Genomic DNA, 43,804 nt, shown 5'->3' with positions numbered 1-43,804 from the left:
GACCAACGGGATGAGGGGTCCCTTTTCGACGCCGATCACCCCGCTACCGGGGTCCCTTTTCCACGCCGATCCACATCGTCGATGATCAGCCAGGCATTGTCGTCCCCAACCTGCCGGTCGGCCTCAGCAAGAAGCGCCACCTCAAGCGGAGCTTCGTCCCAAACGCCACTGCTAACGAAGTGATGAAGCCGGTCGTAACTGACCTCGGCGTCTCGCGCCGCCATGGGCTGAACGCTTTTGCGATCCCCAGGGCCGATCAGCCCCGCAATGTAAGCCGGACACATCCGACGCCGCGTCTTGTTCCGTAACGCCGCGGCGAACGGCGCAAGCCATGCCTCCAGTTCGCTCCGCCAGTCCGCTTCCATCGCCAGCCTCCACAAAAGCTGGCTCCCTATGAATCAGTGATTTCCCACCTTGGGAATCCCAAAATCACATTTCTGCCAAAGTAGTGCTAGGAACGCCAGCCCGGATTGCCCGCCCGGATACGTGATCAAGGCAGCGCCCGAACCCTTCTATCTGCCGCCGGTCCACCCGCACGTCGTTTATGTTGCGCCACCCCTGGTATGATCCCTGGGTCTGGTACGGCGGGCACTGGATCTACAGGCCCTATCCGTATCATCGCTTCTGGTACGAACACCATCGGCGACGCCCTTAGTCGTGACGCTCGATTCGGACGTCTTCGGCCCGCCGGATCCGCTTTCGCACGGCTTTGCTACTCCGGATCATATGGCTGAAAGCCTGGTCCGGGAAGCGGCCGGCATCATCGCGGATGCGGTGCACGCGAGAGGAGCCGCGCTCGTCGCGTTCCCCGGCGGGCGATCGCCCGTCCGCGCGTTTGAGTTCCTCGGGCCACGCAGCAGCGGATGGTCCGGGGTCACCATCATTCCCACCGACGATCGCTTGGTGCCGCCGGGCGACCCACTCTCCAATTTTGGTTTGCTGGAGAGGTTCTTCGCGGGTGGGGAGGCGCAGTTGCTTCCTATCGCGAGGCCGCCATTCGACGATCCCGCAGCGGTCGCGGACGCCTCCGAACTGAGGCTTTCGGATCTCCCCTGGCCACTCGACCTTGTCTGGCTGGGGTTCGGCTTGGACGGGCATGTCGCCTCGCTCCTGCCAGGGCCAGATCTGGACAACGCGCTGCGTGTACCTGACTGGCGGCGCATCGCCGGCATCAGGCCCGAACCGCTGCCGGCCGAGGCACCCGTGCCAAGAGTGACATTGACCCTGAGCGCGATCCTCGCTGCCAAGCGACTGCTCATTTCCGGCAGCGGTCGAGACAAGCTTGAGGTGATCAAGCGAGCGCTCGACGAGGGCGAAGAGTCGCAGATGCCGCTCGGCATCGTCCTGGCGCGCGCGCGTTGCCGGCCAGACCTCTTCTGGAGCCGCTAAGGGTTCGTTCGAGGTCCGGCGCGTCTGTAGCCCGCGGCTCTTCAGGGGCGAAAGGCGCATATCCGGACGGCAGCCACGGACGTGCGCGGCGCGGGGCACTCCAAGGTCCAATTAACGTGTGCGTCCGTGGACTTCGGAGCCCCAGAAGCACCTCGACGCCGGCTTCGCGCAAGAACTGACAAAGATCAGCGTTTCAGCGGGTCGGCCCGCTAGCTTGCGCCTGTCTTTGGTGCTCGAACGGCTCGCCGAGGATCGCCGGACGGCTGGTCGAGCTGATCGACAGGAGATCCTGGATGCGAAGCTTCGTTCTCGTTCCAGCGTTGTTGCTTGCAGTCGCCTGCGACACGCGCAGTCACGCACAGCCAGCGCCCCTCAACGCGCAGGGCGCAGGTCAGCGCCAAGAGTCCCCACGCGGCGCTCCCGCGAGCTTCGCTGACCTGGCGGCACGTCTCTCCCCGGCTGTCGTGAATATATCGACGACCTCGCGCATCAAGGCCCGCAAGATGCCGAACATTCCGGGGGACTTCCCGTTCGGCGAGCTATTCCCCTTCCCGGGACTGGGCGGACCACCCATGCCGCGCAATGCGACGTCGCTCGGGTCGGGCTTTCTCATCTCGGCGGACGGCTATGTGGTGACCAACAACCATGTCGTTGCCGGTCGCGGCTCAGGCGTACAGGTCCAGGCGATCAAGGTCACGCTGACAGGAGGGCAGGAGTTTCCAGCGCGCGTGGTCGGCCGGGACGAGGCCTCCGACATCGCCGTCCTTAAGATCGAGGCCAAGAACCTGCCGTTCGTCCGGTTCGGCGACTCATCCGGTGCGCGCACCGGTGACTGGGTTCTCGCGATCGGAAATCCCTACGGGCTGGGAGGGACGGTGACCGCGGGCATCGTGTCCGCCCTGCATCGCGACCTGCGAGCCGGACCCTATGACAGCTTCATCCAGACGGATGCCTCGATCAACTCGGGAAATTCGGGCGGTCCGCTCTTTGACATGCAGGGCAATGTCATCGGTATCAACTCGGCGATCATCTCGCCAACGGGCGGCAATGTCGGTCTTGGCTTCGCGATACCTGCGGAGATCGCCAAGCCGGTCGTGGAGACTTTGAGGACCGGCGGCCGCGTGCAGCGTGGCTACCTCGGGCTCCTTCTGCAGCCTGTTACCGAGGATGTCGCCGCAGCGCTCGGCCTGCAGAAAAACCGCGGTGAGATCGTCGCGGAGGTGCAGCCGAATCTCCCTGCGGCGCGTGCGGGCCTCCAGCAGGGCGATGTCATCCTGCGCGTGAACGGAACCGAGATCACCCCGGATAGCTCTGTCGCCCGCCTGGTTGCCGCCGCGCCGGTCGGGTCCCGGGTGACGCTCGAGGTGCTTCGCCAGGGCGCACGGAAGACGCTGACGGCAGTCGTCGCTGAACGGCCGGCCGAGGCGAAGCTTGATGGGCAGGATGAGGAGTTCGACCTCGACGACGATGGCAGCGGGCAGCCGAGCGCATCGGCCGGGCTCGGCCTGTCTGTCAGGCCCCTAAACCCGGCCTTGGCCGGCGAGCTCCGGGTCGATCCAGCAACGCAGGGTCTCGTCATCGTCGGGATCGACCCCTCCAGCGACGCCGCGGCCAAAGGTCTCAGCGAAGGAGACATCATCCTCTCGATCAACCAGCAACCCGTGCGCGGCGCGCAAGATGCTGTGGGCTTGATTGCGGCGGCGCGGAAGGGGGGGCGCAAGCAAGTGTTGCTGCTGGTCAAGCGCGGCTCGGCGCCGGCGCGGTTCGTCGGCGTCGAGTTGACGGGACGCTCCTGATCGTGAGGCGGGCAGGAGAACAGGTTCCCGGCACTTCTTCGCGCCTTGAGTGTTGGATCATGCGGCTGACGGTCCCTCCGCTACAACGCGGAAGCGACCTGCCGATCGATGCGCCGACGGAATGTCCGCGCGCGAGGCCTCTGCTCGCTCCGCACTTCCGCCGGTCTGGTTCGTGGAACAGGAGGAAACGGGATGAATCTTGAAAAGTATACGGATCGCGCAAAGGGATTTCTCCAGGCTGCGCAGACCGTCGCAATTCGGCTCAACCACCAGCGGATCACGCCGGAGCATATGCTCAAGGCCCTGCTCGAGGACGAGCAGGGCATGGCAGCGGGCCTGATCCGCGCCGCCGGTGGAAATCCGGACCTGGCGACCAGCGAAATCGATGCGGCCCTCTCCAAGCTTCCATCGGTCACGGGAAGCGGAGCGTCCCAGCCGCCGGGGCTAGACAATGATGCCGTACGCCTTCTCGATCAGGCGGAGCAGATCGCTCAGAAGGCGGGAGACAGCTATGTCACGGTCGAGCGGCTGCTTCTGGCACTCACCCTCGCTTCCACCGCAGCGGCCGGCAAGGCGCTCGCTCGCGCGGGCCTGACTGCTGAGGCACTCAACACGGCGATCAATCAGCTGCGCGGTGGGCGCAGCGCGGATACTGCGAGCGCGGAGGACCGCTACGACGCGCTGAAGAAGTTCGCTCGAGACCTCACACAGGCCGCCAAGGACGGCAAGCTCGATCCGGTGATCGGCCGCGACGAGGAGATCCGCCGCACGGTCCAGATCCTCGCACGCCGCACCAAGAACAATCCCGTGCTGATCGGCGATCCCGGCGTCGGCAAGACGGCCATCGTCGAGGGGCTGGCACTCCGTATCGCCAACGGCGACGTTCCCGACACGCTCAAGGACCGGAAGCTGATGGCGCTCGACATGGGCAGCCTTATCGCCGGCGCGAAATATCGCGGTGAGTTCGAAGAGCGGCTGAAGGGCGTCCTCGACGAGGTCAAGGCAGGCGAGGGCGACATCATCCTCTTCATCGACGAGATGCATACGCTGATCGGGGCGGGCAAGACCGAGGGCGCGATGGATGCCGGCAACCTGCTGAAGCCGGCGCTTGCCCGCGGCGAGCTCCACTGCATCGGCGCGACCACGCTCGACGAGTACCGGAAATATGTCGAGAAGGACGCAGCGCTGCAGCGGCGCTTCCAGCCGGTCTTCGTCGGCGAGCCGACGGTCGAAGACACGATCTCGATCCTGCGCGGGCTCAAGGAAAAATATGAACTGCACCACGGGGTGCGCATCACCGACGGCGCCATTGTCGCGGCCGCCACGCTTTCCAACCGCTATATCACCGACCGCTTCCTTCCGGACAAGGCGATCGACCTGATGGACGAGGCGGCAAGCCGGATCCGAATGGAAGTCGAATCGAAGCCGGAGGAGATCGAAACCCTCGATCGACGCATCATCCAACTGAAGATCGAGCGAGAGGCGCTCAGGAAAGAGTCGGATGCAGCGTCGAAGGACCGTCTGACGCACCTCGAGCACGATCTTGCGCAGCTGGAGCAGGAATCGGCGGAGCTCACCCAGCGGTGGCAGGCTGAGCGGGAGAAGATCCAGGCCGAAGCCAAGCTCAAGGAGCAGCTCGATCAAGCCCGTCTCGAGCTCGACCAAGCGCAGCGCAGCGGCGACCTGGCCAAGGCCGGCGAGCTCGCCTACGGTCGCATCCCGCAGCTCGAGAAGCAGCTCGCCGATGCCCAGCAGGCGAGCCAGGGAGCCATGCTGCGCGAGGAGGTGACCGCCCAGGACATCGCATCGGTCGTGTCGCGCTGGACCGGCATCCCGGTTGACAAGATGCTCGAGGGCGAGCGCGACAAGCTGATCCACATGGAGGAAGCACTTGGCAAGCGCGTCATCGGCCAGAAGCAGGCTGTCGCAGCGGTCAGTCGGGCCATTCGCCGGGCCCGAGCCGGGCTGCAGGATCCCGATCGCCCGATGGGCTCCTTCCTGTTCCTCGGGCCGACCGGCGTCGGCAAGACCGAGCTGACCAAGGCGCTCGCCGGCTTCCTGTTCGACGACGACGCGGCGATGGTCCGTATCGATATGTCGGAGTTCATGGAGAAGCACTCCGTCGCCCGGTTGATCGGGGCGCCACCGGGCTATGTCGGATATGAGGAGGGCGGCGTTCTAACCGAGGCGGTTCGGCGGCGGCCCTATCAGGTTATCCTGTTCGACGAGGTCGAGAAGGCGCACAACGATGTCTTCAACGTGCTCCTGCAGGTGCTCGACGATGGCCGCCTGACTGACGGGCAGGGCCGCACGGTCGACTTCAAGAATACCTTGATCATCCTGACCTCCAATCTCGGCAGCCAGTTCCTCTCGAACCTGGCTGAAGGACAGACTGTCGAAAGCGTCGAGCCACAGGTAATGGAGGTGGTCCGCGCTCATTTCCGGCCGGAGTTCCTGAACCGCCTCGACGAGATCATCCTGTTCCATCGCCTCGGCCAGGCCGACATGGGGCCGATCGTCGATATCCAGGTCACGCGTGTCCAGAACCTGCTCAAGGACCGCAAGATCCGTCTCGACCTAACCGATCGCGCACGGGCGTGGCTTGGCCGCGTCGGCTACGATCCGGTCTATGGCGCTCGCCCGCTGAAGCGTGCGATCCAGAGATATCTTCAGGATCCTCTGGCAGACCTCCTGCTGCGGGGCCAGGTGCCGGATGGCTCGACCGTCACGATCGACGAGGGCGACAGCGAACTGGTGTTCAAGACGCGCGCGGAACAGCCTGCCGAAGCCGAGGCTGCATGAGTTGGTCCATCGCGGCAGCGAATGTCTGCCGCGATGACCGAAGGAATTGGAGAAATGATCGATGTCCGAGAAGATCCGGGTCGTCTGCCCGCATTGCGATGCGACCAACGCGGTGCCCACGGATCGTCAGCCGCTCACGGCCAAGTGCGGGCGGTGCCACGACCAGCTGTTCAAAGGTGTTCCTGCGGCGCTCGACGGCGCTCGCGCGCGCAAGCACATCCGCAACTCGGACCTGCCTCTGATCATCGATTTCTGGGCGGCATGGTGCGGCCCCTGCCGGGCGATGGCTCCGGTTTTTGAGCAGGCAGCGCGTACCCTCGAGCCGAAGGCCCGCTTCATCAAGGTCGATGTCGATGCCAATCCGGACATCGCGGCCGAACATGGCATTCAGGGCATTCCAGCGCTGCTGGTCTTCAAGAATGGCCAGGTCGTCGCCCGCCAGGCCGGCGTCACTGATCTTGGAACGCTGAGAAGCTGGGCCGAGCGGTTCGGGTCCTAGCTCCGGACCAATGCTCCGATCCGGTCAGCGAATTGGCGGGCGGCGTTGGTCCGACGTGCCAAAGCCGCCGCGCCCGCGGTACCGAAGTGGAGCCTACTCCTTTTGCTGTCCCGGCCACTCGAGGACCGGTGCATCATCAAGTTCAAAGCGCTGCTTGTTGACCGGGGTGATGGTCGCGGGGGGCGGCTCGTGCACCTCGTACGGCAGGCCCAAACGCTCGCAATATCGTATGGCTGCCTCGCGGCTCGGAAACCGAAGGTCGATGTGGACCAATGGGTCTTCTCCACCCGTCCACCCCATCAACCAATCGACGAACGGCTTCTTTCTCTGCTGGAACCTGAGCCTCCATTGATCCTTCCGGGCCCGTCCACCCTGGTTCGTCGCCGTGGGCAGTGGCTCGATAACGGCTCTTGCGTCCTCGGGCAGGGAGCTCAAATAGCGGAGCCACCAGCGGTCGACGGGCGAGTTACGGTCGTGGCTGTAGAGCGCGCGCTCCGAAAAGCCATCGGCGTCACGCCAGACGTTGTAGCGCCGTGCGACCTCGCCCTTCGGGTTGAAGTCTGCCAGCAGCGGCATCGACAGACTTCGAGCCGCCCCCCAGGCGCCGTGGCTGTAAAGGCTGTCGACCGAGATCCCGACGATCTCCACGCCGCGCCTTTCAAATTCGCTGAGCTCCTGCTGATACAGGTCGAGCTGCTTGCTGCACCCAGGGCTCCAATCGAGAGGATAAAAGACCAGGACGACGGTCCTGCCGGCGTAGGAGTCGAGGCCGACCTCTCGTCCACCAGCATCCTTGAGTCGAAAGTCCGGTGCCTTTGTGCCGACGCTCAAGGGTGTGCTGATCGCGTCCCCCTCCATCGCCGGCGCATGCTCATGCAGGCGTTTGAGTTCGTCGAGGGTCGCTCCGAGCGAATCGACAGACGGATGAGCCTGGCCGGCGGTACGCCACAATTCCTGGATCATGCCGTGAAGCAGCGAGAGCGCCTGCTTCTCGGGACTGTCGGTGAGCTTCGGCGCCAGGGCGGCGAAATCGGTGCTGAGCTGTTCCAACCGACTTGGCTGGAAGTCCATTGTGCTTGCGTTTCTGTCCAAGTTGGGCTCCTTGCTCGCAACGTGGTCCGTCTCGCGGAAGTGGGCGCGACGAACCTGCTCTGATGTCGCCGACTCAACCTAGTCGCCCCGGACAGCCGCGGGCTGAGATAGATCAGAGCCTGAACAGCCCCCGACAATAAGACTCGCATTGCTCGATCCGCCTCCGCGGTCGCGCGCAGCCGCAAAGGACGTCGAAGCAGGGCTTACGCCCTCTTGCGAGGGAGAATAATGGTGACCTCATCATTGGATCGCTCGGACGACATCGATCCTTTCGAGGACCCAGCCTCTGGCGTTCAGCCTTCCCGGGCGCCCAGCTGGAAGGGGGGACGAGCCGGTTCTACAGCGCCCCCTGTTGAACACATCGCGCTGCTCGGCACCTTTCCCCCGCGCCGGTGCGGGATCGCGACCTTCACTTCCGACACATTTTCAGCATTGCGGAGAGCCTTCCCGGCCATCGCCGTCGACATCTACGCCATGCTCGGACGGGGAGACACGGGGCATGCCTCATCCGCGGCACTGCTCCTCCGAGAGGCCGTTCTGCGGGACTACGCGCTCGCCGCCGACCGCATCAACGCGAGTTCCGCCGACCTTCTCTGGGTGCAGCACGAATATGGAATCTACGGCGGTGCTGCCGGGGACCACCTCCTGCACTTGCTGAACCGCGTAACAGCACCGGTCATCATCACGCTGCATACCGTTCTCGAGGAGCCTGACGCTGACCAGAAGCGGGTGACAGAGGCGTTGCTGGCTCGCGCTTCGGCCATCATCGTGATGGCGGAGCGGGGCCGCGTGCTCCTCGAGCAAGTCTATGGCGCGGAGCCGCAGGCCGTGCTCGTCATCCCGCACGGCGTGCCGGACCGCGTCCTTGTCGCTCCCGAGACGCTCAAACCCAACTTCCGATGGTCTGGCCGACCCGTCATTTTGAGCTTCGGGCTGCTTGCACCCAACAAGGGGATCGAAGCCATGATCGCGGCATTGCCGGCGATCGTCGAGGCGGCCCCGAATGTTCTCTACGTTGTTCTGGGCGCCACGCACCCGAATCTGTTCGCTGCCGAGGGGGAGACGTACCGGCGGCGCCTCCAGGCGTCAGCTGAGGCGATGGGTCTGGGACCACATGTGAGCTTCATCGACCGGTACGTCGACGACAAGCTGCTGATCGATTACCTGCAGGCAGCCGATGTCTACGTGACGCCCTACACCAATCCGGCACAGATCACTTCGGGCACACTGGCCTATGCGGTTGGCGTCGGGAAGGTGGTGGTGTCCACCCCTTATGCCCATGCTCGCGAACTGCTCGCCGACGACGTCGGAATCCTCGTGGGGTTTGGCGATACGGAGGGTCTTGGTCGCGCAATCGTTGGAATATTCGCCGACGATCGCCGCGCGCGCGCCATTGCGCGGCGAGCCTATGCCCGCGGCCGGGCGATGACGTGGCCGCGCCTGGCTGCGGCAGCGATGTCCGCGATGTCCGACGTCATCAGCCAGGAGCGGTCTTACGCCCGCCAGTGGGGCCCGCGAGCGAAGCGGGCGGACCAAAGATCGCACTCAACAAGAGGATGAAGGAAACATGAAGGCATTAAGGGTTGCACTCCTGCCCGTGCTGCTGCTGGGTGTCGCTGGGTGTACGACGACAGGATCCGGCGTCGGCATGTCGCGCGCGGGTACGACGACCGCCACTTTCGTCTGGAAGTCGAGCAGCGCCCGATCGGGCACGATGACGGCAAATCTGAGTACCGGCGCATCCTACTCCGGGCCTTTCTTTCAGATCACGAGCGAGACGACGATCGACGAGCTCGGCCCACTTTGGACGGGTTGGGGCAATCGCTGGCGGTGGCGGGGGTGGAGTTATTGGGGCCCTACCCAGAGCACACTCACGCACTATAGCGGGCGCGTGCTGGCGAACCTGAGCGGCCCCGACGGCCAGATGCGCTGTCACTTTCGACTGATGCGTCCCGGATCGGGCATGGCCGGAGGAGGTCAGGGACGTTGTCAGCTGCCGAGCGGAACGATGATCGAGGCGACCTTCCCGCCGACCTGACACGAAGCTGTCGATGAAAGCAGGCGCCGCCCTCATCGCGGCGAGGCTCGTCCAGAATGGTGCGACGGCATTCTGCCAAGGCGGGGATGGTCAACGCCATCCCCGCCCGCTTGGGTCAGGGCAGGATCCTGATCTGGTTCACCACGCTCGATACGCCCGGCGCCGACCAGGCGGAGCGCTCCGCCTCCTGGCGTTCCGCCCAGGTCTTCACGGTGCCCTTGAGCGTTACTTTGCTGCCGTCGACCTCGACGTCGACACGCTGGGCATCGACCTGCGCGCTGCGCACGAGGGCGTCCTCGATCTTCTTCTTCACGTCGCTCGGATTGACCCTGGGCTGGACCGTGATCGAGTTGGTGACGCCTTTCACGCCGGAGATCGAGCGAACCGCGCGCTCTGCCCATTCCTTCTGGAAGTTCCACTCGACATGGCCCTCCAGCGTGAGCCATCCGTTCTTGACGACGATCTTGATCTTGTCGGCGGTGCTGGGCAGCTCGCGCTTCAGGGATTTGACCGCTTCCTCCGCGATCTCGGGGTCGAGGCGGTCGGTCGAGAGCTTGACCTGGATTTCGTTGGCGACCGCTTTCACGCCCGAGACGCGCTTCGCCGCCTTTTCGGCATAGTAGGAGTCCATGTAGCTCTTGGTGACGCCGCTGAGCGTCACGATCCCGTCCTTCACGGCAACGGCGATCGTCTCGCCATGTTGGATCGACGGATCATATTGAATCTCGCTCTCCACGTCCTTCTTGATCGTGGCATCGGTGCGGAAAAGTGAAACCATTTCGGATTCTCCTATCAGCGATGGGCTCTCAAGCCCAGTTGGTACTCCGCCGCAGCTTCCCTATTCAGCGAGTCGCGCGTGCGTGCTGACTCATGTCAGCCGGCGATCGATTCTGCCCGAGCAGGGTTGGTCGTGATTTGCGGCCGTCCACATGATCATCTGATCTGGGTCAGTTTCACTCCGCAGTGCGGCGCTATCCTCCCGGGGACCTCAGCAAGCGCGCATGCGGCCGAGGCAGGCACGAACCGCGGCGGCATCGGCACCGCCGCCCGCGGCGCATTGGCAGGATGACGATAATGGCCATCGAAATCGGGATCGACGAGACCAAGAGGAAAGAGGTGGCGGGGGGATTGGCACGCCTCTTGGCCGACACCTACACACTTTATTTGACGACCCACAACTTCCACTGGAACGTCACAGGCCCAATGTTCAACAGCCTGCACGCGATGTTCATGGTGCAATATACCGAGCTGTGGAACGCGGTTGATCCGATCGCCGAAAGAATTCGCTCTCTTGGTGAGCCGGCGCCTGGGTCCTATGGGCAGTTCGCGAGCCTGAGCTCGCTCGCCGACGCCCCTGAAACTCCGCCCAAGGCCGAGGCCATGATCAAGATCCTGGTCGAGGGACACGAGGTCACCGCCAGAACGGCACGCAGCCTTTTTCCCGTAGCCGACGCCGCCGGCGATCAGGCAACCGCTGACCTGGTGACGCAGCGCGTCGCGGTTCATGAAAAGACAGCATGGATGCTTCGCGCGCTCCTCGACGCGTGAGCCGGCGCTGCTGGTTGCCGACGCAGGCGTGAGGAAGGCAGGGGATCTCCTCTGACCTATGTCAGCGTCCGCCTTGCTCAGGCTGCTTACCGTTTTCTTGCTGCGACCAGCGGCTGTCGGTCGCTTTATCAATCGAAAGGAGCAGGTTGATGAAAACAGGGTTGCTTCATGTGGCCGAGGACCGCGGCGGGGAAGCGCGGCTCGACGCCGCGATCCAGCTGGCCAAGGCGTTCGGCCTTCATCTGACCGGCACGCAGGCTGCGCCGCTCTCGGCCTATGCGATGGCGGATCCCTTTGGCGGGGTTTATCCGTCGCTGAAGCTCTTCACCGAGCATGAGAAGCGCCAGGATGCCACGCGGGCGTCGATCGAAGAGAGACTGCGTGACGACGGCGTTTCGTTCGGCTGGGTGCGCGGAGCAGGCTCTCCGGCGGTCGTATTGCTGGACCAGTCCAGGCTGAATGATCTGATCATCCTCAGCCATCTCGAGAGCGACGAAGGCGGCTGGGACGCCGAACTGGATCTTGTCGGCGACGTCGCAGTGCATTCCCGAGCTCCGATCCTGTCCGTGCCCTATGACAACGGGACGCTGAGCCTCGATGGCACCGCACTTGTGGCGTGGAATGCGTCATTCGAGGCAGCGCAGGCGCTGCGCTTCTCGGTCCCCTTCCTGAGCCGGGCAAGTCGTGTTCAGATCGTCACGATTGGAGACGACGCGCCTGAGTTCCCTGCCTCTGGCGCCGCTGCGTACCTGTCGCATCATGGCATCCAGTCCGAACTGCTTCCGGTGGCGCTAGGTGATCTCAGTGTCGGAGAGGAACTGCTGAACGTGGCGATCGACACGCAGTCGAACTTCGTTGTTCTTGGCGCTTACGGCCATTCGCGCATCCGCGAACGAATCCTGGGTGGCGTGACGCGCGAGATGCTTCTGCGGTGCCCGAAGCCGCTGTTACTTGCTCATTGAGAAGGGGAGAACGATCGATGCGAGGCATCATCGTGGCGGCGCTGTGCGTTGCTCTCGCTGGATGCGGAACGCAGAAGGCAGATCAGCCGGACGGTGGTCAGACTGCTCAGAGCGACTCAATCAACAACTACCAGCAGGCGGTGATCAATCTGAACGACGCGTCGAGGAGGGCCGTGCTCTTCCGCGCGATCCGAGATGCAGGTCTGGCGTGCCAGAACGTCATCCAGGCAGAGCGGCTGCCGGACGAGAAGGAGGGGCCGGTTTGGCGCGCGCAGTGCGAGGACAAGTCGTACCACCTCGTCATCGTTCGAGCCGACGGGACGGCCTATGTGGTCAGCCGAACTCGGTGACCCCATCTGATAACCCCTGTGTCGAACCAATTCCGACGGTGGCGGTGTGAAGCAGCTGATCGCGTTCGATCTCGACGGCACCCTGGCCGAAAGCAAAGCCCCGCTCGACGACGAGGTAGCCGGGCTTCTGGCCACGCTCCTCTCCTTTGCCCAGGTGGCGGTGATATCCGGGGGCGACTGGCCTCAGTTCAAGAAGCAGGTGGTCGATCGTCTGCCTGCCCAGTCCGATTTGAGTCGGCTCTGGATATTGCCCACTGCCGGCGCGAAGCTGTTCCGCTTCACCCGAGACTGGGAGCAGGTCTATTCCGAGGCAATCACGCCTAGCGAAAAGGCCGATATCCTGGACGCTCTGGAACGGGCGATACAGGTGGCCGGGCTCAATCGCGAGCCGGCGTGGGGACCCCGGATCGAGGATCGCGGAACCCAGATCACCTATTCGGGTATCGGGCAGAAGGCGCCGCTGGAGGCGAAGGAGGCCTGGGATCCGGATCGCCGCAAGCGCCTGCAGCTGCAGGACATGCTCCGACAATCATTGCCTGACTGGTCGATCAATATCGGAGGGACCACCTCGATCGATATCACCCGGGCAGGGATCGACAAGGCGTTCGGGCTGCGCAAACTCGCGGAGGTTAGCGGCGTCGCGTTCAAGGACATGATCTTCCTCGGCGACTCGATATTTCCGGGAGGTAATGACTATCCCGCCGTCACAGTCGGCGTCGACACAGTTGCCGTTCGCGACGTCCAGGAGACGAAGAGCATCCTTCATGCTCTCACCCTGTGGCTTGAGGCATGATCTCGCCATTGGACCTGCCGCGAAGTTGCTTGCCGATGGCGGAAGCTTCGGATCGAGAACCAGGCGGGGTGTTTATGACAACAAGATTGGTCATCTCATCTTCAACCATACGCAACGGCAGTCGATGAGGGACCGACACAGGGACTGAACAGAATGGCCGATCCGTACCAGACCTTGAACGTGCCGCGCGATGCGGACGAGGCGGCGATCAAGAAGGCTTATCGAAAGCTCGCCAAGGAATATCACCCGGACCGCAACGCGGATAAGCCGGGAGCGGCGGAGCGCTTCTCCGCGATTACGGCCGCCTATGACCTGCTCACCGACAAGGAGAAGCGCGCGCGCTACGATCGCGGCGAGATCGATGAGGATGGCAATCCGAAGGCGCCCTACGGCTTCTCCGATTTCAACGGCGCCGGTCCTTTTGCGCGCCGCGGCGGCTTCCGCGCCGGGGCCGATGGAGGCACGACGACCTTCGAGTTCACCGGGGACGAAGCCGATTTCGCCAGCATCTTCGGCGACATGTTTGGCCGAGCAGAGGCCGCTGGAGGCGGCCGTCGACGGTCTTACCGTCCCCGGGGAGCGGACGTCGCCTACCGCCTGAACATTAGCTTCGAAGATGCAGCGGCGCTGCGTCCGCAGCACATCGAGCTCGGAAGGGGAAAGGCAGTCGACCTGAAGCTGCCCGCCGGCTTTGAGTCCGGGACTCAGGTGCGCCTGCGCGGTCAGGGGGAGGAGGGCCCCGGCGGAGCCGGTGACGCAATCGTGATACTCGAGATCGAGCCACACCGCTTCTTCACAAGGGAAGGAGACGATGTGCGAGTGGAGTTGCCGGTGCGCTGGGATGAAGCCGTGCTCGGCGCCAAGGTGCGGGTACCGACCGTTGATGGCCCAGTGCTGCTGACCGTCCCCAAAGGCTCGAGTTCGGGGCGCACGCTACGGATCAAGGGCAAGGGCTTTCATCGCGCGGACGGCAGCCGTGGCAACCAGCTGGTACGCCTGATGGTCCACTTGCCGTCCGGCGACGCCGAGCTCGAGGAGCTCGCACGCACCTGGGCAAAGCACCACGACGAGAACCCGCGCGCTTCGATGGGAGTGTAAGGGCTCGCGGTGCCGGGAGCTCCTGCGAGTGGCGACCCTGAAGCGGTGGCGCGGAAGGGTCAGTCAGTTGACGGCGGCGGCGCGGTCCAGTCCGCGATCTCCATAGCGTGGGCCTCAACCCAGCGATCAAGCTCACGCACGACACTGCTGAGCGAGAAGCCCAGCGGTGTGAGCGAATATTCCACGCGCGGCGGGACTTCCGGATAGCTCCGGCGCGCTACCAGGCCATGGGCCTCAAGCCGTCGAAGCGCCTGGATCAGCATCTTTTCTGAGACGCCGCCAATACGTCGGCGCAACTCGGCCGTGCGGTACGTGCGCTCGCTGAGCGCGTGGATGACGAGCAGCGTCCACTTCTCCGCAAGGATGCCCAGTACCTTCCTCGCCGGACAGTCGGCCAGGAAGACGTCACATTGCAGGTCTCGAAACGGATCAACTTTCTCCATTACTTACCCATGGGTGTGTACTTCCTATCGGGTAGTTAGAGCTGCATCTCAGGCCGCGCAAGGCGCCGGGCCGGGGAATCATGGCTCGGCGCAGCAAGATCAGAAAGGAGGTTGAGGTGAAGTCGGTATTATTGATCGGTGCCGTTCTTTTCGCGGCGCTCGCACCCGTGCAAGCCCCGGCACAGCAGGCGGCTGCAACCGCAATAAAGCCCCCGGCGGTGCAGGCGCCCGGTTACTATCGAGTAGCGCTCGGTGACTATAAGATCACCGTCCTTACCGACGGTACCACACCGGTTCCGTTCGGAGACCTGCTCCATGGCGCCTCCAGGGAAAGTCTGGCGGACGCCTTCCGCAAAGCGGGCGAGTCGCTTGATCGAGAGACGTCGATCAACAGCTTCCTGATTGACACCGGTGAGCGTCGCATCCTGATCGAGGCAGGGGCGGGGCGCCTCTTTGGTGACTGCTGCGGTCGTCTTCCGGCAACGCTAATGGCGGCCGGATATGCGCCAGAAACAATCGATGCCGTGCTGCTGACCCACGTGCATGGCGACCACTCGGGCGGTCTGACCGTGGACGGCCGCCGCGTCTTCCCGAATGCATACATCTATCTGGCGAAGCGGGAGCTTGATTACTGGCTGAACGATGAGGCCAGAGCACGCGCTAAACCCAGCCACCAGAAGATGTTCGAGGAGGGCCGGGCGGCACTTGCACCCTATCGCGCGGCGGGTCGCATCCGCACCTTCACCGCGCCATCGACGCTATTGCCAGGGATCCGTGTCATCGCCGCTCCGGGCCACACGCCCGGCCACAGCTTCTACGAGATCGAGAGCCGGGGACATCGGATGCGGGTAATCGGCGACATCATCCATGCAGCCGAGGTACAGCTACCCAGGCCCGACATTACGGTCGACTACGATGCCGACGAGGCTTTGGCGGCGAAGACGAGAGCGTCCGCGCTTGCGGAGCTCGCCAGGACGCATGAGCTGGTCGCCGCGCCCCACATCTCCTTCCCTGGGCTGGGGCATGTCGTTCGGAGCGGCACCGGCTATTTCTGGATGGCGATCCCATACTCCGCTGAAGTTCGACAGGTTGGACAATGGGGGAGCCTAAGCGTTCCTGCCGTGACCCCCTGGCTTTTCGACACCAAGGTCGGGGCGGGGGTTTGAACGTCGTTCAGCCCGCTCGATTGCTCGGGTAAGCTCGCCTCCGATCGCAATTGGTACACCGCTCTGTCGAGGGCAGGCCGCACTGCTGGTAGCACGACTGATCCAGGTCAGGACTCACCGGCCCGATACTCTCCATCGTCGGCGTTCGATTTTCTCATGGAGGCTGGCATGGCGAAAGCAATCGGCATCGATCTCGGCACCACCAATTCCTGCGTCGCCGTGATGGAGGGCAAGGAGCCCAAGGTTATCGAAAATGCCGAGGGGGCGCGGACAACCCCCTCGATGGTGGCCTTTCGCCCTGACGGAGAGGTGCTGGTCGGGGCCGCGGCGAAGCGCCAGGCCGTCACCAATCCGGAGCAGACGCTGTTCGCGATCAAGCGTTTGATCGGCCGCAGATACGACGATCCCATCGTCCAGAAGGACAAGGGCATGGTGCCCTACAAGATCGTCCCCGGCGCTAACGGTGACGCATGGGTCGAAGTGAACGGCAAGAAGTCCAGCCCTAGCGAGATTTCCGCCCACATCCTGCGCAAGATGAAGGAGACGGCCGAAAAATACCTGGGTGAGCCGGTCACCGAGGCCGTCATCACGGTGCCCGCCTATTTCAACGATGCGCAGCGCCAGGCGACCAAGGATGCAGGCACCATTGCCGGTCTCGAGGTTCTGCGCATCATCAACGAGCCGACCGCTGCGGCGCTGGCCTACGGCCTCGAGAAGAAGAAGACCGGCACGATCGCCGTCTATGATCTCGGCGGCGGCACCTTCGACGTCTCCGTTCTGGAGCTCGGCGACGGTGTTTTCGAGGTCAAGTCGACGAACGGAGACACGTTCCTCGGCGGCGAGGACTTCGACAAGAGGATAATCGACTTCCTCGCCGATGAGTTCAAGAAGGAGCAGGGGATCGACCTGCGTCAGGACCGGCTTGCCCTGCAGCGACTGAAGGAAGCCGCTGAGAAGGCGAAGATCGAACTCAGCTCGGCATCGCAGACGAGCGTGAACCTGCCGTTCATCACCGCCGACCAATCCGGCCCGAAGCATCTCGACATCCGTCTCACCCGCGCGAAGCTCGAAGCGCTGGTCGATGATCTCATCTCCCGGACTGTCGGCCCCTGCAAGGCTGCACTCGAGGATGCCGGCCTGAAGGCCGATCAGCTCGACGAAGTCGTGCTGGTCGGCGGCATGACGCGGATGCCGAAGGTCGTCGAGGCGGTGAAGTCCATCTTCGGACGGGAGCCACACCAAGGCGTCAATCCTGACGAGGTCGTGGCGCTGGGCGCAGCGATCCAGGCGGGCGTGCTGAAGGGGCAAGTCGAGGACGTGCTTTTGCTCGACGTCACGCCGCTGTCGTTAGGCATCGAGACGCTTGGCGGCGTGATGACCAAGCTGATCGATCGCAACACGACCATCCCCACCAAGAAGAGCCAGACCTTCTCGACAGCCGAGGACAACCAGCCCGCCGTGACCATCCGCGTCTTCCAGGGAGAGCGGGAGATGGCCGAGGACAACAAGCTGCTCGGCCAGTTTAACCTCGAGAACATCGCGCCGGCGCCGCGTGGCGAGCCGCAGATCGAGGTGACATTCGACATCGACGCGAATGGTATCGTGAACGTCTCTGCCACAGACAAGGGCACCGGGCGCGAACAGAAGATCACCATTCAGTCGTCGGGCGGCCTGAGCGACGAGGACATCAAGCGGGCGGTCAGAGACGCCGAGGAGCACGCCAGCGAGGACAGGAAGCGCCGCGAGCTGGCGGAGACGCGGAACCAGTCCGATGCGCTGATTTTCCTATCCGAGAAAACCCTGTCGGATGCCGGTGACCGGGTAGCCGCTGCCGATCGGGAGGCAGTGGAACAAGCCGTCTCGAAGCTGAAGACGGCCATGGAGGGTGAGCAGATCGAGGAGATCCGCAAGAGAAGTGAGGACCTGCAGGCCGCCACCCAGCAGGTCGTCAGTGCTCAGCGTGCTGAGAGCGGCAGCGCATCCGCTGCGGACGATGGAATCGTGGACGCCGAGTTCGAGGAGGCGGACGACACGAAGAAATGAGGGCCGCTGCGCGCTGGCCCCCATTGGTCAGAGGGGCGCCTGCCCCCCCCGGAAGCATGAAGGCTGGGCAAGATGAACCAAGACGACACTGCTGATGAAAGGGAGGCGGCGCCTTCCCAAGGCGCGAGCGGCGAGGACGCCGGGCCGGACCGCGCAGTTCCTGCATCGGAGGTCGAGGAACTGCGGGAGCGGCTCCTACGCGCACTGGCTGATGCCGAAAACGCCAGAAAGCGGGCCGATCGCGCACGCGCCGAGGGTCGAGAAACCGGCATCTCGGATCTAGCCGAGATGATCGTTCCAGCGCTCGATAGCCTTGATCTGGCGATCGAGGCGGCATCTCGAACGGAGGGGGCGCAACCAAGCCTCGATTCCCTGCTCGACGGGCTCAGGGCGACGAGCAGGGCGTTCGTGGATGGTTTGGCAAAGGCGGGGGTGGAACGGATCTCCCCACAGAAGGGGGAGGCGTTCGACCCGAACAGACATGATGCGATCGCCTCGCGATCCGAGACCGAGACCGCTGAGGGGCTGGTGCTTGAGACCCTGCAGCGGGGATATAAAGTCGGAAGCCGGCTCATCCGCCCCGCACGCGTCGTGATATCTTCAGCAGGCTGAGCGGGAGGGCGGATCCGATGCATCGGGACGCCATCGCCCCTCATTCTTCCGGTGCAGCGGAACCGGCCTGATATGCAGCGAGGGCAGGTATGGCCGGTCGGGTTGCTCTGGTGGCTTGCCGCGCTAGCGAGCGTGGCCGGCATCTCGGCCGGGCAGGCAAGGCCCTCGCCCGCGACAACCGACGCTCGGCTCCCGGTCTACGACGTTCGCGAGGTCGTGAGCGGAGATCAAACCGCCTTTGAAGTCGCGATCCTTGCCCCTCCTCGTTGGGGCGATCGCTCGGTGAGAAGCCGCCTGCTGCGGAAAGCCGCCCAGGTCGCAGCCGGCCGCGGAGCACACTGCTTTGCCATCGAACGTGCACAACTGAACCGCAATGTATCGTACGTGCCGCTTCGATCCGGTCACATGACGATCTCGACGAGTGGGAGCGCAGCGGAGTGGCGGCGCTACTGGCGGCTCTACAGGAATGTGCTCGCCTCGCCGGGTATCCATTTCGGCCTCGGCACAGTTTCGCGCATCGGGAACCGTGTCGTCGAGGGGCGCCTGTTGATCCGCCTCTGTCAACCGGGCGCCGAGACACCGCGACATGCTTTCGAAGTCCAGAAAATACTGTCGAGCATTCGAGCTTCCGAGCCGGCTGGAAGCCCTTGATGGCCTGATCCTCTCCTTGCGACCTGGCCAAGCGACGGGTCCCGCAGATCACGTCGGCGGAGGTAGACGAATGGCCGTAGTCGTTCTCATGATTGAGCATCTCGGCGAGGTGTTCTGGTCGACGCATCACAGCCACGCGACTGCCTGGTCCTTTCTCCTGTCTTACGTCAACGATGCCTGGACGCAGCAATTCCCCGACAAGCCTCCGCCACAGGATGAGGAGGAGCGGGTCGAGATGTTCTTTGCCGGGGATGGGAACGAGTATGTTATTGCTGAAGCTGGCGTCGAGCTGAAGCCCACTGTGCATTAGGTCGTAAGGTTATGAGCGGGGCCAACCCTTAAGCCCACCTGTCCGCCTTCGATCCTCGGCTGCCGCGTTGAGGCGGTGCCCCAAGCCGATGCCCACTCTCGGAAGAGGTCGACTTGATGAGATTGTGGCTTGGCCAGAGTTCGCTCTTGCCAGGTCCGAGCGGTGATACCGACCGATTGCGCGTCGAAGCCAGATCCGGCGCTTATGCTCGTTGCCGACGATCACGCATCCGTTCGATCCCGCACCTGCCCGAAATCACGGATCAGCGAGGAACGGGAAACGGCTGGCGGGCAAAGCATCGCCAGTAGTTCGGCCAGGTCGATCGATGCGAAGCTCACCGAACTGTCCGCGACCCCGTAGGGCATGATCAGCCGGCCGGCGTGCGCCAGTGCCCCGCAGGTATAGACGACGTTGGGAACATAGCCCTCCCGAGCTTCATCGGAAGGCGACAGTAGCGGCACCGCCGTTCGTCCGATGATGCAGGATGGGTCCTCTCGATCGAGCAACAGTGCGCCGATTGAATATTTGCGCATTGCGCCGACGCCGTGGGTAAGTACGAGCCAGCCCTCCTCGAGCTCGATGGGCGCCCCGCAGTTGCCGATTTGGATGAGTTCCCAGGCATATTCAGGACGGGCGAGAAGTTCACCGCGCTCCCATCGATACAGGTCTGGCGAACGCAGCAGGTAGAGGCTCTCGCCATCTTGCCGGCCGACCATCAGATAATCGCCATCGAACTTGCGTGGGAATAGGGCCATGCCCTTGTTGCGCGCGGCACTCCCTTGCAAAACCCGCAACTCGAAAGTCTCGAAGTCGCGGGTCAGCAGTATCTCCGAAGCGATCGCAGCGCCGCTGTAGGCGGTGTAGGTGCCGTAATAGGCGCGCTTCCCATCGTCATCCTCGAACCTGACGAGACGCAGATCCTCCAGGCCGTTGCGTTGGGCCGGCGTGAACGGGAACAGGACCATTTCGTCGAGACGGTTGCTGCAGTCATGCCGGCGAAAGACAACACTGCCGTCCGGCTGGCTCTCAGCCTTGGCGGCGACCGCAAGATCGGGCTCCGGATCAAGCTCGATAGTGCCGTCGGCACGAACGATCCCTTGTCGAAAGGTCACAGAGGAAATGTGCCCCTCGCCCACGGCCCGCAGCGACAGGATGAATCGAAGCGCCCCCTCGGTCAGCCCCATCTGGTCGGGGTGCGGAACGATGCTCGGGTTCATGACCGCCGCGGCGCCGAAGGAGTATTCGTGGCAAAAATAGGCGCCGATGAGTTGGCGCTGAGCGCGGTCCAATGGATCAGCCAGGCCGATCTCGGACGCCACCTGATCGTACCGCTCCTCGAACACCCGGCGTATCTCGCGATGGCGGCTTTCGAAATCCGCGAGCACAAGGGCGAGCTCGGCTTGGGTCGTGCGGCCGTCCATGGCGCGCACCGCGGCAATGATCCGCCGCACTCGATCATTATTGACCGGGTTGATGTCCCGCGGCTCCGGAGCGAGATGAAGGGGCCGTACGACGACCCGATCTGGGTTCGGCAGCAGCCGCAGGCTGGATTGGATCAGCGGCATGCAACGCCTCCGGAAGCAGCGGCTCGCGCCTTGCCTCTCTCTGAACCCTCGGCAGCGCTGCCGATACGCGCAATCGCTAGAGCCGCGAACTGATAGGCAAGGATGGACTCCGCACCCTGGTTCAGGTTCACGCGGTCTACCTGCAATCCGTCGTAGCAACCGCCATCGGGGCTGGCGATGCGCGCTCCCAGGTCATTGGTGCCCAGGTACCAGGCGAAAGCCGCTTCGGCATGCGCTCGCCAACGCTGGTCGCCGTCTTGCTCAAATGCGAGGGCGCACGCGTCGATTGTTGCCCAGGCTTCAAGTGGCTGCTGGTCGAAGGCGCGGGGGGCCTGGTACTCCGCCCCGAAGCTTTGGGTCCCTACGGGTCGGAAGTGACCTTCGGATGCGGTCTGCAGCCGTCGTAGCCAGTCGAGCGCCTCCAGCGCCTCGCGGCGCATGTCACCATCATCAAGAACATCGCTCGCCAGCAGCAACGCCTCGGGGAGGCGGGCATTGTCATAGGCGAGCACCGGTTCGAACCACGTCCAACCGCTTCTCCTTTCTGCGCGGAGCAGGCTGAGCAGCTCTCCCGCGAATGTCTCCAGCTGGAGCCTTGCGGGCCGAAGTCCGGGATAGACGCGAAGATGAGCGGCAAGGCCGAGTATGGCGAACGCTCGGGCTCGCGGGCTCGTGAGATAACCAGTGGCCGGGATCACCTTGTCGGCAAGCGCCGTAGCCCAAAGCTTGAGACCGTGATTGCGGGTTAGCTCCGCCGTGCGCCCGATCGCCCACAGCGCCCGGCCAAAGCTGTCCTGCGAGCCCTCGCGCTCGAGCCATTGCCGATCGAAGCCCATGAAGTTGCGGAACCGCTTGGAGTGCTCGTCCCAGGCGAGATCGACGAAGGAGGCGTAGGTAGATGCGAGCATGATAGCGCGTTTGCTGTCTATCCCCTCCGCCTCGAACATTGCGGCAAGCATCAGGGCTCGAGCGTTGTCGTCGAGGCAATAGCCATGTCGCCGGTCGGGCACCGTGGACCGGCTGTGCTGGAGCATGCCACAGCCATCGCTCATTCGGGCGACGGCATTGAGAGTGGACTTGGGCGACATTGCCTTGGAGGGGTTGAGCTGTACCAGATCCTGCTTGGAACTGGCTTCGACACGTGCCCGTTGGAAGAGGGTCGTGTAACGCTCCGCGACCACCGGCCAGATCATCTCCCGGCCGGCTTGGTAGGCGTTTCGACGCAGCTCGTCGCAGAGGCTCCGGTCGGAAAGGACGGCGCCGACCGCCTCGGCGAGCGGCTCGGGTGACGCGAACGGCACGAGCTGCCCGCGGCGGTCGGCGAGCAGCTCCTTCGCATGCCAGTAGGGCGTCGAAATTACCGCCTTGCCGAGGCCCACGGCGTAGGCCAGCGTGCCACTCGTAATCTGCGCCTCGGAAAGATAGGGCGTCACATAGATATCGCAGGCTGACAGCCACGCTTGTAGGGTTGGTGCGTCGACATACTCGTTCACGAACCGGACGTGGCTCGAAAGACCGAGACTCTGAACGCGAGCTTCCAACCGCTCGCGATAGCGTTCTCCTTCGCGGGCCACCAGATGAGGGTGCGTTGCCCCCAGGACGACGTAGACGAGATCGGGGTGGTCCTTAACGAGACGAGAGAGCCCATCGATCATGACCTCGATGCCCTTGTTCGGCGAGAGCAGGCCGAAGGTCAGGATGACCCGGTGGCCATCGAGGCCGAAGCGGTGCTTGTGGAACGCGGGGTCAAGGAATGGCACGTCAGGGATTCCGTGCGGGATCACGGAGATCTTGCTGTCCGCTACCCCCATGTCGCGCTCGAGGATGGTTCTTCCCATTTCTGTCATAGCGACAAGGCGCGACGACCGCTCGACGAGCGCTTGCATAACCCGTTGCTGAGCACGGTCTGGCCGCGTCAGGATCGTGTGGAGCGTTGTCACGATCGGCGCCCGAAGCTTCTCGAGCATCGGCAGGAGATAGCCGCCGGCATCCCCGCCGAAGATGCCAAACTCGTGTTGGACGCACACCACGTCGGGATTGAGCGCGTTGAGATGATCCGCCGCGGCCAGGTACGCAGCGGGATCGTCCTGCGCGATCTCGTAGCCGACCTCCGAGGGATAGAGGTGCCGCATGCCCGGATCGTTCATGGCGACCGTCAACAGACTGGCGTCAGGCGCGATTTGAACCAGCGCGCTGCGCAGGTCGGCCGTGAAGGTCGCGATGCCGCAGCGGCGCGGTGGGAAGTTGCCGATCAGGGCGATGTGGCGGACCGGCGGGGTCAGGGCATAGCCACTCATCAAGCTCTCCTTCTAAGACGTCTTCAGGGTCAGGGGGTGCCGCGTCGTCTCCAGGTCAGGAGGCGGGCGCTGCCGCCGACAGCGCCGCAGCCGGTGAGGGCGCTGGCGGCTCGGTCGCCTCAGCTGCCAAGCGTACTAGCCGGCGCACTTCCTGAGCACGCTCGCGGGGTATCACCAGGATCACGTCCTCCGTCGCAACGATGACAAGATCCGATATGCCCAAGGCCGCGACGCGGGGGCCATCGCTCCGGATCAGGCAGCCCTGGCTGTCGAGGGCGAGCACATCGCCGTGGAAGGCATTGTCGCTATCGTCCCGAGTTTCGACCTCGTGGAGCGCGTCCCAGCTCCCGATGTCGGACCAGCCCACATCGACAGGCACGACCGCCATGCGCGATGCGCGCTCCATGACCAGGTAATCGATCGATTGCGCTTCGATGGCGGCAAAGGTCGCACGATCGGGGATCACCCGACCTGCCTCGCGATGGCCAGTGGACAGCGCCTTGCGGACCGAACCCAAGAGCGTGGGGGCTTGGATCGAGAGCTCCTCGAGGAGGCGGTCGGAGCGCAGGAGAAATATTCCAGCGTTCCACAAATAACTGCCTTCGGCGAGCATGCGCTCGGCGCGGGCGGCTTCGGGCTTTTCGACGAACCGGTTCACCCGGCATATCGGGCCGGAGAGCGAGTCTCCCATGTGAATGTAGCCGTAGCCGATTGCCGGGCGGTCGGGCGTGATACCGAACGTCACTACCAGCCGTCTTCGGCTAATGAAAGCGCACGATGAACGGCCTTGCCGAACGCTTCAACGTTCCTGATCACATGATCGCTTGGCATGACCAGCAGCAGGGTGTCCTCCTCCACACTCTCGAGCGCAGCCATCGCAAGGGCGGGGGCGGTGTTGCGCCCAATGGGCTCGAGGAGCAGTCGCGAGGGAGCGCAGCCCACCGCACTCAACTCGGCGATAACGCGCCTCTCATGCTCCTGGCTTGCGACAATGATCGGAGCGGCTGCATGCCGGATGCTCCTGGCCCGAAGAACTGTTTGTTGCAGAAGGCTCTTTTCGCCGGCCAAGGGCAGAAACTGCTTAGGCGTCTGTTCGGTCGAAAGTGGCCACAGCCTTGTCCCAGAGCCACCGGACAGGATGACGGGGATCAACTGCATGGGATCTCGCCCCTCTTTCGCTAAGTCCCTGGGGAGAGCAGCGCTTTCCCAAGAGGGACATCGGTCCGAATCCTTTCGGCGGCGGGCGATCGAGATGGCCGCATCCGCTGCCAAGGCGACGTTACGATTAGAATCGGGGTGGTTGCCTCGCCCTGCGCTAGATCAGTCGGGGGAGGAGAGTGCGAGAAGCCAAAGCCTGGGGCCGGATCAGCCGTTTCTTACTTCGCCCGTTACGTGGCTCAGCCTTGTCGGCGCCCGCTGCCCCGCTCGATGCGCGGCGATCAGCTCCTGCTCTCGCTCCTGGATCCAGGGTGGAAGAACTGCTCCGCGGTCGAGGAACAAGCTCGCGCGTTCGAGCCACGGATGACCGGTATTGTGAAGCTCGTTCATCGAGTCCGCGCCGTGAAGCATGGGACCGAACCGCACAGCTTCGACACTTCCGCTCGCAAGCCTCTCGTCGAACGATTGATCGACGCGCTGCAGAAAACGAGCGAGATCCTCCATGTCGGCAGGATCCGGGAAAGCCGGCTCCACGGCGCGATCGGGCAAGTAGCGCAGTACCGGCGGCCACTGAGAGATGTCGTCCCACCAAAGCGGCGGCATCGGAATGCCATCCGATCGGGCGGAGCGGGGGTGCTTGGTCATTTCGCCAACCGGGAGGTCCACGAGCTCGTAGAACTCCGTCGTCGTCCAGGCATGATGGTCGTCACCCCAGAAGCCGCCCCATCCCGCAACGTTTGGGTTTTCGAAGACCTCCGCGGCGCAGAATGCTCCCAGCCACACCCGGGACGCGATCCCCAGGCGGCCGAGCAGCCGCTGAACCGCGATACTGGTCTGCACGCACTTGGTGGGGTAAGTCTCGGCGTAGTGGATCCGCGCAACTTCGTCGACGGTCCCGGCAACGAGCCGGCGCAGGAAGGGCGTCGTGCGTTTTCCCGCACGGGACTTGGCGACCTGCAATTCTATGAAGCGTTGCTTGATCATCTCAAGCTGGAGTGGTCGCGGAAACGCGAGCGTCATTCACGAGGACGTTTGGGGCGATCGGACTCAAGCTCTTTTGTCCATCCTCGGATCGTAGATCCATTTGCGCACCTTTCGGGCCGCAATCCTTCCGGCATCGCGATGCCCCGGATTGATCAGGACGTTCAGCTCTTCCGGGATGACCACCGAAGGGACCATCAGAAGCGCAGATCGGCCACTATTGGCCCAGTCGGTCCCGAAGGTCGTGCTCACCAGGCCCGCCGGCTCCGCATCCCAGCCTACGGGCAGCGACGAAGCCGCCGTGCTCTCTGCGGCCGCCCATAGATCGTCCGGAACCTCGATTTCGACAAGATACCGATTGAGCGGCAAACCGCCAGCATTCAGATGGACGAGAGTTTCGAGGCAGGCGAGGGCACGCGTGGGGGAGGAATAGACGACAGCGACCCCCACATCATTCCAGCGGCCGCCGGTAAGCTTGGCGCCCGTGCCCGTCATGTCGTCGGCCGTGTAGGTCTTGGTATCCGTGGCAATCCGAAACAGCCGCTGGCTCACGCATAGGCTCCGCTCTGGATCTGAGCGAGCGCACGCGACACGAGAGCTTGGCCCTCCATCGTATCCAGAAAATCGATCGGCTTGGCGCCTTTGAGCGCAGGCAGCGGCTCGCGCAGCCAGCGGGATAGCCAGGTGGGCGCATCGAAATCCTCACCCGCTCCGGACTCTTCGACCATTGCTTCCAGCTGGCCGACGAGCTTCGCGAGACCCACGACGCGCTCGCTCTCCTCGACGGACAGAACCTCGTCTCGAGCGGCCTTTCGGTTGACGGTCGCGGTCTTGAGGCTGAGCGCATCGAACATGACGTTCTGGTCCAGGTGGAGCTCGGTGATGAGAATCTTGACCTTGCGCGCAGAAACGCCGGCCTTGATGAACTCGATGCGCTCCACGGGTGCGGCCCGAAAGAGGTCGACATAGGGAAATGAGGGCGGGAACGCCGGGTCGGCTTTCCTCTGAGCGGCGGATGCGTGGGCCACGGAAATGCTCCTTTGAGCAGTTATATGGCTCATCTGAGCAGAGCTTGCAAGGTGGGTTGGTCGATCGCACCCAACCTTATTTACGCTGCTGGACACGCTTGATCGGCAGCGAGGCGGTGCTTGCGCGGCCGCAGGCGTGGGCCGAGTTATCCCGAGGCGAGCATCGCCCGCAGTTTGAACAGGCGCTCCTCCAGCTCGAGCCACGATCGCCCCGGGACACGCGCTCCGCTCAGGAACTCCTCCAGCAGCGCGATCTCGCGGTCACGATCATGATGCGTGCGACAAAGCCGTGCGGCCACCAGCCAGTCCCAGGGCGCGCGGTCGCGCCGCGCTTTCGCCAGTAGCGGCGCCAGTTCGTCCTCCGGAACGGTGCCGGTCTTTTGGGCGCGAGGTTTGCCGACCGGGATCTTCGGCGCCTTCCGTTCGCCTGCCAGGATAGCGCCAGCCTCCGCGCGCCGCCTGAGCACGGGATGGTTCGGCGTTACGCTATCGGGGTAGCGGCCGAAATACTCGTCGACACTCTCTACGATCTCTCCGAAGCGGCCAAGCTTGCGCAGGACCAGCGTCAAACGATCCAGAGCTGCGATGTCACCTTGAGCAGAGACACCAATCTCACGTCTCAAGTCAGCGACAAGGCCTGTCTCGTAGGTGATCGCGCTGTATTCGTGCATCTGCGCGATTGCCTCGCGATACCGCGCGACCGCCCGTTCCGGATCGCTGATCTCCAGCGGCCGCGTTGCCGAGATGAAGCTGGTTGTCGCATCCCGCAGCTTGTGAAAGCGGTCGAGCGCCGCATAGTCGAATTGACGTCCCGGGTTGACCCAATTGATAAGGGTCTTGCCGTGGCGTACGATCAGTTCGCCTTCGAGTTCGAGGGCGTACCCCTCGTCCATATCCTCGGCGACGATCACGACTTCGTACGCACAGCCACACCGGCTCCGGACGAAGTGGTGCCATTGCGCATCGCGGTCCGTCGACCAGGCCCGAGAGCCTGATCCCTTGCCGATATAGAAGGGGATCCGGTCGGGCCCGAGATGCGCATAGACGTAGCAGCGCTTCGGTGTGCGGCGGTCGCCGAGCACGCGGAATGGTTGCAGTTCAACCTGTTCGAAGCGCTCGCTCATGGTCGGCCGCCGGCAAGTAGATGCTTCGCCAGGTGCAGCAAGATGTCGGCGGTGGCCGCGGCGGCTCCTGCCGCCTGAGCCCAGGTCACGGCGCGAATGGAATTCTTGATGACCTCGTCGACGGCGAGGTCCGCCTTCTTGCCGAGCCACACCATGATCTTGGCTCCCCATCGCTCGAAGCGGCGGCCGAGCGTCGCAAGCTCGAGTGCATCGGGCGCAGGATCAGCAAGCGCCGCCCGTGCCTCGACGATCGTCGCCCTGACGGTCTCCCGATCCTCATCGGAGTAGGGTGGAATGCCCACCTCGTCGGGGGGAGCATTGTGCCCGAGCTGTGCTGGAACCCTGGGAAGTTCGGCGATGATGGCTTCCAGTGCGTCCAGCCGTTCGAGCGCGGACGCCGTGAGCTGCGCCGCGTTGGCGTCGCTAAGCCCGCCATCCTCATCCTCGGGATGCTCGTAATAGTCGCCCGAGGAGGAGGGGGCCCACTCCGTGGTGCCATCGCTTTCGATCGCCTTGACGGCGGACAGGATCAGCTCCTCATCGTGCTCCTCTTGGAAGGCGCCGTACAGCACGTCACTTGCCTCGAACGGTCCGCCCCACGGATAGATGTAGCTGTCGGTCTCGTTGTCGCGCGGGGTTTGCACCTGCGGGTCTTCGAACTGCTCGTGGAACCAGGCGACCATCGTTTCGACGGCTGCTTCCCGGGCCGCCTTTCGCTCCTCTTCCTCGCGGCGTTTCTCCTCGACGGTGGCCCAATAATGAGCCTCCTCCTCCTCGTCAGCGCGTCGCCGCTCCTCGTCTGTCCACTCGCGAGCCATGGCAAATGGATAGCGGGCCCGCCTGCGTCCGTCCAAGCTTCTAAGCTCTCGCGTCGGGACGGCGCTACGCATCACCCATTTGCTGGCGGTCCTGCTTGGCGATGGCGATCAAGCGGATCCCTTCCGAGACGAGCCACTCGAACCGCTCGCGCGCAGTGCCCGGAGCGAGATCGAAACGCTCCTCGTGCCGGGCAAGAGCGAGCTCTTTGGCCCTTGGCATAGGAAATTGGCGGGCGAAGATCGTCACCGAAGCCTGCGCGTCCGAGGCCTCGTTGAAGTGCGCCCAATAATCTTTGGCCGCACTCCGCCACGTAGCGCTCGCCGCCACTGCTTCAGCGAGCGCCGCACGGTCGACCTGGTGGCGGGCGTGGGGCGTGGGTTCGCCGATCAGGGCTCGCAAGTCGGCGGGGCGCAACGCGTCTTCGCCAATCCCCGGCACGACCTTGCCCGCTTCCACGACGACCGATCGGCAGTCCTGGCACACTGAATAGGACCGATGTGCGTCGAAGATCAGGGGTATGTCATGGGCTCGCCGGCGCCACGCCAGGTTATCGGGGTTCGCCTCGACGCAGAAGTCCCGCAGCTGCTGGATCCGGGCACCGAACTTGCCGGTGTTGCCCCGCCTGGTGACCTCGAACTTGCTCCGCTCGCAGATGCCACAGATCCAATCCTCCCCGGCGCCCAGCCACGGGCGAGAGGTCGCATTGGCGGCGCAAACGGCGGCGAAGTCGGCGGCACTCGGCGCCACCACCCGCCGGTTCTGCCCCTTGCTCTTGGCCACGGAATGCCCGTCACTGGCGCGCGATCGGGCCCAGAGCGCTTCCTCCATCTCGGAGAGCCCGGAGCGGGGACTGCTCCTTTCCGAGGCCATGCGATATAGCATGGTGGCATTTGTGGAGGAATCCACCTGACCGGTGCCGTGGGCCTCACGATCGTGCCGACCGGCGTTCACGCGCTCGGCGAACATCCGCGCGAAGGAAGCCCGGTCGCGAAAAACGGGTTCGGCTGCTTGCCAGGCACTGCTTGCGGCGTTGGCGTCGAGTTCGTGCCGCTCGTTGGCGCGCACTCGGATGAAGCGGCTGATCTCGTCGGGCGAGAAGCTGAACCATCTGTCGATATCCGGCGCGAGCGCCGCCTTCATGTCCGCGTCGGCGTTGTTGCAATCCTCGCAGACCAGCGTGGCCGCAAACCGCTCGACCAACGGAAAGACGAGGGTATGCGCCACCTGTCGCCTAGCCCGCTCGTCGTCGCTGCCGTCCAGTTCCTTGACCGGGCGCAGCAGCGTCTTGGCGAAATCTCCGAGGTGATCATGATGCCACACGAGCTTGCACAGGAGGACCCCATCGGCGGTCACCCGCGCGATAGACGCTTTCGCACGCTGACAGCACGGACATTCCCACCCCTGCCATGTCGACGCCCAGTGGCTGTTCAGATCGAGCTTTGACGCCTGCAGCTTCTGCATCAAAGACCGCGTGAGGTGGCTCCAACGCCCGTCCACCACACGCGTAAGGATGTGTCCAGCGACCTGATCGTCATCCATGGCGGCGAAGTTCGGGATGTCGATCGTGATACGCTCTTGCACGGCCCAGCAGCTCCTTCTTCCTCAGCCGTTCCTAGAGGAACCGGTCGCCAGCGTGGTCGCGAAACCGATCGGCCGAGCGGACATATTCGGAGAGGATCTGGACCGTCTTGTGCCGGCTCACTTCCTGCATCTTGAAGATGGTCGCGCCCTGGCTGGCTGCCTCGGTCAGGAACCCCGCGCGCAGTGAATGACCCGAAAACTTACTTGCGTCATAGCCGGCGGCGGCGGCGCAGTGCTTGACGAGCCGGGCGACCGCCTTGTCAGACATCGGGAACGTGGTGAGCTGGTCGCCGCGGGTCAGCCGCCGAAACAGCGGCATGGCGGCTCCCTCAGTCGGGGTCCTCTGGACGTCGACCTCAAGGGCACGCACCGCAGCGATCCAGTCGAGCAACAAGGCTTTCGGGCGGATCCGCGAGCCTTCCGGGACCGCGATCGTCGCGCCTTCTCCTGCCTGGTCGGTCTTCGTCGCGCCTAGATACAGCTCCAGGCCGCGTTCGAGGACGCCGACGCTGTCCATCGTCAGCGCTACCAGCTCGGAGCGTCGCAGCGCCGCGGCCATGCCGAGCGCGAGGAGCGCGCGGTCGCGGGTGGCGCGCAGGCCATCGCCCTTGATCTCGGCTAGCATGTTGCGCAGCGCGGAGGCGTCGGCGGCGTCCTTCCTGGTCTTCCTGACCTTCTTGTCATTGCGAATGCCGGCGAGCGCCTCGCGCAAGCCCCCGGCTTCGGGGTGCGCGCCGGGCGCCGGATAGTTGCTTGCGCGGTGATAGTGGCCGATGGCTGCAACCCGCCGCTCGACGGTGCTCGCCTTGGCGCCGGCATGGGCCTGGTTGGCGACGAACGCGGCGATCTGCTCGGGGTGGGCCGGCATCGGCTGGAGCCCGCGCGAGCTGCACCATGCTTGGTAGATCTTCCAGTCGGACGCATAGGCGCGGTGCGTCGCCGCGGCGCGCGCCGCTTTCTTATAGGCAGCCGCGCGCTCTAGGTCCTCATGCAGGACCGCGAGCATGCCGCTGGCGGCGACGAGCGCGGGAAGCGCGGGGGTCGACCCGGCTTCATCGCTCATTTCGCCGTTCTCCTCGTCCGCCACCATGCCCTCAACCACGCTGCGGAGTCGTTCTGCCACCCTCCCCGTGCCTTGTCACTCGTGTCCGATAAGGAATGTTATCGGACACGAGAAGCGTGCATAGAGACGGTCCTCGCCTCTTGCCTTTGGGTGGAGCGCAACGCGAAAGCCGTCCAGCGCTGATCTGACAAACGCAGAGGGCAGCGCTATACCCTTGTGGGGCCTGCCAGCTGCGAGGTTGGCGACCGCATCGAACAGGTTGTCGCCACATTCGAGCTGCAGCGCTACCTTCAACTGCGGCCGGTCTCAATATTGCTCCTAGATTGACAATAATCGCAGCGAGGAATGAAGTCCTGCAATGGGGATCCTCACAAACATCAAGTCGCTGCAGGGAATGGGAATCTACGCCGACCGCGGCGCGCGATCGCCGTCCCTGAACTTCCGACGCTACAATCTGATTTACGGGTTTAACGGTTCGGGCAAGAGCACGCTGTCGCGGCTGTTCGCAAGCCTCGAGTCGGGTGGACCGCACCCGAAGCTCCCGCAGAGCGGCACGTTCGAGGTGACGCTGGACGACGGGACGGCGTTCGGGTGCCCGACCAATCCCAAAGGGTTCGAGCAACGGATGCTCGTGTTCAACTCGGACTACATCGAGCAGAACCTTCAATGGGCCGCCGGGCGCGCGAAACCGGTGTTTTACATCGGCGCGGACCAGGCGGAAGCTGCCGCCGAGCTGACGAGGATCGGGGGCGACATCGTCAAGGCGGAAGCGAAGAGCGAGGCGGCGGCTGCGACCGAGAGGGCCGCGGACAAGACCTTCGCCAGCTACAAGCGCGAGCGCGCCAAGTCGGTCGCGTCGCGCCTCCATCTCGGTAGCCGCAAGTACGAGGCGCCGGCGCTCGCGAGGGACTTCGACACCTGGAAGGATCATGAAGGACCCAGGTTGACGGATGACGAGCTGAAGGCCGCCGAGGACACCCGCAGGATGGACGAGCCAATGCCCGGCCGCGACCCGCTGTCATTCGAAAAGAGCACCATCGAGACGGCCTACCGGTTCATCGCCGAGGTCTGCGGCCAGTCGCTCGCGACCGTCGCGCTCGAGGAGGTGCGGCGGCACCCAGACATGCTACTCTGGCTGAAGCGCGGCCACGAATACCACGACGCCCACGGGCTGGCCGACTGCCTTCTGTGCGGGAACGAGATCCCGGCGGAACGCCGCGCCTTGCTGGCGGCGGCGCTCGACGACAGGGTCGATCAGTTCGTCGCCCGCCTGAAGAGAACCGCCGAACGTCTCGACGGTCTTCTAGGGTCGATCAACCAACTGGCCGCCCAGCTGCCCGCGGTGGACGACCTGGCCAGCGAACTGCGGCCCGGCTTCAGGGACCTGAGGCAGGACGCGTCGAAGAACGCGCGCCAGCTCGCGGAGCAGTTGCGCACGCTGCAAGGCGTGCTGTCCGCAAAGCTGGAGCGGCCCGCCTCTCCCGCGGATATGAAGGACGTCGCCGCCGAGGCGGATGTGCTCGCCACCGCCGAGCGCCTGGCGGCAAGCGTCGCGAGCGTCAACGAGACGATCGCAGTCCACAACCAAGGCGTCGCCGACTTCGCGAAGCGGAAGGAGGATGCGGAGACGTCCATCCGCCGCCACTTCATCGTCGACTGCCGCGAGGAATACGCCAAGACGGCGAATGACGTCGGCGACGCCACCGCCAGGCTGAAGGTCGAGACCGATGCGCTGTCCGCCCTGCGGGAGAACGCACGCGAGCTGCGCCAGCGCATCCGGACGCACGGCCCCGCGGCCGCCGTCATCAACAAGCTCATCGCGGCCTACCTCGGCCACGGCGAGCTGACCATCAACCCCGTCGACGAAGGCTATGAACTGCACCGCCATGGGACGCCGATCACCGGCATGCCGAGCGAGGGCGAGAAGACAGCCATCGCGATCTCCTACTTCCTCTCCTCCATCGAGGCGGACAACCGGAAGCTGAAGGACGTCATCGTGGTGGTGGACGACCCGGTCTCGAGCCTCGACACCAAGGCGCTAAACTTCGCCTGCTCCCTCGTGAGGACGCGGCTCGAGAAAGCCGCGCAGGTCTTCGTCCTCACGCACAATCTCCAGTGCATGAACGAGTTCCGAAAGGCCTGGAAGGGCAAGGCACGGCCTCCCGCCGGCAAGGATCCGACCGCCACATTCCTCTACATTGACGTCACGATCCCCGAGGGAGAGCACCGCCGCTCCTCCAGGATCATCGAGATGTCGAAGCTGCTCCGCGAGTACGATTCGGAGTACCACTTCCTTTTCAGTCACGTGCTGCGCTTCGCCGAGCAGCCAGACGCTTACGACGACCACAGCTACATGATGCCCAACGTGATCCGCCGGGTGCTCGACGTGTTCCTCGCCTTCAAGAGTCCGGGTGGTGGAGGACTGCCTGGCCAGCTCGACAAACTGTGCGCGGACTATCCGGATCTCGACAGGGAGAGGCTGGCGGCGCTCGAACGGCTCACCCAAGTCGAATCCCACTCCGACAACCTCGACGACCTGCTGTCCTTCTCAACGATGACCCTCGAGGAGACGCGGGGAGCGGCCGCTGCGCTCTTCGCCATGATGGAACACGTCGACGGGAACCACCTAAAACGGCTGAAGGGCCTCTGCACCTGATACCTTCTGGCCGTCGAAAGCCTGGGGCATTCCGCCGGAGGACGCCGAGGATTGTTGGCAACACAGACCGCAAACCTGAGAGCTATCGACAACGTTTGCTCATAGGAGCGCGTGCAACGACACCGAGTTGTCGGCATCAAAACTGTGCTGCATGTTGGCGCGCGCGATGTGATGATGAAGATTGCGCGGCCGACGCTTGGGGGTGAGCCATTACAGACTTCCGTTTCCTGCATGCCGCCGACATCCACCTCGACAGCCCGCTGCGCGGCCTGTCGAGATACGAGGGACTTCCGGAGGAAGACATCCGAGGTGCGACCCGGGCGGCATTCGACAACCTCGTCCAACGGGCCCTCGACGAGGAAGTCGACTTCGTGGTGATCGCCGGCGACCTGTTCGACGGGGACTGGAAGGACATGGGTACCGGCCTCTACTTCGCGCGGGCGATGGGTCGGCTCGCCCAGGCTGACGTCCCGGTCTTCCTGCTGTCCGGCAACCATGACGCGGAGTCGGTGCTGACGCGCAGCATCCCTTGGCCCGACAACGTCAAGCTGTTCGGGACGAGGCGCCCGGAGACTCATGTCCTGCCGGAGTTCGCCGTCGCCGTGCACGGCCAGAGCTTCGCAACGCCGGCCGTTACCGACAACCTCGTCCTCGCCTATCCCGACGCGGTCGAGCACCACTTCAACATCGGCGTGCTCCACACCGCGCTAGCCGGCCGCCAGGGCCATGCCGCGTACGCCCCGTGCAGCCTGGAGGACCTCAGGTCCAAGCACTACGACTACTGGGCGCTCGGCCATGTCCACGAGCACGAGGTCGTCTCAGAAGACCCATACGTCGTCTTCCCGGGCAACACGCAGGGACGCACGATCCGCGAGACCGGGCCTAAGGGCGCGGTAATAGTGGCGGTGGAGGACGCCCAGATCGTCAACATCGAGCACGTCGAACTGGACGTACTGCGCTGGGCGCACGTCGAGGTCGACTGCACCGGGGCGGCGGCAGACGCGGTGGCCTCGCTCATGCGCGCATCACTCCTCTCCACTTGGCAGGCCGATGCGGCAGGCCTGCCTCTCGTCGCACGAGTGTCGCTCACCGGCGAGACCGCGGACGCCGGCGCACTACACGACGGCGTGTCGTCGATCCGCGACGACGCGCGCGCGGTCGCCGCGTCAATATCGCCGGACCTGTTCATCGAAAGGGTGAAGGTGCTGGTCGGACCGCCCGCGCAACCGCAGCAGATCCGGATTGGGGACGACCTGTCGTCCCTCATCGGACAAGCGGCTACCGACCCGGAGCTCGCCGCCCTCCTCGCCGAGGACCTCGCCCCGTTCATGCTCGCCACGCAGACCGCGATCGGCCAGTCGCCGGACGATGCCGACGACGAGGGCCTGCGGCGATCCGCGGGCGACGGGGACTGGACGGCGGTGCTCCAAACGGCGACACTCGCGCTGCGGTCGCGCCTGACTGGGGAGGCGTAGGTGCGCTTCGTAAACCTGTCGCTCGAGCGCTACGGCCACTTTGAGGACTGCTCGCTCTCGTTCCGCAACGGCCAACCGGACCTGCACGTCATCTACGGCGCGAACGAGGCCGGCAAGACCACGTCGCTCGCCGCGGTGTCGGATCTCTTGTTCGGCTTCCCAGTCCGATCGCCCTACAACTTCATGTACGACTACTCGCTCCTGCGGGTCGGCGCCGTGCTTGAGGACGAGGGGGCCACGCTCGCCTGCCGCCGCAAGAAGGCCCCAAACGCCTCGCTCGTTGGTCCGGACGACCGGCCGATCGACGAGGGCGCGCTCCTCGCGATGCTCAGGGGACAGACGAGGGAGACCTTCGGCCTCTCGTTCAGCCTGGACCAGGAGGGCCTGCGGGCCGGCGGCAAGGCCATGGTCGAGGCCCGCAATGACCTTGGCCGGGCGCTGTTCGCGGCCGGCTCCGGCCTTACCGGAGTCTCGGACGAGCTGGCGCGGCTGGAGGAGGAGGCGGACGCCATCTGGGGTCCACGCGCGTCCAACAGACGCTCCTTCACCGTCGCCCAGCGGGAACTTGAGGCCGGCCTGCGTTCCATCCGCGACAGGTCGCTCCGACCGAGGATCTGGACCGACGCGAGGGCGGCGGTGGCGACCGCGCAGGCCGCATTGGACGAGGCCCAACGTCGGCGCGACGAGTTGCTCGCCGAGATGAGCCGCGCGGAGCGGATCCGCCGGATCGCGCCGTCGGCGCGCCTGCGGGCGGAACACCTGGCCGCCCTCGAGGCACACGGTGCGACTATCGAGCTGGCTGCGCAGCGCGAGGAGGCGGCAGAAACCGCGATGGGCGAGGCCGCGTCCGCGGGCCGCGCGAAGGCCGCCGCGGCGAAGCTGGCTGAGGAAGCAGCCGAGCGTGTGGACGCGCTTGTGGCGGACGAGGCGATACTGGCTCAGGCGGATCTCGTCGACACGCTCGTGAGCGCCTCGGGGGCGGTCGCGAAGGCGAGCAGCGACATGGTCCGACTCAGGACCGAGCACGCTACGCGGACCGGCCGGATCGAACGCCTACGGGAGGAGGCTGGCGCGCTGGCCGCCGATCCACCGTCACGGATCGCCAGCGCGAGGCTGCGCGAACTCGCGCTCTCGCACGTCGAGGACAGGTCGGCGATCGCCCAGATCGCGCAGAGCGAGGAGGAGCTCGACGAACGGCGGAGGGCGGCCTCGGGTCTCCCGCGCAAGACCGACGATGAGCCGAATAGCGACCTGGGGCCGGTCATCGCCGCCGTCGACGCCGCGCGCGCGCTCGGTGCCGACTTCGACGCCCGCTGCCAGTCCCTGCGGAGGACGGCCGACACAGCCTCGACGACCCTGGCGCAGTCGCTTTCGCGGCTGGCGCCGTGGAGCGGCGACGCCGCGACGCTCCTGGAGCTCCCCCGAATCGAACAGGCGGAGATCGATGAAGCGCGGACGGCGATGGCGAACCTCTCGGCCGAAGCCGAGCGGGAGTCCGCCGCCGCCGGGCGCGCCCGGGAGGAGGCCGCGGCCCTTTCCCTCCAAATGGAGCAGCTCGCCTCCGGGAACGCGGTCTCCGCGGAGGAGATCCAGAGCGCGCGCACCGCCCGCAACGAACACTGGCACCCGCTCCGCGATCACATTCTGACCGCGGCGCCAATCGCCGCGCCGGGCGAAGCTGTCACCGTCTTCGAAGCCACCCTGGCAGAGGCGGACCAGCTCAGTGACCTGCGGTTCGCGGCGGCCGACGAGTCGAGCCGTCTTGCCGACATGCAGAACCGGGTCGCGAAGCTCATGCTCGATGCGGAGCAGGCGGAGCTTCGCGCGAAGGGCGCGGAGGAGCGCGTCGACACCAAACGAAGCGCCTGGCGGGAGAGGCTGGAAGCGGCGGGCCATATCGATATGGAGCCGACGCGCCTTGTCGGCTGGAACGCCGCGAGGGATGTCGCCGAGGCGGCGTACGCCGCCTCCGTCGCGGCGATGGCGGAAGCCGAGGCGGCCGACGTCCGCCGGGCCAAGGTACGACAGGCACTCGCATCATGTCTCGCCCAAGGCGCCGCCCCGCCGGATGCCGCCGAGATCGCGCCCATCCTGGCGATCGCCGGGCGACTGCGGGCCGACCTTGAGGCGGCCGAGCAGCAGAGACGGCTCGACGAGGCCGCCGCGGCGCGTATCGAGCAGGACGCCGACACCCTCAGACGACGCAGGAAGCGGCTCGAGGACGTGGCTGCCGTCCGTGAAGCTCAGTGGCGCGAGCAACTAGACCAGACCGGGCTCGACCTCGAGCTCGGAAACGCGATCGCCGCGCTCGACATACTCGACGAGCTGCGCGTCGAGATCGAGGCGCTGTTGGACCTGCAGGGACGGCTCGACGGGATGGAAAGGGACGCGGCCGACCACGGCGCCAGGGTCCACGCGGCCGGCGACGCCGTCGGCATCCCCGCGTCCGAAAATCCGGAGGAGCGGCTGACCGCGCTACGGAGCCGCCTGACCTCCGCGCGCGCCACGGCCAAGGTCATGGACGCCCTGAAGGCCACCATGGAGGCCCGCAATGAAGAGGTGGAGGCCGAGGAGGCGAGGTTAGCGGCGGCCATGGGTTCCCTCAGGAGCCTGATGGAGGAGACGGGTTCGGAAGGCGTCGACGAGCTCGCGGCCGCCATCGCGCGATCTCGCGCGGTCAGAGCGCTCCGGGAGGCGGTCGCGGATGCCGAGACGGCGATCACATCGGCCGGCGACGGCAAAGGTCTTGCGGAACTCCTCGGATCCCTCGACGGCGTCGATCCGGACGGCCTGGCGGCCAGGACACAGACGCTCGAATCCCAACTGGCGGACCTAAACGCCGAGGTGGATGCCGCGGCGGGCCGGCTCGGCGATGCACGGAGGGCGTTCGCCAATCTCGAGCAGGAGGGAGACAGCGCCATCGACGCTGCCACGGACGCGGGTCAGGCCCGGGCGGAGCTGGCGGTCCTTTCAGAGCAATATATCCTGAAGCGGGCGCAGGCGGTGACGCTGCGTTGGGCAATCGAGAGATATCGCGAGCAACACCAGGATCCGATGCTGCTTCGCGCCTCGGAGCTCTTCTCGGCCCTGACGATCGGGCGATACGCCGCGCTGCGGATCGACAGCGACGCCGCCTCGCCGCGCCTCCTCGGGGTACGTGACGACGGCAGGACCGTCGTCGAAGTCGGCGCCATGAGCGAGGGTACCACCGACCAGCTGTTCCTCGCATTGCGCCTCGCCGCCGTCGAGCAGTCCGTCGCCGCGGGCGTCCGTCTGCCGTTCTTAGCCGACGACCTCTTCGTCAATTTCGACGACGACCGGTCCGAAGCGGGCTTCCGCGTGCTGGCGGAGCTCGCCAGGTCGACGCAGGTCCTCTTCTTCACCCACCATCCCCATCTCAAATCGATCGCACGCTCCGTGGTGGGCGCCGATATCCACTCGGAGTGCGCGCTGGGTTGAAACCCGCGCCGCCGGGGCATCTCCCCGCGCTGAGGCCGCACTGGGCCGCCGCTCAGGCTCTTTCGGAAGACCTAAGCTACCATGGGCGGTCCTGAGGGGAAGACGCCTGATCGGATGCGGTCGGTCGGCCCCTATAGAGCCCGGCTCCATTTCCCAAGGCCCCCACAGCAGGTCCGAAGAGACTGCGCGAGGTGGAAACACAACCTGCACCGCTCGCGACGACGTTCATTCGGAAACGCGGCGGCCGGCAGCGCCGATCGTCGAGACGACGGCGCTGCCCAGTCCGGCGACCGCGTCGGTCTACACCTCCCTTACTCGTCCCGCTGGCCAAACAGGCTGAGCAGCAGCTGGAACAGGTTCACCAAGTTGAGATACAGCGACAGCGCGCCCATCACCGCCAGCTTCTCTGCCCGTTCGGTCCCGGCATAAGCGAGATACTCGCTCTTGAGGCGCTGCGTGTCCCAAGCCGTCAGGCCAGTGAACACCAGCACGCCGACTACCGAGAAGACGAGCTGCAGCGTCGATGAGCCGACGAACAGGTTCACGAGGCTCGCGATTACGACGCCGATCAGACCGACCATCAGGAAGGTCGACCAGCGCGACAAGTCTACGTTCGTCGTGTAGCCCCACAGGCTCATAGCCGCGAACACGGCCGCGGCGCTGAAGAAGGCGAGCGCGATGCTGGTGCCTGTGAACACCAGGAAGATGCTCGCCATCGAGAGACCCATGACCGCAGCAAAGGCGAAGAAGGCCGCCCGCGCCTGTGCGGTCGTCATTCGCTCGACCCTGAAAGAGAAAAACAGGACGAACGCCAGCGGCGCGAAGATCGCAACCCACTTCAGCGGTGTCCCGAAGATCGGCTGGTACAGCGCTGGCACGCTCGCGACGAGAGACGCCACCAGCGCGGTGATGCCGAGGCCGACAGCCATATTGCGATAGACGCCAAGCATGTGCCGGCGCAGGCCTTCATCATACGCGGCCGTGCTCGCAGCTCGGGCCGAGGGAAAAGGCCGATAGGTATTCGGTTCGAACAATCTGTTCATGCCTCACTCCATTGCTCCAATGTCAATGAGGCACTCGGCCGGCTCCACAAGGGAGCTCGCGATCCTGCACCGAGCGCGCTCGATGCGGTCCGATATCACGGGGGCAAGACTGCCTCCGTCAGAGGGGCCCGGTCCGCAGAGACAAAACTATAGTTGGCCGCATAAGTTTCAAGGGGTGATCACTCGATCAGATGTTGGACAATCTCGACGGTCAACTCTTGAAACCGACCCAGCCCTGACTAGTTTTGGTCGTGCCGGACGCCGTTCGGGTCCGGTGGACATAGAGGGCGTCGGCTCTCCGTTTCCGACGCTTCTCATGCCCAGATTGCTCACAGGAGGATTTGGAGATGAGAACCAACTTCGACTTTTCGCCGTATCGGCGATCGACGGTCGGCTTCGACCGTCTCTTCAACCTGCTCGAGTCAGGTGCCCGCGAGGATGATGGCTATCCGCCCTTCGACATCGTGAAGGACGGGGACGACAGCTACCGCATCACGCTCGCGGTCGCGGGTTTCCGCCCTGAGGACATCGAGATTGTCGCTCAGCAGAACCTGCTCACCGTCACCGGCAAGCGCGCCGAGGACGACACCAGGGGCGAGTATCTGCACCGCGGTATCGCTGCTCGTTCCTTCGAGCGGCGCTTCCAGCTTGCCGACTTCGTCGAGGCGGGCGATGCCCGGTTCGAGAATGGCCTGCTGTCGATCGCGCTGAAGCGCGTCGTCCCCGAGGCCATGAAGCCGCGCAAGATCGAGATCGCTGGCGGCAGCGGCGACGGCGATCGACTCGAAGCGCCCAAGGGCGACGACCGCGCAGCGGCCTGATCCCCGCGACAATGAAAGGCTCTATCGGCGCGCCGCGACGCGGAGCGGCCGATGGGCCATGTTCAACACCTGCCAGGAAAGGAGGTAAACCATCATGGCAATTCGTGATCTCATTCCATGGGGCCGGCAGGAAAGCCGTGCTCCCGTCCGAACCGACCAGGCACCCGACCAGCAGCATCCGCTTGTGTCGCTGCACCGGGATGTGAACCGCTTGTTCGACGACGTTTTCCGCGGCTTCGGCGTGCCCGCGCTGAACGGCTGGGGGCGTAGCCTCGACTGGCCCACCGTGGAGCTTTCGGAGACGGACAAGGAAATCCGCGTCACCGCCGAACTGCCTGGCATCGACGAAAAGGACGTCGACATCAGGGTCGAGGACAACGTCCTGTCGATCCGCGGCGAGAAGCGCGCCGAAACCGAGGACAAGGAACGCGGCTACTCAGAGCGAACATATGGCCGCTTCGAGCGCCACATCGGGTTGCCGCGCGGCGTCGAGGAAGACCGGGCGAGCGCGACCTTCAAGAAGGGCGTGCTGACGATCGTCTTGCCCAAGACAGCAGAGACGATCGAGAGCCGGCGCACCATTCCGATCAACGCTAGCTGATAGGACGTGGGGTAGCCGCCAGGAGCGGCTGCCCCTTTCGGAGGCGAACATGGCAACGAACCCGATCTTTGCTTCATCCTGGGAGGCGGAGCCTGTTCAGGCCACGCTGCCCACACAGATCGCGAACGACAACGAGGCGACTGAGGCGGCCTCGTCGTACGACGCCCAGTGGAGGCGCTACGCGAGCGCGATCCCGACAGGCGCGGTCGCGATCATCGAGCCCGATCCGCTTGGCAACCGCTCCGGCGGCCGAGCCCGTGAAGGGCTGTGGCATCTTCGGTTCCGCGTACGCGCGCGCCCTTTCGTCGATCCGCTGACCGGCTGGACCGGTGGGTGCGATCCCCTTACCCATCTGGACCTCAGCTTTCGCTCGCGGGAGGCAGCCGAGGATTACTGCCGGCGATACGGTATCCCGTACGAATGCCTCGGGACCACACGCAAGGCAGAGCCTCGTCCGCAGGAGACGCTGCGCTTCGACCATGTCGGCGTCCCGACCTGCTGCATGCCGGCCGGGCCGCATCCTGTTTGCTGCGGTGAGCCGAGCTCTTGGCATCTGTTGGAGGTCGGAGGATCGCACCCGCAGGATCGCTGCGTTTCCCGAAGCTGACGCGCTTGCTGAGCCGGAACGAACGCGCGCCGCTCTCCCGAGCGTCCGCGATCGGAGGCGCGCTGCTCATCTCCGTGTGCCGATCTCCACATGAGACTAAGGGGACCGATCCTTGCCCTTCACCTGCCCCAACTGTCGGCAACAGCTTCACCTCGAGGAAAGCGCCTGCCCCAGTTGCGCGCGTCCGGTCGGCTTCGACTGGCGGATCGACGCCTTCAGATATCTCGACCCCCAATCAGGCGAGTGGCAGGATGCAAGAGGAGCGCGAGCGGCTCTGAAGCCCTGCGCCAATCAGCGTTATGGCGCGTGCAACTGGCTCGCAGACGTCTCGGGAGACGGCGCGACGGCGCGGCCAGCGATGTGCCGGGCCTGCCGGCACAACCGGATCATCCCCGATCTCGCCGTCCCCGGCGTCCTCCAACGTTGGCGACGCATCGAGGAGGCCAAGCGTCGTATGATCCGAAGCGTGATCAAGCTCGGCCTGCCGCTCGAGACCAAAGCTGAGCGGCCGGACGGTCTCGCCTTCGACTTCCTCTACGACCCTGCCGCGGAAAACGGCTACGTGCCGCAGCTCCTCACCGGGCATGCCGACGGGGTGATCACCCTGAACGTGATCGAAGCGGATGACGTGGCGCGCGAGCGAATCCGACACGAAATGGGGGAGCCGTATCGGACCCTTCTCGGTCACTTCCGTCATGAGATCGGCCACTATTATTGGTATAGGCTCGTTGCCGGGACCGACATGCAGGATCGCTTCCGAGCGCTGTTCGGGGACGAGCGTACCGATTATTCGGAGGCGGTACGTCGCTACTATGCTGGCGGCCCTCCCCCCGCTTGGGCCGACGGCCATATCAGTGCCTACGCCACAGCCCATCCTTGGGAGGACTTCGCGGAAACCTTCGCCCATTACCTCCATATCGTCGACACACTTGGGGCGATGACGGACTTCGGCGTCGCACTCAAAGCGCAGGTCGGGACAGGGGACGAGATCGATGCTTACAGCGCTGACACCGCCGCGCTTGTCGGGCGCTGGCTGCCCACCTCCTTCGCCCTCAACGCGGTCAACCGCGCGATGGGGCACCCCGACCTCTATCCTTTTCGGCTCAACCCCGGGGTCGTCCTCAAGCTCGATTTCGCCAACCAAGTGGTCGCACGAGCCGCTGCGCGCCAGACGGGGCAGGAAGCCTCCGATCTGACCGCGCTCATCGCGATGTTCGGGCACGGGGTCTAACGGCGAGCAGAGCAACGGAGTGGCCCAGATGAGGGACAAGGCACTCGGCTTCCAAGCGGGTAAAGAGACGGGCGCGTGTGCTCCAGCTTCTACGCGCGGGCGCGGGGCGTAGCGGTGCCCACTCTCGTCCTGCTCCGCCACGGCCAGTCGACCTGGAATCTTGAGAACCGGTTCACCGGCTGGTGGGACGTGAACCTGACGCCGCTGGGCGAGGCTGAGGCCAGGGCGGCGGGTGAGCTGTTGGCGGCGAGAGGGTTGGATTTCGACCTCTGCTTCACGAGCGTGCTTACGCGTGCAATCAAGACGCTCAACCTCGCGCTCGAAGCCATGGGGCGGCTGTGGTTGCCCGTCGAGAAGCACTGGCGGCTGAACGAGCGCCACTACGGCGCCCTCACCGGTCTCAACAAGGTCGAGACTGCGGCGGCGCACGGAGACGAGCAGGTCGTGCTCTGGCACCGCTCCTTCGACGTCCGACCGCCGAACCAAGAGCCGGGGGGGCCGTATGATCTGGCCGGCGATCGCAGGTATGCCGGCATGGCGGTCCCGAAGGCAGAGAGCCTCAAGGACACGGTCGCGCGGGTGCTACCCTACTGGGAAACGCGGATCGCGCCCGAGCTTAGGGCTCAGATCTGTAATTTGCAGTCGCTCGGCGGTTGTCCCTTGAGGGTCTCAAGGATCTGTCCGCACTCGCCGGCCTGGGGGT

38 protein-coding genes and 1 pseudogene are annotated in these 43,804 nt (G+C 64.8%); 23 read left to right on the top strand and 16 right to left on the bottom strand.

Annotated elements, in window-relative coordinates; translation table 11 throughout:
* Window positions 1–38: 38 nt before the first annotated feature.
* Window positions 39–365: pseudogene (locus ACH0BU_RS15420) on the bottom strand (transposase); the annotation flags it as partial.
* Window positions 366–657: 292 nt separating this feature from the next.
* Here ACH0BU_RS15420 and ACH0BU_RS15415 point away from each other — a divergent pair.
* From ACH0BU_RS15415 to trxC, 4 genes are all read left to right on the top strand, one after another.
* Window positions 658–1,389 carry a 6-phosphogluconolactonase gene (locus tag ACH0BU_RS15415; protein WP_406889949.1) on the top strand — a complete coding sequence of 244 codons (732 nt, stop codon included), beginning with the start codon at window positions 658–660 and terminating at the stop codon, window positions 1,387–1,389.
* Between the two features lie 293 nt (window positions 1,390–1,682).
* Entirely contained in the window at window positions 1,683–3,185 is a 1,503-nt protein-coding gene (locus tag ACH0BU_RS15410) for a Do family serine endopeptidase (protein WP_500264274.1), read from the top strand.
* 192 nt (window positions 3,186–3,377) lie between these two features.
* Entirely contained in the window at window positions 3,378–5,987 is a 2,610-nt protein-coding gene (gene clpB / locus ACH0BU_RS15405) for an ATP-dependent chaperone ClpB (protein ID WP_500264273.1), read from the top strand.
* 61 nt (window positions 5,988–6,048) lie between these two features.
* Window positions 6,049–6,486, top strand: coding sequence for a thioredoxin TrxC (gene trxC, locus ACH0BU_RS15400; protein WP_406889944.1), 438 nt, complete (start codon window positions 6,049–6,051; stop codon window positions 6,484–6,486).
* Window positions 6,487–6,579: 93 nt separating this feature from the next.
* On the opposite strand, the gene ACH0BU_RS15395 is transcribed toward trxC, so the two are convergent.
* Window positions 6,580–7,557 carry a redoxin domain-containing protein gene (locus ACH0BU_RS15395; protein WP_500264272.1) on the bottom strand — a complete coding sequence of 326 codons (978 nt, stop codon included), beginning with the start codon at window positions 7,555–7,557 and terminating at the stop codon, window positions 6,580–6,582.
* A 252-nt stretch (window positions 7,558–7,809) separates the two neighbouring features.
* Between ACH0BU_RS15395 and ACH0BU_RS15390 the strand changes: the two genes are divergently transcribed.
* Together ACH0BU_RS15390 and ACH0BU_RS15385 are read left to right on the top strand one after the other, a co-directional pair.
* The gene (locus ACH0BU_RS15390; RefSeq protein ID WP_500264271.1) at window positions 7,810–9,138 is read left to right on the top strand and encodes a glycosyltransferase; all 1,329 of its coding nucleotides are present in this window, start codon (window positions 7,810–7,812) and stop codon (window positions 9,136–9,138) included.
* A 7-nt stretch (window positions 9,139–9,145) separates the two neighbouring features.
* On the top strand, window positions 9,146–9,616 hold the full coding sequence (locus ACH0BU_RS15385; protein WP_406889933.1) for a hypothetical protein: 471 nt from the start codon (window positions 9,146–9,148) through the stop codon (window positions 9,614–9,616).
* Between the two features lie 115 nt (window positions 9,617–9,731).
* Here ACH0BU_RS15385 and ACH0BU_RS15380 read toward each other — a convergent pair whose 3' ends face one another.
* Entirely contained in the window at window positions 9,732–10,394 is a 663-nt protein-coding gene (locus ACH0BU_RS15380; RefSeq protein WP_406889931.1) for a BON domain-containing protein, read from the bottom strand.
* A 296-nt stretch (window positions 10,395–10,690) separates the two neighbouring features.
* Between ACH0BU_RS15380 and ACH0BU_RS15375 the strand changes: the two genes are divergently transcribed.
* The 5 genes from ACH0BU_RS15375 to ACH0BU_RS15355 all read left to right on the top strand — a co-directional run bounded on the left by ACH0BU_RS15375 (window position 10,691) and on the right by ACH0BU_RS15355 (window position 14,367).
* A complete protein-coding gene (locus ACH0BU_RS15375) occupies window positions 10,691–11,164 on the top strand; it encodes a Dps family protein (RefSeq protein WP_182926576.1) in 474 nt (157 codons plus the stop codon).
* A 149-nt stretch (window positions 11,165–11,313) separates the two neighbouring features.
* Entirely contained in the window at window positions 11,314–12,126 is an 813-nt protein-coding gene (locus ACH0BU_RS15370) for a universal stress protein (RefSeq protein WP_182926578.1), read from the top strand.
* Window positions 12,127–12,143: 17 nt separating this feature from the next.
* Window positions 12,144–12,476 (top strand): hypothetical protein, encoded by a 333-nt coding sequence (locus tag ACH0BU_RS15365; protein WP_406889292.1) that lies wholly within the window; start codon window positions 12,144–12,146, stop codon window positions 12,474–12,476.
* Window positions 12,477–12,522: 46 nt separating this feature from the next.
* Window positions 12,523–13,269 carry an HAD-IIB family hydrolase gene (locus tag ACH0BU_RS15360; RefSeq protein WP_500264270.1) on the top strand — a complete coding sequence of 249 codons (747 nt, stop codon included), beginning with the start codon at window positions 12,523–12,525 and terminating at the stop codon, window positions 13,267–13,269.
* Window positions 13,270–13,422: 153 nt separating this feature from the next.
* The gene (locus tag ACH0BU_RS15355; protein WP_099230972.1) at window positions 13,423–14,367 is read left to right on the top strand and encodes a DnaJ C-terminal domain-containing protein; all 945 of its coding nucleotides are present in this window, start codon (window positions 13,423–13,425) and stop codon (window positions 14,365–14,367) included.
* Between the two features lie 59 nt (window positions 14,368–14,426).
* On the opposite strand, the gene ACH0BU_RS15350 is transcribed toward ACH0BU_RS15355, so the two are convergent.
* Window positions 14,427–14,810, bottom strand: coding sequence for a winged helix-turn-helix transcriptional regulator (locus tag ACH0BU_RS15350; RefSeq protein WP_272695384.1), 384 nt, complete (start codon window positions 14,808–14,810; stop codon window positions 14,427–14,429).
* 116 nt (window positions 14,811–14,926) lie between these two features.
* Between ACH0BU_RS15350 and ACH0BU_RS15345 the strand changes: the two genes are divergently transcribed.
* The 4 genes from ACH0BU_RS15345 (at window position 14,927) to ACH0BU_RS15330 (ending at window position 19,592) form a co-directional block, all read left to right on the top strand.
* Window positions 14,927–15,976, top strand: coding sequence for an MBL fold metallo-hydrolase (locus ACH0BU_RS15345; protein WP_406889287.1), 1,050 nt, complete (start codon window positions 14,927–14,929; stop codon window positions 15,974–15,976).
* 168 nt (window positions 15,977–16,144) lie between these two features.
* Window positions 16,145–18,019, top strand: a complete 1,875-nt coding sequence (gene dnaK / locus ACH0BU_RS15340) for a molecular chaperone DnaK (protein WP_406889284.1) — start codon at window positions 16,145–16,147, stop codon at window positions 18,017–18,019.
* A gap of 72 nt (window positions 18,020–18,091) precedes the next feature.
* Window positions 18,092–18,631, top strand: coding sequence for a nucleotide exchange factor GrpE (locus ACH0BU_RS15335; protein ID WP_406889282.1), 540 nt, complete (start codon window positions 18,092–18,094; stop codon window positions 18,629–18,631).
* Between the two features lie 721 nt (window positions 18,632–19,352).
* On the top strand, window positions 19,353–19,592 hold the full coding sequence (locus ACH0BU_RS15330; RefSeq protein WP_406889279.1) for a hypothetical protein: 240 nt from the start codon (window positions 19,353–19,355) through the stop codon (window positions 19,590–19,592).
* 221 nt (window positions 19,593–19,813) lie between these two features.
* Here ACH0BU_RS15330 and ACH0BU_RS15325 read toward each other — a convergent pair whose 3' ends face one another.
* From ACH0BU_RS15325 to ACH0BU_RS15275, 11 genes are all read right to left on the bottom strand, one after another.
* The gene (locus ACH0BU_RS15325) at window positions 19,814–21,157 is read right to left on the bottom strand and encodes a glycoside hydrolase family 130 protein (RefSeq protein WP_406889277.1); all 1,344 of its coding nucleotides are present in this window, start codon (window positions 21,155–21,157) and stop codon (window positions 19,814–19,816) included.
* Complete coding sequence (locus tag ACH0BU_RS15320; protein WP_500264269.1) at window positions 21,148–23,454, bottom strand: glycosyltransferase family 4 protein; 2,307 nt, start codon at window positions 23,452–23,454, stop codon at window positions 21,148–21,150. Before ACH0BU_RS15320 ends, ACH0BU_RS15325 begins: the two co-directional genes overlap by 10 nt.
* A gap of 55 nt (window positions 23,455–23,509) precedes the next feature.
* Window positions 23,510–24,199, bottom strand: coding sequence for a mannose-1-phosphate guanylyltransferase (locus ACH0BU_RS15315; protein WP_406889272.1), 690 nt, complete (start codon window positions 24,197–24,199; stop codon window positions 23,510–23,512).
* Window positions 24,199–24,612 carry a sugar phosphate nucleotidyltransferase gene (locus tag ACH0BU_RS15310; RefSeq protein ID WP_406889271.1) on the bottom strand — a complete coding sequence of 138 codons (414 nt, stop codon included), beginning with the start codon at window positions 24,610–24,612 and terminating at the stop codon, window positions 24,199–24,201. The genes ACH0BU_RS15315 and ACH0BU_RS15310 overlap by 1 nt, the downstream gene beginning before the upstream one ends.
* A 207-nt stretch (window positions 24,613–24,819) precedes the next feature.
* Window positions 24,820–25,632 (bottom strand): hypothetical protein, encoded by an 813-nt coding sequence (locus ACH0BU_RS15305; protein WP_500264268.1) that lies wholly within the window; start codon window positions 25,630–25,632, stop codon window positions 24,820–24,822.
* A gap of 27 nt (window positions 25,633–25,659) precedes the next feature.
* Window positions 25,660–26,145, bottom strand: coding sequence for an RES family NAD+ phosphorylase (locus ACH0BU_RS15300; RefSeq protein ID WP_406889268.1), 486 nt, complete (start codon window positions 26,143–26,145; stop codon window positions 25,660–25,662).
* A complete protein-coding gene (locus ACH0BU_RS15295) occupies window positions 26,142–26,621 on the bottom strand; it encodes an Xre family toxin-antitoxin system antitoxin (RefSeq protein ID WP_232093348.1) in 480 nt (159 codons plus the stop codon). The genes ACH0BU_RS15300 and ACH0BU_RS15295 overlap by 4 nt, the downstream gene beginning before the upstream one ends.
* A 146-nt stretch (window positions 26,622–26,767) precedes the next feature.
* Complete coding sequence (locus ACH0BU_RS15290) at window positions 26,768–27,745, bottom strand: GIY-YIG nuclease family protein (protein ID WP_406889266.1); 978 nt, start codon at window positions 27,743–27,745, stop codon at window positions 26,768–26,770.
* Complete coding sequence (locus tag ACH0BU_RS15285; protein ID WP_500264267.1) at window positions 27,742–28,635, bottom strand: hypothetical protein; 894 nt, start codon at window positions 28,633–28,635, stop codon at window positions 27,742–27,744. Before ACH0BU_RS15285 ends, ACH0BU_RS15290 begins: the two co-directional genes overlap by 4 nt.
* Window positions 28,628–30,145, bottom strand: coding sequence for a hypothetical protein (locus ACH0BU_RS15280; protein ID WP_500264266.1), 1,518 nt, complete (start codon window positions 30,143–30,145; stop codon window positions 28,628–28,630). Before ACH0BU_RS15280 ends, ACH0BU_RS15285 begins: the two co-directional genes overlap by 8 nt.
* Window positions 30,146–30,176: 31 nt before the next feature.
* Window positions 30,177–31,268 (bottom strand): site-specific integrase, encoded by a 1,092-nt coding sequence (locus ACH0BU_RS15275; protein WP_500264265.1) that lies wholly within the window; start codon window positions 31,266–31,268, stop codon window positions 30,177–30,179.
* A 298-nt stretch (window positions 31,269–31,566) separates the two neighbouring features.
* On the opposite strand from ACH0BU_RS15275, the gene ACH0BU_RS15270 reads away from it, so the two are divergent.
* From ACH0BU_RS15270 to ACH0BU_RS15260, 3 genes are all read left to right on the top strand, one after another.
* A complete protein-coding gene (locus tag ACH0BU_RS15270; RefSeq protein ID WP_406889352.1) occupies window positions 31,567–33,864 on the top strand; it encodes an ATP-binding protein in 2,298 nt (765 codons plus the stop codon).
* Between the two features lie 227 nt (window positions 33,865–34,091).
* Window positions 34,092–35,339, top strand: a complete 1,248-nt coding sequence (locus tag ACH0BU_RS15265) for a metallophosphoesterase family protein (protein WP_406889601.1) — start codon at window positions 34,092–34,094, stop codon at window positions 35,337–35,339.
* Window positions 35,340–38,798, top strand: coding sequence for an ATP-binding protein (locus ACH0BU_RS15260; RefSeq protein ID WP_406889355.1), 3,459 nt, complete (start codon window positions 35,340–35,342; stop codon window positions 38,796–38,798).
* A 311-nt stretch (window positions 38,799–39,109) separates the two neighbouring features.
* On the opposite strand, the gene ACH0BU_RS15255 is transcribed toward ACH0BU_RS15260, so the two are convergent.
* Window positions 39,110–39,841: a Bax inhibitor-1/YccA family protein gene (locus ACH0BU_RS15255; protein ID WP_406889358.1), complete on the bottom strand. Its 732-nt coding sequence runs from the start codon at window positions 39,839–39,841 to the stop codon at window positions 39,110–39,112.
* Between the two features lie 347 nt (window positions 39,842–40,188).
* On the opposite strand from ACH0BU_RS15255, the gene ACH0BU_RS15250 reads away from it, so the two are divergent.
* From ACH0BU_RS15250 to ACH0BU_RS15230, 5 genes are all read left to right on the top strand, one after another.
* Window positions 40,189–40,662, top strand: coding sequence for an Hsp20 family protein (locus ACH0BU_RS15250; RefSeq protein WP_406889361.1), 474 nt, complete (start codon window positions 40,189–40,191; stop codon window positions 40,660–40,662).
* A gap of 94 nt (window positions 40,663–40,756) precedes the next feature.
* A complete protein-coding gene (locus ACH0BU_RS15245) occupies window positions 40,757–41,263 on the top strand; it encodes an Hsp20/alpha crystallin family protein (protein WP_406889363.1) in 507 nt (168 codons plus the stop codon).
* Window positions 41,264–41,312: 49 nt separating this feature from the next.
* Window positions 41,313–41,870 (top strand): NADH dehydrogenase ubiquinone Fe-S protein 4, encoded by a 558-nt coding sequence (locus ACH0BU_RS15240; RefSeq protein ID WP_406889365.1) that lies wholly within the window; start codon window positions 41,313–41,315, stop codon window positions 41,868–41,870.
* A gap of 112 nt (window positions 41,871–41,982) precedes the next feature.
* Entirely contained in the window at window positions 41,983–43,101 is a 1,119-nt protein-coding gene (locus tag ACH0BU_RS15235) for a zinc-binding metallopeptidase family protein (RefSeq protein ID WP_500264264.1), read from the top strand.
* A gap of 114 nt (window positions 43,102–43,215) precedes the next feature.
* Window positions 43,216–43,804, top strand: a 589-nt coding sequence (locus ACH0BU_RS15230) for a 2,3-bisphosphoglycerate-dependent phosphoglycerate mutase (protein ID WP_500264263.1), incomplete at its 3' end; no start/stop codon positions are given.

Origin of the sequence: Sphingomonas olei (assembly GCF_045369765.1) — a bacterium.
In the GTDB taxonomy this organism is placed as follows: Bacteria; Pseudomonadota; Alphaproteobacteria; order Sphingomonadales; family Sphingomonadaceae; genus Sphingomonas; species Sphingomonas panaciterrae.
The sequence above is the reverse complement of the archived record's forward strand: the minus strand, read 5'-3'. Positions and strand labels throughout refer to the sequence as shown.

Bases quoted from the DNA above. Each gene is read 5' to 3' on its own strand.
- ACH0BU_RS15410 (WP_500264274.1), top strand. From the start codon at position 1,683: ATGCGAAGCTTCGTTCTCGTTCCAGCGTTGTTGCTTGCAGTCGCCTGC.
- clpB (WP_500264273.1), top strand. From the start codon at position 3,378: ATGAATCTTGAAAAGTATACGGATCGCGCAAAGGGATTTCTCCAGGCT.
- trxC (WP_406889944.1), top strand. From the start codon at position 6,049: ATGTCCGAGAAGATCCGGGTCGTCTGCCCGCATTGCGATGCGACCAAC.
- ACH0BU_RS15395 (WP_500264272.1), bottom strand. From the start codon at position 7,557: ATGGACTTCCAGCCAAGTCGGTTGGAACAGCTCAGCACCGATTTCGCC.
- ACH0BU_RS15385 (WP_406889933.1), top strand. From the start codon at position 9,146: ATGAAGGCATTAAGGGTTGCACTCCTGCCCGTGCTGCTGCTGGGTGTC.
- ACH0BU_RS15380 (WP_406889931.1), bottom strand. From the start codon at position 10,394: ATGGTTTCACTTTTCCGCACCGATGCCACGATCAAGAAGGACGTGGAG.
- ACH0BU_RS15375 (WP_182926576.1), top strand. From the start codon at position 10,691: ATGGCCATCGAAATCGGGATCGACGAGACCAAGAGGAAAGAGGTGGCG.
- ACH0BU_RS15370 (WP_182926578.1), top strand. From the start codon at position 11,314: ATGAAAACAGGGTTGCTTCATGTGGCCGAGGACCGCGGCGGGGAAGCG.
- ACH0BU_RS15365 (WP_406889292.1), top strand. From the start codon at position 12,144: ATGCGAGGCATCATCGTGGCGGCGCTGTGCGTTGCTCTCGCTGGATGC.
- ACH0BU_RS15355 (WP_099230972.1), top strand. From the start codon at position 13,423: ATGGCCGATCCGTACCAGACCTTGAACGTGCCGCGCGATGCGGACGAG.
- ACH0BU_RS15350 (WP_272695384.1), bottom strand. From the start codon at position 14,810: ATGGAGAAAGTTGATCCGTTTCGAGACCTGCAATGTGACGTCTTCCTG.
- dnaK (WP_406889284.1), top strand. From the start codon at position 16,145: ATGGCGAAAGCAATCGGCATCGATCTCGGCACCACCAATTCCTGCGTC.
- ACH0BU_RS15335 (WP_406889282.1), top strand. From the start codon at position 18,092: ATGAACCAAGACGACACTGCTGATGAAAGGGAGGCGGCGCCTTCCCAA.
- ACH0BU_RS15330 (WP_406889279.1), top strand. From the start codon at position 19,353: ATGGCCGTAGTCGTTCTCATGATTGAGCATCTCGGCGAGGTGTTCTGG.
- ACH0BU_RS15325 (WP_406889277.1), bottom strand. From the start codon at position 21,157: ATGCCGCTGATCCAATCCAGCCTGCGGCTGCTGCCGAACCCAGATCGG.
- ACH0BU_RS15320 (WP_500264269.1), bottom strand. From the start codon at position 23,454: ATGAGTGGCTATGCCCTGACCCCGCCGGTCCGCCACATCGCCCTGATC.
- ACH0BU_RS15310 (WP_406889271.1), bottom strand. From the start codon at position 24,612: ATGCAGTTGATCCCCGTCATCCTGTCCGGTGGCTCTGGGACAAGGCTG.
- ACH0BU_RS15305 (WP_500264268.1), bottom strand. From the start codon at position 25,632: ATGACGCTCGCGTTTCCGCGACCACTCCAGCTTGAGATGATCAAGCAA.
- ACH0BU_RS15290 (WP_406889266.1), bottom strand. From the start codon at position 27,745: ATGAGCGAGCGCTTCGAACAGGTTGAACTGCAACCATTCCGCGTGCTC.
- ACH0BU_RS15285 (WP_500264267.1), bottom strand. From the start codon at position 28,635: ATGCGTAGCGCCGTCCCGACGCGAGAGCTTAGAAGCTTGGACGGACGC.
- ACH0BU_RS15270 (WP_406889352.1), top strand. From the start codon at position 31,567: ATGGGGATCCTCACAAACATCAAGTCGCTGCAGGGAATGGGAATCTAC.
- ACH0BU_RS15255 (WP_406889358.1), bottom strand. From the start codon at position 39,841: ATGAACAGATTGTTCGAACCGAATACCTATCGGCCTTTTCCCTCGGCC.
- ACH0BU_RS15250 (WP_406889361.1), top strand. From the start codon at position 40,189: ATGAGAACCAACTTCGACTTTTCGCCGTATCGGCGATCGACGGTCGGC.
- ACH0BU_RS15245 (WP_406889363.1), top strand. From the start codon at position 40,757: ATGGCAATTCGTGATCTCATTCCATGGGGCCGGCAGGAAAGCCGTGCT.
- ACH0BU_RS15240 (WP_406889365.1), top strand. From the start codon at position 41,313: ATGGCAACGAACCCGATCTTTGCTTCATCCTGGGAGGCGGAGCCTGTT.